This is a genomic window from Angustibacter luteus (assembly GCF_039541115.1).
Lineage (GTDB): Bacteria > Actinomycetota > Actinomycetes > Actinomycetales > Angustibacteraceae > Angustibacter > Angustibacter luteus.
In genome coordinates, this window is sequence record NZ_BAABFP010000005.1 from 456,062 (window position 1) to 512,044 (window position 55,983).

At 72.3% G+C, this 55,983-nt stretch carries 57 protein-coding genes and 1 riboswitch (2 of these 58 only partly in view); of the genes, 32 read left to right on the forward strand and 25 right to left on the reverse strand.

What is annotated here, in order from left to right; genetic code table 11:
* The 9 genes from ABEB17_RS11285 to gcvP all read left to right on the forward strand — a co-directional run.
* Window positions 1-188, forward strand: partial view of a DUF881 domain-containing protein gene (locus ABEB17_RS11285; protein WP_345716793.1) — the end only. The gene continues 796 nt to the left of window position 1, outside the view; only the last 188 of its 984 coding nucleotides appear in the window; its start codon lies off the left edge, out of view; it ends in the stop codon at window positions 186-188.
* Complete coding sequence (locus tag ABEB17_RS11290) at window positions 185-517, forward strand: small basic family protein (protein ID WP_345716794.1); 333 nt, start codon at window positions 185-187, stop codon at window positions 515-517. Before ABEB17_RS11285 ends, ABEB17_RS11290 begins: the two co-directional genes overlap by 4 nt.
* Window positions 514-1,290 (forward strand): DUF881 domain-containing protein, encoded by a 777-nt coding sequence (locus ABEB17_RS11295; protein WP_345716795.1) that lies wholly within the window; start codon window positions 514-516, stop codon window positions 1,288-1,290. Before ABEB17_RS11290 ends, ABEB17_RS11295 begins: the two co-directional genes overlap by 4 nt.
* A gap of 45 nt (window positions 1,291-1,335) precedes the next feature.
* Window positions 1,336-1,725: a glycine cleavage system protein GcvH gene (gene gcvH, locus ABEB17_RS11300; RefSeq protein WP_345716796.1), complete on the forward strand. Its 390-nt coding sequence runs from the start codon at window positions 1,336-1,338 to the stop codon at window positions 1,723-1,725.
* 149 nt (window positions 1,726-1,874) lie between these two features.
* Entirely contained in the window at window positions 1,875-2,384 is a 510-nt protein-coding gene (locus ABEB17_RS11305) for an FHA domain-containing protein (RefSeq protein ID WP_378226943.1), read from the forward strand.
* A 29-nt stretch (window positions 2,385-2,413) separates the two neighbouring features.
* Complete coding sequence (ftsR, locus tag ABEB17_RS11310; RefSeq protein ID WP_345716797.1) at window positions 2,414-3,124, forward strand: transcriptional regulator FtsR; 711 nt, start codon at window positions 2,414-2,416, stop codon at window positions 3,122-3,124.
* A 45-nt stretch (window positions 3,125-3,169) separates the two neighbouring features.
* Entirely contained in the window at window positions 3,170-3,673 is a 504-nt protein-coding gene (locus ABEB17_RS11315) for a bifunctional nuclease family protein (RefSeq protein WP_345716798.1), read from the forward strand.
* Window positions 3,674-3,880: 207 nt separating this feature from the next.
* Window positions 3,881-4,468 carry a MerR family transcriptional regulator gene (locus ABEB17_RS11320; protein WP_345716799.1) on the forward strand — a complete coding sequence of 196 codons (588 nt, stop codon included), beginning with the start codon at window positions 3,881-3,883 and terminating at the stop codon, window positions 4,466-4,468.
* 35 nt (window positions 4,469-4,503) lie between these two features.
* Window positions 4,504-4,600: riboswitch (glycine riboswitch) on the forward strand.
* 88 nt (window positions 4,601-4,688) lie between these two features.
* Window positions 4,689-7,574, forward strand: coding sequence for an aminomethyl-transferring glycine dehydrogenase (gene gcvP / locus ABEB17_RS11325; RefSeq protein WP_345716800.1), 2,886 nt, complete (start codon window positions 4,689-4,691; stop codon window positions 7,572-7,574).
* A gap of 103 nt (window positions 7,575-7,677) precedes the next feature.
* On the opposite strand, the gene ABEB17_RS11330 is transcribed toward gcvP, so the two are convergent.
* The 3 genes from ABEB17_RS11330 to ABEB17_RS11340 form a co-directional block, all read right to left on the reverse strand.
* Window positions 7,678-8,379: a snapalysin family zinc-dependent metalloprotease gene (locus ABEB17_RS11330; RefSeq protein WP_345716801.1), complete on the reverse strand. Its 702-nt coding sequence runs from the start codon at window positions 8,377-8,379 to the stop codon at window positions 7,678-7,680.
* 220 nt (window positions 8,380-8,599) lie between these two features.
* A complete protein-coding gene (locus ABEB17_RS11335; protein ID WP_345716802.1) occupies window positions 8,600-9,322 on the reverse strand; it encodes a snapalysin family zinc-dependent metalloprotease in 723 nt (240 codons plus the stop codon).
* Between the two features lie 114 nt (window positions 9,323-9,436).
* Entirely contained in the window at window positions 9,437-10,009 is a 573-nt protein-coding gene (locus ABEB17_RS11340) for a mycothiol transferase (protein WP_345716803.1), read from the reverse strand.
* Window positions 10,010-10,125: 116 nt separating this feature from the next.
* Between ABEB17_RS11340 and ABEB17_RS11345 the strand changes: the two genes are divergently transcribed.
* A complete protein-coding gene (locus ABEB17_RS11345) occupies window positions 10,126-10,911 on the forward strand; it encodes a GNAT family N-acetyltransferase (RefSeq protein WP_345717334.1) in 786 nt (261 codons plus the stop codon).
* A 23-nt stretch (window positions 10,912-10,934) separates the two neighbouring features.
* Here the strand turns inward: ABEB17_RS11345 and ABEB17_RS11350 are convergent, their stop codons facing one another.
* The gene (locus ABEB17_RS11350) at window positions 10,935-13,940 is read right to left on the reverse strand and encodes an AAA family ATPase (RefSeq protein ID WP_345716804.1); all 3,006 of its coding nucleotides are present in this window, start codon (window positions 13,938-13,940) and stop codon (window positions 10,935-10,937) included.
* Window positions 13,937-15,115 carry an exonuclease SbcCD subunit D gene (locus ABEB17_RS11355; protein ID WP_345716805.1) on the reverse strand — a complete coding sequence of 393 codons (1,179 nt, stop codon included), beginning with the start codon at window positions 15,113-15,115 and terminating at the stop codon, window positions 13,937-13,939. The genes ABEB17_RS11350 and ABEB17_RS11355 overlap by 4 nt, the downstream gene beginning before the upstream one ends.
* Before the next feature lie 106 nt (window positions 15,116-15,221).
* On the opposite strand from ABEB17_RS11355, the gene ABEB17_RS11360 reads away from it, so the two are divergent.
* From ABEB17_RS11360 to ABEB17_RS11370, 3 genes are all read left to right on the forward strand, one after another.
* Window positions 15,222-16,712 carry a glutamate-cysteine ligase family protein gene (locus ABEB17_RS11360; RefSeq protein WP_345716806.1) on the forward strand — a complete coding sequence of 497 codons (1,491 nt, stop codon included), beginning with the start codon at window positions 15,222-15,224 and terminating at the stop codon, window positions 16,710-16,712.
* Window positions 16,713-16,786: 74 nt separating this feature from the next.
* Window positions 16,787-17,353: a hypothetical protein gene (locus ABEB17_RS11365; RefSeq protein WP_345716807.1), complete on the forward strand. Its 567-nt coding sequence runs from the start codon at window positions 16,787-16,789 to the stop codon at window positions 17,351-17,353.
* On the forward strand, window positions 17,350-18,018 hold the full coding sequence (locus tag ABEB17_RS11370; protein WP_345716808.1) for an RES family NAD+ phosphorylase: 669 nt from the start codon (window positions 17,350-17,352) through the stop codon (window positions 18,016-18,018). The genes ABEB17_RS11365 and ABEB17_RS11370 overlap by 4 nt, the downstream gene beginning before the upstream one ends.
* A gap of 8 nt (window positions 18,019-18,026) precedes the next feature.
* Here ABEB17_RS11370 and ABEB17_RS11375 read toward each other — a convergent pair whose 3' ends face one another.
* Together ABEB17_RS11375 and ABEB17_RS11380 are read right to left on the reverse strand one after the other, a co-directional pair.
* On the reverse strand, window positions 18,027-19,133 hold the full coding sequence (locus ABEB17_RS11375; RefSeq protein ID WP_345716809.1) for a hypothetical protein: 1,107 nt from the start codon (window positions 19,131-19,133) through the stop codon (window positions 18,027-18,029).
* Complete coding sequence (locus tag ABEB17_RS11380; protein WP_345716810.1) at window positions 19,130-19,819, reverse strand: histidine phosphatase family protein; 690 nt, start codon at window positions 19,817-19,819, stop codon at window positions 19,130-19,132. The genes ABEB17_RS11375 and ABEB17_RS11380 overlap by 4 nt, the downstream gene beginning before the upstream one ends.
* Before the next feature lie 62 nt (window positions 19,820-19,881).
* On the opposite strand from ABEB17_RS11380, the gene ABEB17_RS11385 reads away from it, so the two are divergent.
* Together ABEB17_RS11385 and ABEB17_RS11390 are read left to right on the forward strand one after the other, a co-directional pair.
* The gene (locus ABEB17_RS11385; protein WP_345716811.1) at window positions 19,882-20,892 is read left to right on the forward strand and encodes an SMP-30/gluconolactonase/LRE family protein; all 1,011 of its coding nucleotides are present in this window, start codon (window positions 19,882-19,884) and stop codon (window positions 20,890-20,892) included.
* Window positions 20,892-21,512, forward strand: a complete 621-nt coding sequence (locus ABEB17_RS11390) for a GNAT family N-acetyltransferase (protein ID WP_345716812.1) — start codon at window positions 20,892-20,894, stop codon at window positions 21,510-21,512. The genes ABEB17_RS11385 and ABEB17_RS11390 overlap by 1 nt, the downstream gene beginning before the upstream one ends.
* Here the strand turns inward: ABEB17_RS11390 and ABEB17_RS11395 are convergent.
* Window positions 21,472-22,146: a DNA alkylation repair protein gene (locus ABEB17_RS11395; RefSeq protein ID WP_345716813.1), complete on the reverse strand. Its 675-nt coding sequence runs from the start codon at window positions 22,144-22,146 to the stop codon at window positions 21,472-21,474. The two genes, ABEB17_RS11390 and ABEB17_RS11395, sit on opposite strands and share 41 nt — an antisense overlap.
* 64 nt (window positions 22,147-22,210) lie before the next feature.
* On the opposite strand from ABEB17_RS11395, the gene ABEB17_RS11400 reads away from it, so the two are divergent.
* The 5 genes from ABEB17_RS11400 to ABEB17_RS11420 all read left to right on the forward strand — a co-directional run bounded on the left by ABEB17_RS11400 (window position 22,211) and on the right by ABEB17_RS11420 (window position 26,237).
* Complete coding sequence (locus tag ABEB17_RS11400) at window positions 22,211-24,388, forward strand: MMPL family transporter (RefSeq protein ID WP_345716814.1); 2,178 nt, start codon at window positions 22,211-22,213, stop codon at window positions 24,386-24,388.
* Between the two features lie 15 nt (window positions 24,389-24,403).
* A complete protein-coding gene (locus tag ABEB17_RS11405) occupies window positions 24,404-24,883 on the forward strand; it encodes a hypothetical protein (RefSeq protein WP_345716815.1) in 480 nt (159 codons plus the stop codon).
* 83 nt (window positions 24,884-24,966) lie between these two features.
* Window positions 24,967-25,434, forward strand: coding sequence for an SRPBCC family protein (locus ABEB17_RS11410; protein WP_345716816.1), 468 nt, complete (start codon window positions 24,967-24,969; stop codon window positions 25,432-25,434).
* Window positions 25,431-25,778 carry an ArsR/SmtB family transcription factor gene (locus ABEB17_RS11415; protein ID WP_345716817.1) on the forward strand — a complete coding sequence of 116 codons (348 nt, stop codon included), beginning with the start codon at window positions 25,431-25,433 and terminating at the stop codon, window positions 25,776-25,778. The genes ABEB17_RS11410 and ABEB17_RS11415 overlap by 4 nt, the downstream gene beginning before the upstream one ends.
* 15 nt (window positions 25,779-25,793) lie before the next feature.
* Window positions 25,794-26,237, forward strand: coding sequence for an SRPBCC family protein (locus ABEB17_RS11420; RefSeq protein ID WP_345716818.1), 444 nt, complete (start codon window positions 25,794-25,796; stop codon window positions 26,235-26,237).
* 183 nt (window positions 26,238-26,420) lie between these two features.
* Here the strand turns inward: ABEB17_RS11420 and ABEB17_RS11425 are convergent, their stop codons facing one another.
* From ABEB17_RS11425 to ABEB17_RS11435, 3 genes are read right to left on the reverse strand one after another with little or no spacing between them, the layout of a single operon-like run.
* Entirely contained in the window at window positions 26,421-28,781 is a 2,361-nt protein-coding gene (locus ABEB17_RS11425) for an ATP-binding cassette domain-containing protein (protein WP_345716819.1), read from the reverse strand.
* 56 nt (window positions 28,782-28,837) lie between these two features.
* Entirely contained in the window at window positions 28,838-29,248 is a 411-nt protein-coding gene (locus ABEB17_RS11430) for a VOC family protein (RefSeq protein ID WP_345716820.1), read from the reverse strand.
* 5 nt (window positions 29,249-29,253) lie between these two features.
* The gene (locus tag ABEB17_RS11435) at window positions 29,254-29,703 is read right to left on the reverse strand and encodes a helix-turn-helix transcriptional regulator (RefSeq protein WP_345716821.1); all 450 of its coding nucleotides are present in this window, start codon (window positions 29,701-29,703) and stop codon (window positions 29,254-29,256) included.
* A gap of 63 nt (window positions 29,704-29,766) precedes the next feature.
* Between ABEB17_RS11435 and ABEB17_RS11440 the strand changes: the two genes are divergently transcribed.
* From ABEB17_RS11440 to ABEB17_RS11455, 4 genes are all read left to right on the forward strand, one after another.
* Window positions 29,767-30,486: an alpha/beta fold hydrolase gene (locus ABEB17_RS11440; RefSeq protein ID WP_345716822.1), complete on the forward strand. Its 720-nt coding sequence runs from the start codon at window positions 29,767-29,769 to the stop codon at window positions 30,484-30,486.
* Window positions 30,487-30,491: 5 nt separating this feature from the next.
* Window positions 30,492-31,526: a PHP domain-containing protein gene (locus ABEB17_RS11445; RefSeq protein WP_345716823.1), complete on the forward strand. Its 1,035-nt coding sequence runs from the start codon at window positions 30,492-30,494 to the stop codon at window positions 31,524-31,526.
* Window positions 31,516-32,004, forward strand: coding sequence for a GNAT family N-acetyltransferase (locus ABEB17_RS11450; protein WP_345716824.1), 489 nt, complete (start codon window positions 31,516-31,518; stop codon window positions 32,002-32,004). Before ABEB17_RS11445 ends, ABEB17_RS11450 begins: the two co-directional genes overlap by 11 nt.
* A gap of 97 nt (window positions 32,005-32,101) precedes the next feature.
* Entirely contained in the window at window positions 32,102-33,085 is a 984-nt protein-coding gene (locus ABEB17_RS11455; RefSeq protein ID WP_345716825.1) for a pirin family protein, read from the forward strand.
* A gap of 3 nt (window positions 33,086-33,088) precedes the next feature.
* On the opposite strand, the gene crcB is transcribed toward ABEB17_RS11455, so the two are convergent.
* The 3 genes from crcB to ABEB17_RS11470 are packed head-to-tail and all read right to left on the reverse strand — an operon-like array spanning window position 33,089 to window position 34,781.
* Window positions 33,089-33,463 carry a fluoride efflux transporter CrcB gene (gene crcB, locus ABEB17_RS11460; protein ID WP_345716826.1) on the reverse strand — a complete coding sequence of 125 codons (375 nt, stop codon included), beginning with the start codon at window positions 33,461-33,463 and terminating at the stop codon, window positions 33,089-33,091.
* On the reverse strand, window positions 33,460-33,972 hold the full coding sequence (locus ABEB17_RS11465; RefSeq protein WP_345716827.1) for a fluoride efflux transporter FluC: 513 nt from the start codon (window positions 33,970-33,972) through the stop codon (window positions 33,460-33,462). Before ABEB17_RS11465 ends, crcB begins: the two co-directional genes overlap by 4 nt.
* Window positions 33,972-34,781, reverse strand: coding sequence for a class I SAM-dependent methyltransferase (locus tag ABEB17_RS11470; RefSeq protein ID WP_345716828.1), 810 nt, complete (start codon window positions 34,779-34,781; stop codon window positions 33,972-33,974). The genes ABEB17_RS11465 and ABEB17_RS11470 overlap by 1 nt, the downstream gene beginning before the upstream one ends.
* Window positions 34,782-34,947: 166 nt before the next feature.
* Between ABEB17_RS11470 and ABEB17_RS11475 the strand changes: the two genes are divergently transcribed.
* The 4 genes from ABEB17_RS11475 to ABEB17_RS11490 all read left to right on the forward strand — a co-directional run bounded on the left by ABEB17_RS11475 (window position 34,948) and on the right by ABEB17_RS11490 (window position 39,091).
* Window positions 34,948-36,360, forward strand: a complete 1,413-nt coding sequence (locus ABEB17_RS11475; RefSeq protein ID WP_345716829.1) for a D-alanyl-D-alanine carboxypeptidase family protein — start codon at window positions 34,948-34,950, stop codon at window positions 36,358-36,360.
* 86 nt (window positions 36,361-36,446) lie between these two features.
* Window positions 36,447-37,187 (forward strand): glycerophosphodiester phosphodiesterase family protein, encoded by a 741-nt coding sequence (locus ABEB17_RS11480; RefSeq protein ID WP_345717335.1) that lies wholly within the window; start codon window positions 36,447-36,449, stop codon window positions 37,185-37,187.
* Between the two features lie 7 nt (window positions 37,188-37,194).
* Window positions 37,195-38,586 carry an MFS transporter gene (locus ABEB17_RS11485; protein WP_345716830.1) on the forward strand — a complete coding sequence of 464 codons (1,392 nt, stop codon included), beginning with the start codon at window positions 37,195-37,197 and terminating at the stop codon, window positions 38,584-38,586.
* A 145-nt stretch (window positions 38,587-38,731) separates the two neighbouring features.
* Window positions 38,732-39,091, forward strand: coding sequence for an RNA polymerase-binding protein RbpA (locus ABEB17_RS11490; RefSeq protein WP_345716831.1), 360 nt, complete (start codon window positions 38,732-38,734; stop codon window positions 39,089-39,091).
* An 89-nt stretch (window positions 39,092-39,180) separates the two neighbouring features.
* On the opposite strand, the gene ABEB17_RS11495 is transcribed toward ABEB17_RS11490, so the two are convergent.
* From ABEB17_RS11495 to kamD, 6 genes are all read right to left on the reverse strand, one after another.
* A complete protein-coding gene (locus ABEB17_RS11495) occupies window positions 39,181-39,765 on the reverse strand; it encodes an FxsA family protein (protein ID WP_345716832.1) in 585 nt (194 codons plus the stop codon).
* Window positions 39,762-40,532, reverse strand: coding sequence for a polyprenol monophosphomannose synthase (locus tag ABEB17_RS11500; protein WP_345716833.1), 771 nt, complete (start codon window positions 40,530-40,532; stop codon window positions 39,762-39,764). Before ABEB17_RS11500 ends, ABEB17_RS11495 begins: the two co-directional genes overlap by 4 nt.
* Window positions 40,529-42,175 (reverse strand): apolipoprotein N-acyltransferase, encoded by a 1,647-nt coding sequence (gene lnt, locus ABEB17_RS11505; protein ID WP_345716834.1) that lies wholly within the window; start codon window positions 42,173-42,175, stop codon window positions 40,529-40,531. The genes ABEB17_RS11500 and lnt overlap by 4 nt, the downstream gene beginning before the upstream one ends.
* Window positions 42,176-42,643: 468 nt before the next feature.
* Window positions 42,644-43,057 carry a 3-aminobutyryl-CoA ammonia lyase gene (gene kal, locus ABEB17_RS11510; protein ID WP_345716835.1) on the reverse strand — a complete coding sequence of 138 codons (414 nt, stop codon included), beginning with the start codon at window positions 43,055-43,057 and terminating at the stop codon, window positions 42,644-42,646.
* Window positions 43,054-43,821: a lysine 5,6-aminomutase subunit beta gene (kamE, locus tag ABEB17_RS11515; protein WP_345716836.1), complete on the reverse strand. Its 768-nt coding sequence runs from the start codon at window positions 43,819-43,821 to the stop codon at window positions 43,054-43,056. The genes kal and kamE overlap by 4 nt, the downstream gene beginning before the upstream one ends.
* The gene (kamD, locus tag ABEB17_RS11520; RefSeq protein ID WP_345716837.1) at window positions 43,818-45,395 is read right to left on the reverse strand and encodes a lysine 5,6-aminomutase subunit alpha; all 1,578 of its coding nucleotides are present in this window, start codon (window positions 45,393-45,395) and stop codon (window positions 43,818-43,820) included. The genes kamE and kamD overlap by 4 nt, the downstream gene beginning before the upstream one ends.
* Window positions 45,396-45,521: 126 nt before the next feature.
* Here kamD and ABEB17_RS11525 point away from each other — a divergent pair, with 126 nt between their 5' ends.
* The gene (locus tag ABEB17_RS11525; RefSeq protein WP_345716838.1) at window positions 45,522-45,944 is read left to right on the forward strand and encodes a hypothetical protein; all 423 of its coding nucleotides are present in this window, start codon (window positions 45,522-45,524) and stop codon (window positions 45,942-45,944) included.
* 18 nt (window positions 45,945-45,962) lie between these two features.
* Here the strand turns inward: ABEB17_RS11525 and ABEB17_RS11530 are convergent, their stop codons facing one another.
* Window positions 45,963-47,603, reverse strand: a complete 1,641-nt coding sequence (locus ABEB17_RS11530) for an amidohydrolase (RefSeq protein WP_345716839.1) — start codon at window positions 47,601-47,603, stop codon at window positions 45,963-45,965.
* A 17-nt stretch (window positions 47,604-47,620) separates the two neighbouring features.
* Window positions 47,621-48,712, reverse strand: a complete 1,092-nt coding sequence (gene kdd, locus ABEB17_RS11535; RefSeq protein ID WP_345716840.1) for an L-erythro-3,5-diaminohexanoate dehydrogenase — start codon at window positions 48,710-48,712, stop codon at window positions 47,621-47,623.
* Window positions 48,713-48,800: 88 nt separating this feature from the next.
* On the opposite strand from kdd, the gene ABEB17_RS11540 reads away from it, so the two are divergent.
* Window positions 48,801-50,285 carry a KamA family radical SAM protein gene (locus ABEB17_RS11540; RefSeq protein ID WP_345716841.1) on the forward strand — a complete coding sequence of 495 codons (1,485 nt, stop codon included), beginning with the start codon at window positions 48,801-48,803 and terminating at the stop codon, window positions 50,283-50,285.
* Between the two features lie 98 nt (window positions 50,286-50,383).
* On the opposite strand, the gene ABEB17_RS11545 is transcribed toward ABEB17_RS11540, so the two are convergent.
* Window positions 50,384-50,824 (reverse strand): Lrp/AsnC family transcriptional regulator, encoded by a 441-nt coding sequence (locus ABEB17_RS11545; protein ID WP_345716842.1) that lies wholly within the window; start codon window positions 50,822-50,824, stop codon window positions 50,384-50,386.
* Between the two features lie 30 nt (window positions 50,825-50,854).
* Window positions 50,855-52,009, reverse strand: coding sequence for an acyl-CoA dehydrogenase family protein (locus ABEB17_RS11550; RefSeq protein WP_345716843.1), 1,155 nt, complete (start codon window positions 52,007-52,009; stop codon window positions 50,855-50,857).
* Window positions 52,010-52,124: 115 nt separating this feature from the next.
* Here ABEB17_RS11550 and ABEB17_RS11555 point away from each other — a divergent pair, with 115 nt between their 5' ends.
* On the forward strand, window positions 52,125-53,072 hold the full coding sequence (locus ABEB17_RS11555; RefSeq protein ID WP_345716844.1) for a 5'-3' exonuclease: 948 nt from the start codon (window positions 52,125-52,127) through the stop codon (window positions 53,070-53,072).
* Entirely contained in the window at window positions 53,069-53,746 is a 678-nt protein-coding gene (locus ABEB17_RS11560; protein WP_345716845.1) for a class I SAM-dependent methyltransferase, read from the forward strand. The genes ABEB17_RS11555 and ABEB17_RS11560 overlap by 4 nt, the downstream gene beginning before the upstream one ends.
* Here the strand turns inward: ABEB17_RS11560 and ABEB17_RS11565 are convergent.
* A protein-coding gene (locus ABEB17_RS11565) for a DEAD/DEAH box helicase (RefSeq protein WP_345716846.1) crosses the window boundary here: on the reverse strand, window positions 53,743-55,983 show its 3' portion. It continues 510 nt past the right edge of the window; the window shows 2,241 of its 2,751 coding nt (coding positions 511-2,751); its start codon lies beyond the right edge, outside the window; the stop codon is at window positions 53,743-53,745. The two genes, ABEB17_RS11560 and ABEB17_RS11565, sit on opposite strands and share 4 nt — an antisense overlap.

Below are 55,983 nucleotides of genomic sequence, written 5' to 3' on the forward strand. Positions count from 1 at the left end.
TCGGGGTACGGGCGGCCATCACCAGCCAGTCGAACCTGGTTCTGCCCGCCAGCGCCGGCCTGGACACCCGGCGCGCCAAGGCACTGGACGCGGCCAGGTCCAAGGGCGCGAGCTCCAGCTCGCCGAGGAGCACGACGTCCGACCAGAGCCGCTCGTCCGCACCCGACCGAACGCAGGAGACCCCGTGATCCCCGCCCTCGGACTCGTCGTCGGCATCGTCCTCGGCATCCTGCTGCAGCCGACCGTCCCGGTCTGGATGCAGCCCTACCTGCCGCTGGCGGTCGTCGCGGCGCTCGACGCCGTGTTCGGCGGCCTGCGCGCACTCCTGGACGGGATCTTCGACGACAAGGTCTTCGTGGTCTCGTTCCTGTCGAACGTGTTCGTGGCGGCGTTCATCGTCTACCTGGGCGACCAGCTGGGCGTCGGGTCGCAGCTGTCCACCGGCGTGGTCGTCGTCCTCGGGATCCGGATCTTCTCCAACGTCGCCGCGATCCGGCGGCACCTGTTCCGCGCATGACCGACGAGCCGACGTCCGAGCCGACGTCCGAGCCGACGTCCGAGCCGACCAGCCGCTGGGTCCGGCTGGCCCGGGCCCTGCACCCGCGCACCACGCGTGCTCAGGTCCTGGCCGCCGTGCTGGTGGCCTCGCTCGGGTTCGCCCTGGTGGCCCAGATCAGCCAGCGTGACGACCAGCGGCTGACCGGGCTCCGGCAGAGCGAGCTCGTGCAGATCCTCGACAACATCGGGGACCGGCGAGACCGGCTGGCGGACGAGCAGTCCGACCTCGAGGCCGAGCAGCGTCAGCTCTCGTCGGGTGCCAGCGGAGCCCAGGCCGCGATCGAGGCGGCCCGCGAGCGGCTGGACACCCTGGGCATCCTCGCCGGCACCGTGGGAGCCGAGGGCACCGGAGTCGAGGTGTTCATCAGCGACCCCAAGGGCTCCGTGCGTGCGGCCCAGGTGCTCGACCTGGTCGAGGAGCTGCGCGACGCCGGCGCGGAGGCCATCCAGATCGGGGACACGCGCGTCGTGGCGTCCACGGCGTTCACCGACGTGCCCGGTGGCATCGCTGTCGCCGGCGTCCGGCAGAGCCCGCCGTACACCGTGCTGGCGATCGGCGACAGCCAGACCATGTCGACCGCGCTGGAGATCCCGGGCGGGGTCATCGCTAGCCTTCCCGAGGACGCTCGCGGGACGGTCGCCGAGAAGGAGGACGTCCGCGTCACGGCGTTGCTGGCCGTTCCGACGCGCCGATACGCTCAGCCCGCGGACCCGGCCACCCCCAGCAAGTGATCCGGCCCGACCACCCGACCACCGCCCGGCAGAACGCGAGGAACCATGAGCGGCAACGACTTCCCGGATGACCTGCGCTACACCCCCGAGCACGAGTGGGTGCGCACGTCCGAGGACGGCACCATCCGGGTGGGGATCACCTCCTTCGCCCAGGAGGCCCTGGGTGACGTCGTGTTCGTGACGCTGCCCGAGATCGGCGCTGCGGTTGCTGCGGGCGAGGCGTGCGGTGAGGTCGAGTCCACGAAGAGCGTCAGTGACATCTACCCGCCGGTGGCCGGCACGGTGACCGCCCGCAACGAGGCCCTTGACGCGACCCCCGAGCTGGTGAACTCCGACCCGTACGGCGAGGGCTGGATGCTCGAGCTCGAGGTCGCCGACGCGGGCGCTCTCGACGGCCTGCTGGACGCCGAGGCCTACCGCGCCCAGCTCGGCTAGCCACCGGCCGGCTGTCGTTTCAGCCGCACGGGTGGAACTGGGCAGCCTGACCCTGCGGTGGAGGGTTGGACTGTGGCAGGCTGGACCCTTGTCGGCTCCCGTCGCCTGCGACGTCGGGGGCCCCGTCGTTCACCTGAGGGAGACCTGTCATGACTGACGACCAGGACCGGCCGGACCAGGACCAGCCGGGCCAGGACGAGCCCCGCCAGGACGACGCCACGGCCGTCCCCGGGCGGGAGGACCCGTCAGCCACGACCATGCACCTGTCCGCCATCGGCAGCACCGAGGTGGGCGAGCCGGCCGACAGCTCCGACGGTCCCGCGGCGATCGACCCGGGTATCGTCGCGGCGCTGCGCGGAGGTACCGCGCTGCTGCGGGTTGACCGCGGCCCGAACGCGGGCTCCCGCTTCCTGCTCGACGGCGACTCGACGACGGTCGGGCGGCACCCGTCCAGTGACATCTTCCTGGACGACGTCACCGTCTCGCGCCGACACGCGGAGTTCGTCCGTGAGGGCACCGTGTTCTCGGTCCGGGACGTCGGCAGCCTGAACGGCACCTACGTCAACGGCCAGCGGATCGACTCGTCCCCGCTGGCCACCGGTGACGAGGTCCAGGTCGGCAAGTTCCGGCTGGTCGTGATGCTGGGTGAAGCAGGGTGAGCCCTGCGGTCAACCGCCGCGAATCGGCCATGAGCATCGGCGAGGTCATCGCCCTGCTCAGTCCGGACTTCCCTGACGTCAGCATCTCCAAGATCCGGCTGTGGGAGAGCGAGGGGCTCGTCGAGCCTGCCCGCACGCCGTCCGGCTACCGCAAGTTCAGCCACCAGGACGTCGAGCGGCTGCGGTACGCCATGACGTTGCAGCGCGACCGGTTCTGGCCGCTGCGCAAGATCCGGGACCATCTCGACGCGGTGTCCCGCGGAGCGGAAGAGCTCGTCAACGGTGCGAGTGGCCCGCGGATGGCCCCGCCGGCCGCCGGCGAGCGCGCCGCCGACACCGATGGAGCGCAGGCGCTGCGCGGCAACGGCCCCGTCCGGCTCTCCGCCGCCGAGCTGTGCACGCGGGCGCGGATCGACCCCGAGGAGCTGGACGCGCTGGTCGGCTTCGGGCTGCTGCAGCCCAGCGGATCGGGCTGGTACGACGCCAACGCGCTGGCCATCGCCAGCGCCGCCGCCGAGCTGTCCGGCTTCGGGATCCAGGCCCGCCACCTGCGCGCCTTCCGCACGGCAGCGGACCGCGAGGTCGGTCTGGTCGAGCAGGTGGTCAGCCCCCTGCGCGGCGGTCACGGCGCGAACTCCCGGGCGCGCGCGGACGACACGGCCCAGGAGATCACCGCGGTGGCCCTGCGCCTGCACGCGGCCCTGGTGCGGGCCGGGCTGGTCCGCGCCGGACTCGGCTGACACGGCGTCCACGCCCGTGGTTCACCCGCGGGGTACGGTGAGCGGGTGCGAGAGCTCGAGGTCGTCGGAGTCCGGGTCGAACTGCCCAACAACCAACCGATCGTCCTGCTGCGGGAGAGCGGCGGTGACCTCTACCTGCCCATCTGGATCGGCGCCGCGGAGGCCACCGCGATCGCCTACGCCCAGCAGGGCGTCGTCCCGCCGCGGCCGCTGACCCACGACCTGTTCAAGGACGTGCTGGAGGCGCTGGGGCACCAGCTCGAGGAGGTTCGCATCGTCGCGGTGCGGGACGGGGTCTTCTACGCCTCCCTGGTGTTCGACGGGGGAGTGGAGGTCAGCTCCCGCTCGTCGGACGCCATCGCGCTGGCCCTGCGCACCGGCACCCGCATCGTCGGCGCCGACGAGGTGCTGGACGACGAGGGCGTGCCGGTTCCGGACGAGCAGGAGGACGAGGTCGAGAAGTTCCGGGAGTTCCTGGACCAGATCTCGGCGGACGACTTCGAGGCCCCGGGCGGGCCGGCCGAGGCGAGCGGCCCCGACCAGCCCTGACGTGACCTGAGGGCAACCCTCGACTAGAGGGTGAGACTTGCGGCGACACGCCGGTGAGCGTGAACCTGCCCCTGTCGTTGACGTCGAGCAGTGGGCGACCTACCGTCAGAGGTCGAACGCCCTGTCTGTAGTTCCATGGTTGTGGTCCCGTCGAGGATCCGGCGCCGGAGCGACTTCCCCCGCAGGGCGCCGATCGAGGAGGTTCGCGTGAACGGCACTGGCGACGCCACGGACAAGCCGGCTCGCCGGGTGCCCGAGCAGGCGCAGGGTCTGCTGTTCACGGACGACCTGCCGGTGCTGCCGGTCGACGCGGGCTACCGCGGGCCCACGGCGTGCGGCGCGGCCGGGATCACGTACCGCCAGCTGGACTACTGGGCCCGCACCGGGCTCGTCGAGCCTTCCGTCCGGGGGGCTAGCGGGTCGGGCAGCCAGCGGCTGTACAGCTTCCGCGACATCCTCGTGCTGAAGATCGTCAAGCGACTGCTCGACACCGGCGTCTCGCTGCAGCAGATCCGTATCGCGGTCGAGCACCTGCGCGAGCGCGGTGTCGACGACCTGGCGCAGATCACGCTGATGAGCGACGGCGCGAGCGTCTACGAGTGCACGTCCGCCGACGAGGTCATCGACCTGGTGCAGGGCGGGCAGGGAGTGTTCGGCATCGCGGTGGGCCGGGTCTGGCGCGAGGTCGAGGGCGAGCTGGCCCAGCTGCCGAGCGAGCGGCCCGACGACACCACGCCTGTGGTGGAGCACCCGGGCGACGAGCTCTCGGCACGCCGCAAGCACCGCGCTGGCTGAGCCGGCTCGGAACTCGTATATCCTGACGGGGCTTTCGACCCTGCGTGGGAGAGTCCCCGGTGCACGCAGCCGGGGCGCCGAAGGGGCAATTCTCCCCGGAACCTCTCAGGCGACCAGGACCACGCGGACGAGGCAGCTCTGAAGCGCTCACGCGTGACAGAGGGGGAGGTCCCCGCGTCATCCCCGGTGTCCCGCGCCGGCCCACGTCAGGAGCCTCCACATGGCCGACCAGCCCGTGTCCGCAGCCCCGTTCGTCGACCGTCACGTCGGCCCCTCGTCCCAGGACGAGCGGACGATGCTGGACGCCCTCGGGATCGCCGACGAGCAGGCCCTGCTCGAGCGAGCCGTTCCGGCCTCGATCCGGCTGCACGAGGCGCTGGGCCTGGACGCCGGGCGCAGCGAGCCCGAGGTGACCGCGGAGCTGCGGGCCCTGGCCGGCCGCAACCGGGTGCTGGCCTCGATGATCGGACAGGGCTACTACGGCACCCACGTGCCCGCCGTGGTGAAGCGCAACGTCCTCGAGAACCCCGCCTGGTACACCGCGTACACGCCCTACCAGCCGGAGATCTCCCAGGGTCGGCTCGAGGCCCTGCTGAACTTCCAGACCGCCGTCTGCGACCTGACCGGCCTGGCCACGGCCAACTCCTCGCTGCTCGACGAGGCGACCGCGGCCGCGGAGGCAATGACCCTCATGCGGCGCTCGACCAAGGTCGCCGGCAGCGCCGTCCTCGTGGTCGACCAGGACGTCTTCACCCAGACGCTGGCCGTCGTCGAGACCCGCGCCGAGCCGCTGGACATCGAGGTCGTGCGGGCCGACCTGTCCGGTGCCCCCGACCCGGCGGCCGAGCTGGCCCGCGTCCTGGGGGAGCGCGCCGTGTTCGGCGTGCTGGTCCAGTACCCGGCGGCCAGCGGGCGCCTGGTGGACCTGTCGGCGCTGTCCCAGGTGGTGCACGAGCGTGGCGCGCTGCTCACCGTGGTGGCAGACCTGCTCGCCCTGACGCTCGTGCGTGCCCCCGGTGAGCTCGGCGCCGACATCGCGGTCGGGACGAGCCAGCGGTTCGGCGTTCCGATGGGCTTCGGGGGACCGCACGCCGGGTACATGTCCGTGCGCAAGGGACTCGAGCGCGGCCTGCCCGGCCGCCTGGTCGGCGTCTCGGTGGACGCCGACGGCGACCCGGCCTACCGCCTGGCCCTGCAGACCCGCGAGCAGCACATCCGGCGCGAGAAGGCGACCAGCAACATCTGCACGGCGCAGGTCCTGCTCGCCGTGATGGCGTCGATGTACGCGGTCTACCACGGCCCGGACGGGCTCGCGGCGATCGCTCGTGGGGTGCACCGTCGCGCGGCGTCGCTGGCCGACGCGCTGCGCGCGCTGGAGGGCGTGGACGTCGTGCACGACGCCTTCTTCGACACGGTGCTCGCCCGCGTCCCGGGCCGGGCCGCGCAGGTCGTGGCGGCAGCGGCCGCCGACGGCGTGAACCTGTGGCGGGTGGACGACGACCTGGTCAGCGCCAGCTGCGACGAGACCACCACGGACGCCCAGCTCGGCGTCGTGGTGGCGGCCTTCGGTGGCTCCTCGGCACCGCTGCCCGTCGCGGCGCAGGACGCGTTGCCCGCAGCCCTGGTGCGCGACACCGAGTTCCTGACCCACCCGGTGTTCCACAGCCACCGCAGCGAGACCGCGATGCTGCGGTACCTGCGTCGCCTCGCCGATCTGGACTACGCACTCGACCGCGGCATGATCCCGCTGGGCTCGTGCACGATGAAGCTCAACGCCACGACCGAGATGGAGCCGATCACCTGGCCGGAGTTCGCGGACCTGCACCCGTTCGCGCCCGCCGACCAGGTCGCCGGCAGCGTCGCCCTGGTCCACCAGCTGGAGCAGTGGCTGGTCGAGGTCACCGGGTACGACGCCGTCTCGCTGCAGCCGAACGCGGGCTCGCAGGGCGAGCTGGCGGGCCTGCTCGCCATCCGCGCGTACCACCGCGCGCAGGGCCACGGTGAGCGCAAGGTGGTGCTGATCCCCGCGAGCGCGCACGGCACCAACGCCGCCAGCGCCGTCATGGCCGGCTTGAAGGTCGTGGTGGTCAAGACGGCCGAGCAGGGCGACATCGACATGGCCGACCTGCGCGCGCAGGTCGAGGCGCACCAGGACGACCTCGCCGCGATCATGGTCACCTACCCCTCCACCCACGGCGTGTTCGAGGACACCATCACCGAGCTGTGCGCCCTCGTGCACGACGCCGGTGGCCAGGTCTACGTCGACGGCGCGAACCTCAACGCGCTGGTCGGGCTCGCCAAGCCAGGCCGGTTCGGCGCGGACGTGTCCCACCTGAACCTGCACAAGACGTTCTGCATCCCGCACGGCGGTGGCGGCCCCGGAGTCGGCCCCGTCGCCGTCCGTGCGCACCTGGCGCCGCACCTGCCCAACCACCCCCTGGTCCCGGACGCCGGACCGGCCACCGGCATCGGGCCGGTGTCCGCCGCGCCGTACGGATCAGCGGCGATCCTGCCCATCTCCTGGGCCTACATCCGGCTGATGGGTGGTGAGGGTCTCGCCCGCGCCACGCGAGTGGCCGTGCTGTCCGCCAACTACGTCGCCTCCCGACTCCAGGAGCACTACCCGGTGCTCTACAGCGGGCACGGAGGGTTGGTCGCGCACGAGTGCATCCTCGACCTGCGCGAGATCACCCGCTCGACCGGCGTGAGCGTGGACGACGTCGCCAAGCGGCTCATCGACTACGGCTTCCACGCCCCCACCATGTCGTTCCCGGTGGCGGGCACCCTGATGGTCGAGCCCACGGAGAGCGAGGACCTCGCTGAGCTCGACCGCTTCTGCGATGCGATGACCGCCATCCGGCTCGAGATCTCGCAGGTCGCCGACGGCGTCTGGCCGACCGACGACAACCCCCTGCGCGGCGCCCCTCACACCGCCATCTCCATCGCCGGCAAGTGGGACCACGCCTACACCCGCGAGGAGGCGACCTACCCCGAGGGCGTCGATCCCCGGGCGAAGTACTGGCCGCCGGTCCGTCGCATCGACGGCGCCTACGGCGACCGCAACCTCGTCTGCAGCTGCCCCCCGCCCGAGGCCTTCGCCGACTAGCAGCCAGCGGAGCGAACGGGCCGGAACCCCGAAGGCGCGCGTCAGAGCGAGCTTGCGAGCAGCGCGCCGCAGGGGTCCCGACCCGTTCGCGGGACTCGGCCGACTACTTGACCGAGCCGAATGCCGCCTTGCCGAACGCGGCGCTGAAACCGTTGGCCCACAAGGCGTCGACCTGCGACGACTCGGTGCCGTTCGGGTACGGGTTGGTGCACGACGGGCCGGGGCCGCCGCCGGACATCAGCTCGCTGCACGGGCCGCTGTAGTGGTCCGGCAGACCCAGGTCGTGCCCGGTCTCGTGTGCGACGATGCGCAGCGGGTCGTACTGGGTCGCCTGGTCGTAGTCGATCAGGATGTACCCGTTCCCGTGGCCGTCGCCGCTGTAGTAGGACCCGGAGGGGTCGCTGCCCTCGTAGTACGTGAGGTTCGCGGGCGAGCCTGGCTGCAGTCGCACGTTGCTGACGCTGGAGTTCCAGATCGAGGCCGCCTGGGAGATCTCTGAGGCGAAGGACGGCGCCTGCGACGCGTCGTAGGTGACGATCGTCGTCGCCAACGCGTTCGTGCCCTTGCCCTGCTGCTGCTTCAACGCCGCGTCGAGCTGCTTGCGCAGCTGCGCGTTCAGGGCGTCGTCGCGACTGCCGGGCGTGTAGCCCTGGGTGGTCGCCGACGAGTTCGTCGATCCCGCGGGCTGCGCTGGTGAGGCGGCGGAGCTCCCGGCTGATGGCGTGGTGGCCACGAGCGCGGAGGCCGCGGCAACGCCGACGGCAGCAGTGAGGATCCGTGCCCGAGCCGTGGTGCGGATGGTCATACATGTCCCTCCGACAGGCTTGGGACGGGCTTTCCGTCCCCCTCCTTCCTATCGGACAAATCGGGCGTTAACCCCAAAAGCCGGTCAAGGATTGTTCAAGTCTGTCGGGGTTCGGTGGTGCGGGACCCCTGCGGCGCGCTGCTCGCAAGCTCGCTTTGACGCGCTCCTTCGGGGTCCCGCACCACGGCTTCATGCTGTCCCGCCCGCCCGGGGCTGGGGGTCAGCGGGCTCCGGCGTGGGTCGGCGTGGCCGGGGCGAAGGCGGCCGAGGCGTCGTAGGCCGCGATGCCGTAGCGCCAGATCGTGTTCACCCGGGAGCGCTCGGTCGCGTTCGGGTAGGCGTTGGTGCACGACGGGCCGGGGCCGCCGCCGGACATCAGCTCGCTGCAAGGGCCGCTGTAGTGGTCCGGGAGGCCGAGGGCGTGCCCGGTCTCGTGGGCGATGATGCGCAGCGGGCTGTACTGCTGGGCCTGCCGGTAGTCGATCAACATGTAGCCACTGCCGTGCCCGTTCCCGCTGTAGTACGAGCCGCGCGAGTCGTTGCCCTCGTAGTACCGCAGGCTGGCCGAGCTCCTCGCGACCAGACGCACGTTGGTCACGCTGGAGTTCCAGATCGAGGCGGCCTGGTTGATCGTGGACCGGAAGGACGGTGCTTGCGAGGCGTCGTAGTAGACCGTCGTGACGGCGAGCGAGGTTGCGGAACCCTTCGACTGCCGCTTCAGGGCCGCGCTGAGCTGGGCCGTGAGTTTGGCGTTCTGGGCGTCGTCACGGCTGCCCGGCGTGTAGCCCTGGGTTGAACCGGACCCAGCAGAACCGGATCCCGCGGTGCTGGGTGCCGCTGCGGTGCTTCCGGTCGCGGGCGTCGTGGCGATGAGCGCCGCAGCCGCGGCAAAGGCGGCCCCAGCGGTCAGGAACCGCTTTCGGGCCTGGGGACGTACAGACATGGCTGATCCTCCGGATGGTGAGCCTGGGCGGGGTTTCCGTCCGGCTCCTTCCTACCGAAGGAAAGGGACAAAGAGGTCTAATCAGGCGTCAAGGATCAGTCAAGGTCCACCGGCTCACGGCACCGGGAAGTGCGGGGGAGCGCCTTCTCCGGTCGTACCGTCCACGTCCTCGCGCAGCAGGTCGGCGTGCCCCGTGTGGCGGGCATACTCCTCGATCATGTCGGCGAGCAGCCGGCGCAGGCTCATCCCGTCGGGGGTCGTCTGCTCGAGCCCACCTCGGGCGAGCGCCTCCGAGAGCGCCTCCCGGGAGCGGTGCACGGTGTCGACCCACAGCGCACGCAGGTCATCCGGAGCGTCGTCGGCCGCCGAGGTCCACGCCCAGTCCTCCCAGTCCCCGTCGAGGTCCAGCTGGTCGAAGGGCGCCATGGACGGGCGACCGGCGAGCCGGTTCTGGAAGTAGAGCTCCTCGACCCAGGCCAGGTGCTTCAGCAGGCCCCCCAACGTCACTGATGACGCACCGAGCCGCCGACCCATCCCCTCGGCGTCCACGTCGGCACACTTCCACGCGAACGTGATCCGGTCGCGTTCCAGGGTGATCAGCGCCGTAGCAAGCTCGTCGCCGCGCAGGAAGGACTCGACGTCCCACTCGGGTGGCCGACCGGGCGTGAAGCCGAAGGTGCTCGTCATACGGGCACCTTAAGGAAGCTTCCGGACGATCGGCGTCCGCAACCGCCCAGCCGTCGACCGCAATGGCCGATAAGCAGTTGCCGCGACGGTGCCAACCCTGGACCGTGACGGGCGTGATGAGTCGAACCGACCTGCTGGCCGCCTACGACGCGCAGCTGCGCACCGATGCCGAGACCCCGAGTGCGACGTCCGTGGTTCGGCTCGGTCCGCTGCGGCTCGTGACCTTCGCTGGCGGACGTGGATTCATCACGTACCGGGACCTGGAGGGGCAGGACGCCGACGGGATCCGGCGGCTCGTCGCCGACGCCCTGGCGCACTACGAGGGGGAGCCCGACATCCGCCGCGTGGAGTGGAAGACCCGAGGCCACGACCACGCGCCCGGGCTGCACGAAGCGTTGCTGGACCACGGTTTCGTCCCGGACGAGCCCGAGTCCATCATGCTGGGCGAGGCACGTCTGCTTGCCGTCGACGTGACGCCTCCCGAGGGGGTGACGCTTCGCCAGGTGAGCGAGGAGGGCGACGTCCGCGCGATGAGTGCGATGGCCGACGAGGTCTTCGGCGACCCGGTCTCGGACGACATGGCGGACGCGTTGCTGCGGCGCCTGTCGATGCGGGACGGCATGGAGCTGTGGGTGGCCGAGAGCCAGGGGCAGATCGTCAGCGCCGGCCGGCTGGAGCCCGTCGCCGGCAGCGACTTCGCCGGGATCTGGGGTGGGGCCACGCGCCCGCAGTGGCGTGGTCGAGGGATCTACCGGGCCTTGACCGCGGCACGGGCCAGGTCCGCGCTAGCCCTGGGCAAGACGCTGATCAACAGCGACTCGACGGACTACTCGCGGCCCATCCTCGAGCGCTCCGGCCTGGTGAAGGTGTCGACCACCACGCCCTACGAGTGGCAGCGCTGAGCAGGTGCTCGGGACGGGGCAGGTCAGCTGGCGGCGGACGACCGCTGCACGATCGACGACCCGGTCCGCGACCGTCGCACCTCGAGCTGGGAGGGGATGCGCGAGCGGAGCTCGCGCACGTGGCTGACCAGCCCCACCGTGCGGCCACCGTCCCGCAGTCCGTCCAGGACGCCCATCACGTCCTCCAACGCGTCCTCGTCCAGCGTGCCGAAGCCCTCGTCCACGAAGAGCGTCTCGATCGTGGTGCCCCCGGCCTCGGCCTGGACGACGTCCGCGAGGCCGAGTGCCAGCGCGAGCGACGCCAGGAAGGTCTCGCCACCGGACAGGGTGCTGGTGTCCCGTGCCACGCCAGTCCAGGAGTCGAGGACCTGCAGTCCCAGCCCGCTGCGCGCGCCGGACTTCGCCAGCTCGTCCGTGTGCACCAGCGTGAACCGGCCGTCGGACATGGCGCTGAGCCGTTCGGTTGCCGCCGCCGCGACCTCCTCCAGCCGCGCCGCGAGCACGAACGCCGTCAGCCGCATGCGCAGCACGTTGCCACCGCCCGTGCCGTCCAGGCACCGGGACAGCTCGGCCACGTGGGCGGCCCGGGCGCGGACGTCGTGGTGCACGCCGTCGTGGGCCAGCAGCTGGGCGGACAGCCGGCTCAACGACTGTGCGGCCTGGGCACCGACCGCCTGCCGATCGGCGACCGTCCTCAATCTCCCGGAGAGTTCTGTGAGCTCCGCCCGCAGCTGGGCCGGGTCGACCGGAGCCCCGTCGTCCCCTGCCGTGAGATCCGGGTCGGCGAGCCGCGCCCGCAGCTCGGCCAGAGTGAGCTCGTACCGCTCGACGCCATCCCGGCACGCCTCGAGCTCGGCCGGCTCCAGGAGGCCGTCCCGGACGGCCGGCACGGTGCTGAAGCCCAGGTCGGCGAGCGCGGCCTCGAAGGCGTTGAGCAGGTCATCGCGATGACGGCGGGTAGCGGTGGCCTCGCGGTCCGCGGCCTCCCAGGTGGTGAGCACGCCGATCTCTGCCTGCAGCCGGGCCTGCCGCGAGGGCACATCCACGTCATCGCCGATCAGGGCGGCCAAGGCGGTCTGCCGTTCGGCCACCAGCGGCTCGAGCTCGCCGAGTCGACTCGCTGCCGACGCCGACGCCTGGCGGGCGGCCTCGAGTCGCGGCGCCGCGTCGGCGCGGGACTGGGCGGCGGCGGCCAGCGACAGCTCGGCGATCCGGACCACCTCGGCCGCGGCCTCGGCGCGGGCGAGCTCGTCGACCCGGCGCTGCATGTCGGCGGTCGCGGTCGCGACGTCGCTCGTCCCACTGACCGCGCGGAGCTCGGCGCAACGAGCGACCACGCCCGTCCGCCGGGCCGCGAGCTGCTGCGACGCCGTCGCGGCGCGCTCGTGGGCCAGCTGGGCCACCCGCTCGTCGTCGGCGTCCACCTGGCTCGCCGTGCTGCTGGCCGGCGCAGGGTGCTCGGTGCCCCCGCAGACCAGGCACGGCTCGCCCGGACGCAACCCGAGCGCGAGCTCGGCTGACATACCGGCGATCCGGCGTTCTCGAACGTCCAGCCAATGCCTGCGCGCGACCAGCTCGGCGTCCTGCCCGGCGCGGCAGTCGTCGTCGACCAGCGCGAGTTCAGCCGCGGCTTGGACCAGGTCCCGTGCGGCGTCCAGGACGGCGCGCGCCTGCGTCACGGCCCGCGCGGCCGCCAGGCTGGTGCCGGCACGTTCCCGGTGCGCCGTCAGCTGGGCCTCGGCGTCCTGGTGCAGCTGCTCGGCAGCCGCCAGGTCGTGGGTTGCCTGCGCGATCGCCGGGTCTGCGTCGTCACGTTCCCGGCGACAGGCGGCGAGCCGCGCCCGCGACGCGTCGAGCTGGGACTGCAGGGCGAGGGCGGATCCCAGGCGGGCCAAGGCGTCGGTGCGGTCGGCGAGCTCCGCGCGGACCGTGTCGGCGGTCACCGCTGCAGCCGGGAGGCCCAGCAGTGACTGGGTGCTCGCCCGCGCCTGCTCGAGCCTCAGGTCGGCGGCGCGGCTGCGCTCGCCCGCCGCGTCCCACTGCTGCAGGGGAATCCGCAGCTGGGCCGCTCGTCGTCCGGCGTCCAGGCGGGCCACGTCCGCCTGGTGAGCCGCGTCGCCGTCCTGCAGGCGGGCGAGCTCGGACTCGAGGGTCGTCCGGCGATGCCGGCGTCGCGCCTGGTCGGTCGCCGAGGCCAGCTGGGTGGCCGCCAGGTCGTGCGCGACCTGGGTCCGGTCGAGCTCCTCCCGGGCCGCCTGCAGCGCCACGGTCGCCGCCCGGGCGAGGGCCTCGACCTGCCCGGCGCCCGGGGGCTCGGCCAGCGTCAGCTCGTCCGGGGACGGCAGGCTGGTCCCGGCGACGCTCGACGCCACCTCGTGTGCGCGCGCGACGAGCCGGTCCCGCTCGCCGTCCGCCACCTCGACCAGCCGGGACAGCCGCACCCGCTCCTCGCGCAGCCAGGTCTCGGCGGCGGCATAGCGGTCGATGTCGAACAGTCGCCCCAGCACCTCGGCGCGCTGCTCGGCGCCCGAGCGCAGGAAGGCCGCGAACTCGCCCTGGGGCAGCATCACCACCTTCGTGAACTGGTCCATCCCCATGCCCAGCAGGTCCTTCAGCAGCAGCCCGGCCTCGTCGCTGCGCCGGCCGACCAGGACCTGCCACTCGCCGTGGACCAGCTCGCGGACGTCGGTCGAGGCCGGTGCCCGCGTCGTCCCGGCGCCGCGCTTCTTCGGCCGGTGCCACTCCGGCGAGCGGGTGATCTCCAGTCGGCGGCCCGCGAGCGTCACCTCCAACGTGACCCGTGGAGCGCTGCCCTCGGCGGCGTGGTCGCTGCGCAGCCGGGGGCGTCCGCTGGCCCGAGCCCCCGGGACCTGGCCGTACAGTGCGAAGCAGACGGCGTCCAGCACGCTCGACTTACCGGCGCCGGTCGGCCCGTGCAGCAGGAAGAGCCCGGCGAGGTCGTCGAAGTCGACCTCCTCCGTCCCGGCGAAGGGACCGAACGCCTCCACCCGCAGCCGGTGCAGCCTCATGCCGCGCCGGTCCGTCGGCCCTCGAGGTCCGCCTCGTCCTGGGCCCGGCGACCACCCTCGAGGGCGTCCGCGAGCAGGGCGCGATCGCCGTCCGCGACCGCGTCACCGCCTCGGGCGTGCTCCACGAAGCCGCAGCACACCTCGATCGGGGAGCGCCCGCGCAGGCGCTGCGCATAGGTCAACGACTCTGGTCGCTCGCCTCTGGGCTCGAACGCGACCACCAGGGTGTGCGGGAACCGGGTGCGCAACCGCTCCATGGCGGCCCTCGGCCGGACCGGGTCGGTCAGGCTCACGTGGCACCACGAGCGTTCCGCGCCGCCGAGGCGCGGGTCGTTCAGGAGCTCGTCCAGCTCGCCGCTCAGGACGGCGAGCGGGCGAGGGACCGGGGCCGGCACCGACTCGACCGAGCAGCGGCCGTGCTCGCCCACGTCCACCAGCCAGGAGCGCTTGTGGTGACCGGCCTCGCCGAACGAGTACGCCAGCGGCGAGCCGCTGTACCGGATCGTGTCGCTGATCCGCTGCGGACCGTGCAGGTGACCGAGGGCCACGTAGTCGACGCCGGCGAACACCGCTGCCGGCACCGACGACACGCCACCGACGCTGATGTCACGCTCGGACTCGCTGATCTCGCCCCCGACCACGAAGGCGTGCGCGGCCAGCACCGACCGCGTGCCGGGGGCACGCTCGCCGAGATCGTCGCGCACCCGCTCCGCCGCTGCTGCGAGCACGCCCTGGTGCGTGCGCGCGGACCCGAGGCGGTCGGCCACCAGGGCCGGCTCGAGGTAGGGGACTCCGTAGATCGCGACCTCACCGTGGTCGTCGGCGACCAGGACCGGGCGGGCGAGGTCCTCGACCCTCGTCCGCAGGTGGACACCACCGCGCTCGAGGACCCGGCCGCCGAAGCCCAGCCGGTCGGCCGAGTCGTGGTTCCCGCTGGTCAGCACGAGCTGCGCGCCGGCGTCCACGATGCGCTCGACCGCGTCGTTCAGCAGCCGGACCGTGTCGACCGAGGGCAGCGCCCTGTCGTACACGTCGCCGGCGACGACCACGACGTCGACGCGCTGCGAGCGCACGACCTCGACCAGGTGGTCGAGGAAGACCGCCTGGTGCTCGAGCATCCCGACGCGATGGAAGCTGCGTCCCAGGTGCCAGTCGGAGGTGTGGAGCATGCGCACACTCGGACCTTAGGTCGGGGCTACGACAGTTCGTCGTAGGCGCGACGGGAGGGGGGAGACCGGGCGATCTCTGGCCGGAAGAGCGCGATCATGGTTGGGTGCCCACATGGGTGACGAGGTGGCGGGCGTCGGGTATACCCGCGAGCAGCGCCAGCGCTACCGCGAGAAGGTGCGTCAGTGCCTCGACGTGTTCGAGCGCATGCTGTCCGACAGCAGCTTCGAGTTCGACCGACCACTGACCGGCCTCGAGATCGAGCTGAACCTGGTCGACGCCGAGTTCTCGCCGGCGATGGCGAACGCCGCGGTGCTCGAGTCGATCGCGAACCCGGACTACCAGACCGAGCTGGGCCAGTTCAACATCGAGCTCAACGTCAGCCCCCGCCCGCTGCCGGGTGACTCCGCCCTGGAGCTGGAGGAGGCCCTGCGGCTCAGCCTGAACCACGCCGAGGAGCGGGCGAACGCCGCCGGCGCGCACATCGTGATGATCGGCATCCTGCCGACCTTGATGCCGGAGCACTTCCACACCGAGTGGATGAGCACGAACACCCGCTACGCGGCACTGAACGAGTCCGTCTTCGCGGCGCGCGGCGAGGACCTGCTGATCGACATCGCCTCGCCCACCGAGCCCGACCGCGTCTCCGCGTACGCGGACACGATCGCCCCGGAGTCGGCCTGCACGTCCGTGCAGCTGCACCTGCAGGTCAGTCCACAGGACTTCGCCGCGAACTGGAACGCCGCCCAGACGCTCCTGGGGCCACAGGTCGCGATCGGGGCCAACTCGCCGTACCTGTTCGGCAAGCACCTGTGGGCCGAGACCCGGACGGAGCTCTTCCTGCAGGCGACCGACACGCGCTCGATCGAGCTGAAGAACCAGGGGGTGCGCCCGCGGGTCTTCTTCGGCGAACGCTGGATCACCTCGATCTTCGACCTGTTCGAGGAGAACGTGCGCTACTTCCCGGCGCTGCTGCCCGAGGTCAGCGACGAGGACCCGGTGGCGGTGCTGGACCGCGGCGAGGCGCCACGCCTGCAGGAGCTGCGCCTGCACAACGGCACCGTCTACCGCTGGAACCGGCCGATCTACGACATCGTCGACGGACGTCCGCACCTGCGGGTCGAGAACCGCGTCCTGCCGGCCGGTCCCACCGTGGTGGACGTGCTGGCCAACTCGGCCTTCTACTACGGCGCGATGCGGGTGCTGTCCGAGCAGGACCGTCCGGTCTGGACCAAGCTCAGCTTCGCGACCGCCGAGGCAAACTTCACCGAGTGCGCGCGCCGCGGGATGGATGCCACGGTGTACTGGCCGGGCTTCGGGGAGATGCCGGCCGAGGAGCTCGTGCTACGCCACCTGCTGCCGCTCGCGCACGAGGGGCTGGAGCTGTGGGGGGTGTCGCAGCAGGTCCGGGACCGCTACCTGGGGGTCATCGAGGCTCGCTGCAAGAGTGGGCGCAACGGCGCCGAGTGGCAGGTCGCCACGGTGAGCGCCTTCGAGGGCCGTGGGCTGAACCGGCTCGAGGCCATCCGCGAGATGCTCAAGGTGTACACCGAGGGTATGCACAGCAACGCCCCCGTGCACACCTGGGAAGTGCCGGGGGAGTAGGGGTTCGGCCGCCGTCGACTACCTAGGCCCTTGACGCCCTTGACGGTGCCGCCTGGTTGCGGGACAGTGGTGGGGTGACGAGAGCCCCGCAGACCACCCATCGGACCGCGCAGGCCTACCGGCGTGCCGTCCTCGCGGCGGTCGATGCGGCCGTGAGCGAGAGACTGCGCGAGGTCGAGGTCCGCGGTGGCAGCCCGGACGACCTGGGCGAGCCGGCCGAGCTGGCCGAGCGGATGGCGGCGACCTTGCCGAGCGCCGCACACCCACTGGACGTCGAGCTCGGCCCGTTCTACGACACCACGGGTTTGTGCGCCTGGTGGGCGGTCAGCCGCCAGGCCCTGTCCGACCGGGTTCGCCGCGGCACCCTGCTCGCCTGTCGCACGGCCGACGGCCACCTGGTGTACCCGTCGTTCCAGTTCGCCAAGGACGGCACCGTGCGGGCCGGCATCGTTGATGCCGTCTCGGTGTTCTCCCGGCACGGCGTCGACGGCTGGACGGCCGCGGTCTGGTTCACCACGCCGTCGCCCGCCTTCGACGGCGAGAGCGCGGTGGACCACCTGGTCGTGCACCGTTCGTCGGCCGCCGCGGTCGCCCGCGTCGTGGGTCAGGCCCAGGCGGACGTCGCCACGTGGGCGGCGTGACTCCCGGTCGTGAGCAGCCGGGTCGCGAGGAGCCTGCCCAGCAGGGGCCACCCGGGCACCTGACGGCGTTCCCGGCGCACCGGCTCAGCCCGACGTCGCCGCTCTACCGCGCCCACCAGCGCGACCGAGGTCCCTGGTGGTTCGCCAGCGGGGGCGGCCGGTTCGATCTCGTCGAGCCGCGGGGCACCTGCTACCTGGCGACCACGGCGTCCGCGGCGCTGCGGGAACGGCTCGGGCCGGTGCTCGCCCGACGTGCGACGGTTCCGGCGTCCACGTTGGACGGGGTGGTCGTCTCGACGCTGCGGCCAGGCGCCGCGTCGTCGTCCGAGCTGCTTCGGCTGGCGAACCTGCGGTCCTCGCGCGCCGCGGAGTTCGGCGTGACCCGCGAGCTCGAGTCGATGACCCCCTACGACGTCCCCCGTCGATGGGCGAGCGCCTTCGACGCCGCGGGCTGGGGCGGCATCCGGTACGGGCCGCGGTTCAGCCCCGGCGGGGCCAGCGCCATCGCCCTGTTCGGGCCGGCCGGGGAGGACGCGAACCGTCCGGTCGATCCTGAGCCGGTGGCCGCCGACGGCCTCACCCGCGCGCCGGCCACGGTGTCGCTGCCGCAGCGGGCCGAGCTGACCGTGATCGCGCCGCCGCGTCGGGGCGGCCGCACCCGCTAGTGCTGCGGTCAGTCGCTCTCGATGAGCCGGCGGGCGACCTCGCCGTAGTCCTCGCCGTCCGCGATCTCGACGAGCTGCACGGGCTTCAGCCCGGAGCCGCTGATCGCCGCGACCAGCTCCTCGTGCTCACTGCGGGTGCTCGCGCCGTGCAGGATCACGGGGTGGCCGGTGGCGGCGTAGCCCTGGACGACGGACAGCGCGATCCGCTGGCGCAGGGCCGGGTCCGGCCGGCCGGCCGTGCCCCGGACCGCCCGGTCGAACAGGTCGGTCCGAACGACGGCCGCCCGGGTCAGCCGGGACGCCAGGCGCTGGGCGACGAGCCCGGTGCCGTTTCCGTGCAGGACGAGGATGCCCGGCCACGGGACGGCGGGCAGGTCGCCGGGCTGCTCCGGCTGCGGCTCCGACTCCGCCTCGTTGACCTCGTCGGACAGCTCGGCCTGGTCGGAGGACTCGGGTTCCTCCGCGCGCTCGGCCTCGTCTGACGTGGCGAGCTCGTCAGCGGGCTCGCCCTCGTCAGGGACCCGCGCCTGCGGCTCGTCGTCGAGCTCCTCCAGGGCCTCGTGGGCGAGCGCGGCGAGCTGGTCCAGTCCGGACAGCTCCTCGGGCTCGACCTCCTCGGGTGCTGCCGTGGCGGCCTGCGGGTCCTCGGTCGTGCCCGCCGCGGACTCGGGGGCGTCCGCTCCCGGGACCGCGGGGGCGGGGACGATCTGCCGCATGGGCGCCACCACGGCACGGGACTGCTCACGCAGCTCGCCGTCGCGTCCGGTCCACCACCACGAGAAGACGAGCTTCTGCTCCTGCGGCGTGATCACGAGGCCGACTCGCTGGGGGCCGACGCTGCCGAACACGCCGGCGTCGCCCTCGCGGAAGAGCATCACGTCGTCGCCGCCGTTGGAGGTGGCCGCCAGGGTCACCACCTCGCCGGTGCGGGCGAGCCGCGCCGACTCCGCGTGTTGCAGTCCGCCGCCCGGCGACCACGCTTCGTAGTCGAAGGTCAGCGACGCATCCGACTGCGCGATGAGCGCGACGCGCGCGACGAAGCGGCTGCCACCGGGGCCTTGGCCCTCACCCCAGTAGACGCCGGGGGCGGCGCTGAGGTGGTCGAGGACAGTCACAGGTCATCTCCACGGCGGTCGGGCGTGGTCGGGGTGGGGTCCACCATAGGTGCTCCGACCCTTGCCGCAGAATCCACCCCGCCGCCACTAGCCAGGTCGGGTGAACGCAGGTTCCAGGAGTGGATCGCCGGAACCTCGTGCAGGGTTCCCAGGATGGCGACGCCCGCCGGATCGAGCTCGAGGTGGGCGCCGAGGGCGGGCTCTGCGCCCAGCCAGGACGCGGCCAGCACCCGCAGTACGTGCCCGTGCGCGACCAGGACGACGTCACTGTCGGTGATCATGGGCCGGATCCGGTCCAGCACACGGTGGGTGCGGGTGGCCACCTCGGCCAGGGTCTCGCCGGGCGTGTCGCCCGGCACGACGCCGTCGGCGAAGACGTGCCAGGGCTGACCGGTGCGCTCCCGGATCTGGTCCGTGGTCAGGCCCTCGTAGCCGCCGTAGTCCCACTCCACGAGGTCGTCGTCCAGGTGGACGTCGGTGAAGCCCGCCAGCTCCGCGGTGCGCCGCGCCCGCTGCAGCGGGCTGCTGAGGACGGGGACGTCGCCCAGGGACCCGGCCCAGTCCCGCAGGTGGCGCGCCTGGTCCTCGCCGGCCGCGGTCAACCGGACGTCGGTTCGTCCGGTGTGCCTGCCGGCAGCCGCCCACTCCGTCTGCCCGTGCCGGACGAGTACCAGGTGGCCTGCCATCCCCGGATTGTCGCGCACCGGAGCCGCCCGTGCGCAGGGTGGTCTGTGGCAGGCTGCGGGCCGTGACCAGCACCTCCCCGCGACCGTCCCTGCGGCCCGTGCGGTGGACTCCGCCCAGCTGGCCGGAGCGGGCCCGGTCGCGGACGAGCTCGCCGCCGCTGGCCGGGGTTCGCGTCCTGCCGCTCCCCGGCTCCGGACCTGAGGACGTGCTCTGCACACCGGACGGCTCCGTGCTGACCGGGCTGGTCGACGGCCGGATCCTGCAGGTGAGCCCGGCCGGTGCGCTGGTCGAGGTCGCCCGCACGGGTGGGCGTCCGCTCGGACTCGAGTGGCTCCCGGACGGTCGGGTGCTGGTCTGCGACGCGGTGCGCGGCCTGCTGGCGCTGGAGCCGTCGTCCGGTCGGCTCGAGGTGCTCGCGGACGGCGTGGACGGGGAGCGCTTCGCCTTCTGCAACAACGCCGCGGTCGCCACCGACGGCACGATCTACTTCACCGACTCCTCGCGCCGCTTCGGGGTGGGCACCTGGCGTGGCGCCGTCCTCGAGCACGCCGGTGACGGGCGGCTGCTGCGACGGACGCCGGACGGCGCGGTCGACGTCGTCCGCGACGGCCTCGAGTTCGCCAACGGCGTCGCGCTGTCGGCGGACGAGTCCTGGGTCGCGGTCGCCCAGACCGGCGGGTACACCCTGGAGCGGGTCGACGTCCGTGGCGACCGACAGGGCGAGCAGGAGCGCTTGGTCGACCTGCCGGGCTTCCCGGACAACATCGCCACCGGCAGCGACGGCCTCATCTGGGTGGCGATGGCCTCCTCGCGAAACCGGTTGCTCGACCGGCTGCACCCGCGCCACCCTCGACTCCGGCACGCGGTGTGGGCCGTGCCGCAGCGACTTCAGCCGGGACCGGACCGGATGGCCTGGGTCATGGCCTTCGACCCGTCGGGGGCGCTGGTGCACGACCGGCAGGGTCGCGTCGACGGCTTCTTCATGACGACCGGTGTGCGAGAGCAGGACGGAGTGGTCTGGATGGGCAGCCTGGCGGCCAGCGCGCTGGCCTGGTTCGAGCTGGGGGAGTGATGACGGGGGAGCGGCAGCCGGCTCGGCTGCGCGAGCACTTCCCGGTCACGACACCGCGCCTGCGCCTGCGGTTGTTCGAGGAGCGCGACCTGGACCCGCTCCTCGAGATGCAGTCCGATCCGGACCTGGTGCGCTACGTGCCGTTCGGGGTGCGCTCGCGCGCGGAGGTGCGCGAGGCGCTCGACCAGCGGCTGGCCTCGCCGCCGATGGACGGCGACGACCAGGTGATGCGGCTCGTCGCCGAACGGCTGGACGACGGCGAGTTCGTGGGCGAGCTCACGCTCTTCCTGCGCAGCGTCGCCGACCGGCAGGGCGAGCTCGGCTTCATGATGCGGCGCAGCCAGCAGCGGCAGGGCTTCGGCTCCGAAGCCGCCCGGGCGGTGCTCGGGCTGGGCTTCGACTGGCTGGGCCTGCACCGGATGATCGGCCAGTGCGACCCGGCCAACGACGCGTCGTCCGCCCTCATGCGCGGCCTCGGTATGCGGCAGGAGGCGCACCTGCGCGAGTTCGAGATCTTCAAGGGGGAGTGGGGCGACCTGCTGGTGTTCGCGATGCTCGAGGACGAGTGGCGGGCCGCTGTCACAGGTGCTTCAGGGCCTCCCGCCGCGACAGCGGACTGAGCTGCTCGTCCCGTTCGACCACGAACCGGCGCACCCAGTCGGGGTCCGTGCGGGCGTACTGCCGCAGCGCCCAGCCGATCGCCTTGCGGATGAAGAACTCGCGGTCGTCGAGGTTCGCGTCGATGGCCACGGTGAGCAGTGCCAGGTCCGTCGACCCCTTGCGCCCCAGCTGGCAGATGATGCTGGCGCGCCGCAGCCACCGGTCGTCGTCCGTCGTCCACGACACGACCAGAGGGCGGACGACGTCGGGGTGGGCGGCCAGGGTCGCGCCCACCCGCTGGGACACCTCGTCGACGTGGTCCCACCACGCGCCGGTGGTGATCATCTCCGTGTGCAGGGGGAGCAGTTCCAGCTGCCCCACCGCCGGTCCCAGGCCGGTCAGCGCGGTCGCGGCGTAGCGCTCCTCGCGGTAGTCCGCCTCCCGCCACAAGGTGCTTGCTGCCGCCTGGATCTCTTGCAGCACAGGCGGTGCCGCCCGGGTCGTCTCGCGAACCACGCCACGCAGCACGGGCATCCGGACACCGAGGTAGGGCATCTCCGACTTCATGTACCGCTGCATCCCGGCGGCGCGCTCCGGTTCGGCGACCGCGCGCAGCCGACGTCGGATCTGGTCCACCAGCTGCTTCGAGCCCACGGCTCCAGCCTGGCACGGTGGGTCGAGATCCGGTGGCGTGGCCACTTTGGGTAGCGTTTGCGGCATGTTTGCAGCCCTGGGTCGCCTGGTCTCTCGTCGTCCGTGGTTCGTGGTGCTGGCTTGGGTGATCGCGGCCGTCGCGATCATCGCCACCGCGCCGAAGCTCTCGTCGACCACCGACGAGTCGGAGTTCCTGCCGAGCCACTACGAGTCGATCCAGGCCATCAACCTGCAGGCCAAGGCCTTCCCCAGCCAGAACCAGACCGGCGCGATCCTCGTGTTCGACCGCAAGGACGGCCAGCCGCTCACGGACGCCGACTCCGCCACGGTCGCGGACGTCAGCAAGCAGCTCGACGCCAAGCTGGACCCGCCGTTCGAGGGCGTCGTCGTGCAGCCGCCCTCACAGAACAAGGAGGTCCAGCTCGCCGTCGTCGGGCTCGAGAAGGGGGCGAACGGCTACGACCAGCAGGCGATGGACGCCGTGAAGTCGCTGCGCTCGGACCTCAAGGAGCTCACCGCGGACACGGACCTGCGGGCCGGCGTGACCGGGCCGGCGGCGCAGAGCCTGGACTCCCAGGAGGCCTCCAGCAATGCGGAGGCGATCGTGGGCATCGCCACGATCCTGCTGATCCTGATCCTGCTGCTGATCATCTTCCGCAGCCCGATCATCGCGCTCATGCCGATCATCGTGATCGGCATCGTGTCGCAGGTCGCCACGGGGTTGATCGCGTTCGCCAACAACGCGTTCGACCTGAAGGCGGACTCGTCGATCCAGGTCATCCTCATCGTGGTCCTCTACGGCATCGGCACCGACTACATCCTGTTCTTCCTGTTCCGGTACCGGGAACGGCTCCGCGAGGGGGAGGAGAGCAAGAGCGCCGTGGCGCACGCGGTGGAGCGAGCCGGCGAGGCGATCGCCTCGGCCGGTGGCGCCGTCATCGTCGCGTTCATGGCGCTGGTGCTGTCGTCCCTGAGCATCTTCCGATCGATCGGCCCGGCGCTGGCGATCGCCGTCGCGGTGGCCGTGCTAGCGTCGCTCACGCTCGTCCCGGCGCTGGTGTCGCTGATGGGCACCAAGGTGTTCTGGCCGTCCAAGGCCTGGCAGAAACCGCCGAAGTCGGCCCGCTTCGGCGCGATCGGCCGGTCGCTGGGGGCGCACCCGGCGCGCTACGCGATCCTGTCCGGCGGTCTGCTGGCGGCGCTGGCCGCGTTCGCGCTGGGCTTCTCGCCGACCTTCGACCTGTCCGACACCGGTGTGCCGAAGACCGCCGAGTCGTCGGTGGCGACCCAGACCCTGCAGAAGGGCCTGCCGTCGGGTGCCACGGACCCGACGGTCGTCATGCTGCGCTCGACCGACGGTTCGCAGCTGACCCCCGACGAGCTGAGCGCCTTCTCGGCGGACCTGTCCGGGGCGGAGGGGGTCGCCTCAGTCGGTCCTGTCCCGTCGGCCCAGACCGGAACGCTGTCGCCGGACGGGACGACGGCGATGTTCACCGCTGTGCTCGACCACGACCCGTCGTCCGACGAGGCGCTGGCCGACCTGCGCGGACCCATCCGGACCACCGCCCACCAGGCTGCACCGGACGGCACGCAGGCGCTGGTCGGCGGGACGACGTCCGTGTACGTGGACCTGAAGGCCGCGATGAACCGGGACTACTCGATCGTCTTCCCGGTCGCGGCTCTCGTGATCATGCTGATCCTGGCACTGCTGCTGCGCAGCCTGGTCGCGCCGGTGTACCTGATGCTCTCGGTCGGTCTCGGCTTCGGGGCCACGCTGGGAGCGGCGGTGATCGTGTTCCAGCACCTCGGCGGACGCACGGGCCTGATCTTCCTGCTGCCCATCTACATCTACCTGTTCGTCGTCGCCCTGGGCACCGACTACAACATCCTGATGATCGCCCGGCTTCGCGAGGAGGCCCGGGCAGGCCGCGACCCGAGGGCGGCCGCGGCGGCAGCCGTCCAGTACGCGGGGCCGACCGTGGCCGCCGCCGGGCTGATCCTGGGCGGCACGTTCGCCTCGCTGATGCTGGGCGGCAACGCGCTGCTGACGTCCATGGGCTTCGCGATCTCCTTCGGCATCCTCGTGTCGGCGTTCGTCATGGCCATGTTCTTCACGCCGTCCCTGACCGCCCTCATCGGGCACGCCGCCTGGTGGCCCGGCCACGGCGACGAGACGGCGGCGCAGCACGACGCCCGCGTCGCGGGGGACCAGCAGGCCCTCTCCGGCGCCGAGCAGAGCTGATCGGGGACCGGCACCGTGGAGGCGTTCGTCGCGTGGTGCGGGTTCTTCGGCGCCTGGTTGCTGGTGGCCGGCCCGATCTACCAGGCGGCCCTAGAGCTCCAGGAGCAGGACCTCGAACGGGACCGGATCCACGACGTCAGCCAGGCCGTGCCCAAGCCGCCGCAGGTGTCGGTCTGGTGGTGGCTGGTGCCACCGGTCCGGTACGTGCTGCACCACAAGCAGGAAGAGCGCTACCGGCAGGCGGTACTGCGGGCGCTGAGCGCAGAGGACCGCGAGGCGTTCGTGCAGTTCGTGAACAAGGCCACGGGCTGGTTCCTGGTCGCCGGCGGCGCGTCGCTGCTGGCGCTGAAGGAGACGTGGGAGCTGCGCGAGCACTACGAGTGGCCGGTCGCCGCCTTCTGGGTGCTCGCCGCGGTCATGGCGGTGCTGGCCGCCAGCTACACGGTCGGGCGGATCCAGCGCACCGAGCGGATGCTGGCTCGCTCCACGGGCTGATCCCTTTCTGCAACTGATGGTTGCGCGTCCGTCGAGGATCGGCTAACGTCACCTGCAACCAAACGTTGCAGAAGGTGGCGAGCATGGAACACGGAACGATCGAGCGAGAGATCCACATCGACGCCTCACCGGAGGTCGTCTTCGACGTGGTGAGCAGCCCAGAGCACCTGCGCGAGTGGTGGCCGGACGAGGCGGAGTACCCGGCGGTGCCCGGGGGAGCAGGGCGCATCGGCTTCGGGGACTTCTCGCAGGGCGAGGGCACCTGGGTGCAGTTCGTCGTCGTCGACGCCGAGCCGCCCCGGCTGTTCTCGTTCCGGTGGACCCATGACGAGGGGGAGTCGGCCACGCCGAGCAACTCGCTCCTCGTCGTCTTCACGCTCGAGCCCGTCGCCGGCGGCGGGACGCTGCTGCGGATGACCGAGAGCGGCTTCCGTCAGCGGGGCTGGGACGAGGCGAAGGTCATCGCCCAGCACGCCGACCACGTCAGCGGCTGGGACCACTTCCTGTCCCGCCTGCCGGCGTACGCCGCACAGGTCGGCGCGCGCACGTGAGCGTGCTCGTCGACGACGACCTCTGGTCCGCGGTGGGGGACCCGACGCGTCGCCGGATGCTCGACCAGCTGCTGAGCGACGGCAGCGGGACGGCGACCAGCCTGAGCGAGCACCTGCCGGTGACCCGTCAGGCGGTGTCCAAGCACCTCGTCGTCCTGGACCGGGTCGGCCTGGTGCACGCCACCACCGCCGGTCGCGAGCGGCAGTACCGCGTCGACCCGGCGCAGCTGGCCCGGGCCGTCGCGCAGCTCGCCGACGTCGGGGCCACCTGGGACACCCGCCTGCAGCGCATCAAGCGGATCGCGGAGACGATCCAGCGCGGCAACACCGAGACCGACAAGTAGAGAAGGGAGACGGCTATGGCAGACATCCTGCACCGCATCGGCGTCGAGCAGTCCTCGCCGAAGGAGGTGTACGACGCGCTCACCACCCTGGAGGGACTGTCCGGTTGGTGGACGGAGAAGACGACGGGAGAGACCGCCGTCGGCGGCGTGATCGAGTTCCGGTTCACCCCGGGCGACATCTCCATGAAGGTCGTGGACCTCGACCCCGGCCGGCTCGTCCGGTGGGAGGTCGTAGACGGGGCGCCGGAGTGGATCGGCACCACGGTCGAGTTCGACCTGCGCCAGGAGGGCGACTACACGATCGTGATGTTCAAGCACGAGGGCTGGCGCGAGCCGGTCGAGTTCATGCACCACTGCAGCACCAAGTGGGCCACGTACCTGATGAGCCTCAAGCAGCTGGTCGAGAGCGGGGACGGTGCTCCGGATCCGCGCGACCAGTGGATCAGCGACTGGCACTGAGCGGGGAGGGCTGGTCGGTGCTCACCTTCGCCGGAATGACATAATGTTCATTATCGGCGTTACGCCAGGCGCACCACGGCTCACTTCCGGCCCCGTTCCCGATCGTGGCAACCTCGCACCGTCCGTGATGCGAGGTTGCCACGATCTGCTGCGTGCGGTGCGTGCGGTGCGTGCGGTGCCGGATCAGCGGGCGACGTACGCGGCAAGGTGCTCGCCGGTGAGGGTGGAACGCGCGGCGACGAGGTCGGCGGGCGTGCCCTCGAAGACGATGCGGCCACCGTCGTGGCCGGCGCCGGGCCCGAGGTCGATGATCCAGTCGGCGTGCGCCATGACGGCCTGGTGGTGCTCGATCACGATCACCGACTTGCCGGAGTCGACGATTCGGTCGAGCAGGCCGAGCAGGTTCTCGACGTCGGCCAGGTGCAGACCGGTGGTCGGTTCGTCCAGGACGTAGACCCCGCCCTTCTCGCCCAGGTGGGTGGCCAGCTTGATCCGCTGCCGCTCACCGCCGGACAACGTGGTGAGCGGCTGGCCGAGGCTGAGGTAGCCCAGCCCGACGTCGGCGAGCCGTTCGAGGATCCGGTGTGCGGCCGGGATCTTGGCCTCGCCGTCGGAGAAGAACGCCTCAGCCTCGTCCACTGGCATCGCCAGGACCTCGGCGATGTTCATGCCGCCCAGGGTGTACTCGAGCACCGCCGCTTGGAACCGCTTGCCCTCGCACTCCTCGCACGGCGACTCGACGGTGGCCATGACACCCAGCTCGGTGTAGATGACGCCCGCCCCGTTGCACGTCGGGCAGGCGCCCTCCGAGTTGGAGCTGAACAGCGCCGGCTTCACGCCGTTGGCCTTGGCGAACGCCTTGCGGATCGGCTCCAGCAGCCCGGTGTACGTCGCAGGGTTGCTGCGCCGCGACCCGCGGATCGCGCCCTGGTCGATCACCACCACCCCTTCGCGGTCGGCGATCGAGCCGTGGACCAGCGAGCTCTTCCCGGACCCGGCGACACCGGTGACCACGCAGAGCACTCCGAGCGGGAGGTCGACGTCCACGTCCTGGAGGTTGTGGGTGGACGCGCCCCGTACCGCCATCGCCTCGGACGACGAGCGCACCGACTCCTTCAGGGTCGCCCGGTCGTCGAGGTGGCGACCGGTGACGGTGTCACTACCCCGCAGCCCGTCCACAGTGCCCTCGAAGCAGACGGTGCCGCCGTTGATCCCGGCTCCGGGGCCGAGGTCGACGACATGGTCGGCGATCGAGATCGTCTCGGGTTTGTGCTCCACCACGAGGACCGTGTTGCCCTTGTCCCGCAGCTGGAGCAGCAGCTGGTTCATCCGCTCGATGTCGTGCGGGTGCAGACCGATGGTCGGCTCGTCGAAGACGTATGTGACGTCCGTGAGCGCTGATCCGAGGTGGCGGATCATCTTGGTGCGCTGGGCCTCTCCCCCGGACAACGTGCCGGCCGGCCGGTCGAGCGACAGGTAGCCCAGGCCGATCTCCGTGAACGAGTCAAGCAGGTGCTGCAGGCCCGCTAGCAGCGGGGCTACGGACGCGATGTCCAGGCCTGCCACCCAACCCGCCAGGTCGCTGATCTGCAGGGCGCACAGGTCGGCGATGTTCTTGCCCTCGACCTTCGACGACAGTGCCTCCTGGGTCAGGCGGGTGCCGTCGCACTCCGGGCACGTCTGGAAGGTGATGGCCCGCTCGACGAAGGCGCGGACGTGCGGCTGCATGGCGTCGAGGTCCTTGGAGAGCATCGACTTCTGGATCTTGGGGATCACCCCTTCGTAGGTCAGGTTCACCCCTTCGACCTTGATCCTCGTGGGCTCGCCGTACAGGAGCTTGTCGAGCTCGCGCTTGGTGAACGACGCGATCGGCTTGTCCATCGGCAGCCCGGCGCCGCTGAAGATGCGCCCGTACCAGCCGTCCATGCTGTAGCCCGGTACGGTGAGCGCCCCGTCGGCGAGGGACTTGCTGTCGTCGTACAGCGCCGTGAGGTCGAAGTCGCTCACCGAGCCGTGCCCTTCGCAGCGCGGGCACATGCCACCGAGGTAGACGGCCTCGCGCACCGTCTTCCGCTCGACGCGGCCACCCTTGTCCGTGCTCATCATCCCGCTCGCCTTGCGCGTGGGGACGTTGAACGAGAACGCCGTCGGCGGGCCGACGTGCGGCTCGCCCACCCGGCTGAACAGGATGCGCAGCATCGCGTTCGCGTCGGTGGCGGTGCCGACGGTGGAACGCGGGTTGGCGCCCATCCGCTCCTGGTCGACGATGATCGCCGTGGTCAGGCCGTCCATGACGTCGACCTCGGGCCGGGCCAGCGTCGGCATGAAGCCCTGCACGAACGCGCTGTAGGTCTCGTTGATCATGCGCTGCGACTCCGCGGCGATGGTGCTGAACACCAGGGAGCTCTTGCCCGACCCCGAGACGCCGGTGAACGCGGTCAGCCGTCGCTTCGGGAGCTCGACGCTGACGTCCTTGAGGTTGTTCACCCGCGCGCCCTGCACCCGGATCAGGTCGTGGCTGTCGGCACTGTGGGCCTTGCTCATGTCTGCTCCATCGTGTCGATGTCCGGCTGCTCAGCGCAGACAGCCTGCCACGAAGATCAGGGCAGTTCCTGGATGCGCACCAGGTTGCCTGCGGGGTCCCGCACGGCGCAGTCGCGGACGCCGTAGGGCTGCTCGGTCGGCTCCTGGACGATGTCGGCGTCACTCGCCTGCAGCCGCTCAAAGGCACCGTCGAGGTCCCTGGTGGCCAGCAGGAGCGAGGCGTAGGTGCCCTTGGCCATCATCTCGACGATCGTCTGGCGCTCGTCGTCGGTGATGCCGGGGTCCACGGCCGGCGGGTGCAGCACGATCGACGTGCCGGGCTGGTCGGGCGGCCCGACCGTCAACCAGCGCATCGTGCCGCTGCCGACGTCGCCCCGGACCTCGAAGCCGAGGGTGTCGCGGAAGAAGGCCAACGAGGCCTCCGGGTCGTCGTGCGGCAGGAAGCTCGCGTGAATGGTGATGTCCATGGTCGTCAGGCTAGATGCGGTGCGGCGACCGGCGCTTCTCGATTCCTGACCGGTCTCGTCACCTGCTTCACCACGCAGTGCGGCATCCCGGCGGTGGCGTTGCCCACCTCGCGCCGGTAGGTGCTGGGCGGCATGCCGACGAGCTCGGTGAAGCGGGTGCTGAAGGTGCCCAGGGACGAGCAGCCGACGGCGAAGCACACCTCCGTCACGCTCAGGTCGCCGCGCCGCAGCAGGGCCATCGCCCGCTCGATGCGTCGCGTCATGAGGTAGGAGTACGGCGACTCCCCGTACGCCAGGCGGAACTGGCGGCTGAGGTGACCGGCGGACATGTTGACCCCGCGGGCCAGCGCCTCGACGTCCAGCGGCTGGGTGTACTCGCGGTCCATCCGGTCGCGGACCCGGCGCAGCAGCGCGAGGTCGCGCAGGCGCTGGGCGGCGACGGGGCTGATGCTCACCGGCAAAGCGTGCCACGACTGCTCGCCTCGCGACTGTCGGTGGCTGTCCCTAGGTTGGCGGCCATGAACTCGACCCCCATCATCCTGGTTCCTGGTTACTGGCTCGGCGCGTGGGCGTGGGACGAGGTGGTCGCCGCGTTGAGCGCGGACGGTCACGCCGTCACCGCGCTGACGCTGCCCGGGCTCGAGTCGCCGGACGCGGACCGGTCGTCCGTGACGCTGGCCGACCACGTGGACGCGATCTGCGCGGCGGTGTCCGACGCCGGCCGGCCGGTCGTCCTCGCCGTGCACAGTGGTGCCGGCACCCCCGGTTACGCCGTCACCGATCGGATCCCCGAGCAGATCGCGGCGATGGTGTACGTCGACACCGGCCCGGGGGTGGCCGAGCCCGATCCCGAGGCCGCGCAGCACGATCTCCCCATGCCGGCGCCGGCCGAGCTGGCCGAGAACGAGAACCTGGACGGGCTGTCCGCGGAGCAGCTCGCGACCTTCCAGGAACGGTCGGTGCCCGAGCCCGGCGGGGTGGTGCACGGGGCGTTCGAGCTGACGAACGACGCGCGCCTCGACGTGCCGAGCACCCTGGTCTGCACCGGGTTCAGCTCCCAGGAGTACAAGGAGGCGGCGGAGGCCGGCTACGCGTTCCTGGCCGGGCTCAAGGACCTGCGGAAGGTCACCTACATGGACCTGCCGACGAGCCACTGGCCGATGTGGTCGAAGCCGGCCGAGCTCGCCGCCATCATCGGGGAGGTTGCCCGGGGCGCCGCTGCGGGTACGCAAGACTGAGCCCCGTGGATCCACTGGGAGCTCTGCGCGAGATCGCGTTCCGCCTCGAGCGGGCGCTGGAGTCGACGTACCGCGTGCAGGCGTTCCGCACCGCGGCCGCCGTCGTAGCCCGGACGGAGCCGGCCGAGCTCGCCGAACGTCACCGGCAGAAGACGCTGACCGAGCTGAGCGGGATCGGCGACCGGACGGCGACGGTGATCGGCCAGGCGCTGGACGGTCGCACGCCCGCGTACCTGGAGGACCTGCGCGGCAAGGCCAGCCCGCTGCCGGAGCTGGACGACGACGGCGCGCAGCTGCTCGCCCGCCTGCGCGGTGACCTGCACAGCCACTCGGACTGGAGCGACGGTGGTAGCCCGATCGACGAGATGGCCCGGACGGCGGCCGAGATGGGCCACGAGTACCTGGCCCTGACGGACCACTCCCCCCGCCTGACCGTGGCCAACGGGTTGTCCCCCAGCCGGCTGCGCAGGCAGTTCGAGGTGGTCGACGAGGTGGGCGCCCAGCTCGCGCCGTTCCGGCTGCTCAAGGGCATCGAGGTCGACATCCTGGACTCCGGCGCGCTCGACCAGGAGCCTGAGCTGCTGGAGGCGCTGGACGTCGTGGTGGCCTCCGTGCACTCCAAGCTCCGGATGGAGAGCGCAGCGATGACGCGACGGATGGTGGCGGCGATCGCGAACCCGCACACGGACGTGCTTGGCCACTGCACGGGCCGGTACGTCACCAAGAACACCCGCACGGGCAAGCCACGACCGCCGTCCGACTTCGACGCGGAGATCGTGTTCGCCGCGTGCCAGCAGTTCGACGTCGCGGTCGAGATCAACTCCCGACCCGAGCGCCTGGACCCGCCCCGCGAGCTGCTGCGGCTGGCGGTCGAGGCCGGCTGCCTGTTCAGCATCGACACGGACGCGCACGCGCCGGGTCAGCTGGACTGGCGGGCCTACGGCGTGGAACGCGCCGTCGCGTGCGGCGTCCCGGCGGACCGGATCGTGACGACCTGGCCGCTCGACCGGCTGCTGGAGTGGACTCGTCGTGCCCGCTGACCCGGCTGCGCAGGCGGCCGGGCTCCTGTTCCGGGCCGCGACGGCGGACGACGTCGCCGACGTGGTGGCTCTCATCTACGACGACGAGATCGCGGCCTCCCGGGAGGCTGCACCCGGTGCTGGCCTCGAGGAGTCCTACCGGACCGCCTTCGCGCTGATCGAGGCGAACCCTGACGACCTGCTCGTGGTCGGCGTGCTGGACGGCCGGGTCGTGGCGTGCGCGCAGGTCACCCTGCTGCACCACCTGTCCCGGCGGGGTGGCACCCGTGCCCAGGTCGAGTCCGTCCGGGTGGCCACGCACCTGCGCGGCCGCGGTGCCGGCGGTCAGCTCATGGGATGGATCGAGACGTACGCTCGAGAGCACGGCGCCGCCCTGATCCAGCTCACCACGGACAAGCGTCGCTCCGCCGCCCGGCACTTCTACGAGGGGCTCGGGTACACCGCGTCGCACGAGGGCATGAAGCGGGCGCTGACCTGACCCGCTCCCCCGGGACGACGTCCCGGGAATTCCGGGGTGGCGATGCAGGTTGTGGCATGCGATAGTTGAAGACGCAACTAACTAGCAGGAGGCCACCGTGCCCGCCGTCACCGTCCCCGACATCACCGTCCTGTCCCGCATCGACGCGGTCGACCCGCAGACCAGCACGGAGCGTCCGGTCAAGAGCCTGACCAGCGCACCGAGCGGGTTCGAGGGTGAAGGCTTCCCGGTGCGGCGCGCCTTCGCGGGCGTCGACCTCACCGAGCTCGACCCGTTCATCCACATGGACCAGATGGGCGAGGTCGAGTACGCCCCGGGTGAGCCGAAGGGCACGGCCTGGCACCCGCACCGAGGCTTCGAGACCGTCACGTACATCATGGACGGCACGTTCGACCACCAGGACTCGCACGGGGGCGGGGGGCGGATCACCAACGGCGACACCCAGTGGATGACCGCGGGCAGCGGACTTCTCCACATCGAGGCGCCGCCGGAGGAGCTCGTCGTCAGCGGCGGTCTGTTCCACGGGATCCAGCTGTGGGTGAACCTGCCGCGTGCCGACAAGTGGGCGGACCCGCGCTACCAGGACCTGCGCGGCGGCGACGTCGGCCTGCTGACGACGCCGGACAGCGGGGCCCTGATCCGAGTCATCGCCGGTGACGTGGCGGGTCACCGTGGGCCGGGCAGCACGCACACGCCCATCGCACTGGTGCATGCCACCGTGTCCCCCGGTGCTCGGCTCTCCTTGCCGTGGCGACGGGACTTCAACGCCCTGGTCTACGTCCTGGCCGGCCAGGGCACGGTCGGCAGCGACCGGCGACCGATCCGCAAGGGCCAGCTTGTCGTCCTTGGCGCCGGCGACCACCTGCAGGTGGATGCCGCGACCAGCCAGCCCCTGGCCGAGCCGAACCTGGACGTCCTCGTCCTCGGCGGGCAGCCGATCCGCGAGCCGCTGGCCTGGGCGGGCCCGTTCGTGATGAACACGCGCGACGAGGTCATCCAGGCGTTCGAGGACTTCCAGGCGGGCAAGCTCGGCACGATCCCATCGGTCCACGGTGCGCCCACCACGTTGACCGAGGCCTGACCGTCAGGACCACAGGGCGGTGGCCGCCGCGAACCCGACCGCGACGGCCGCCAGCCCGGTGGCCAGGCTGGCGCCGACGTTCGCCGCGGCCCGCCACCACTCGCCGTCCTCCGCCAGCCGCCACGTCTCGAAGCTGAACGTCGAGAACGTGGTCAGCCCACCGCACAGGCCTGTTCCCAGCAGTGGCAGCAACCAGTCCGGCGCGTCGGTACCGCGGGCGGCGCCGGCCACCGTGCCGAGCACCAGGCACCCCACCACGTTCACGACGTAGGTGCCCCACGGGAACGGGCCGCGCCGGCGCGCCGTCACCACCTGGTCGATGACGTAGCGGGCGACCGCCCCGGCCGCTCCCCCGGCAGCGACCAGCACGAGGGTCACGACTCCTGCCCGGCCGAGAGGTCCGGACGTCGGCGGTGCACCCCAGCGGCCACCGACCGGCCGATCCACACGCCGGCCCCCACCGCGGCCAACCCCAGGACCACCGAGCCGAGCAGGTAGCCGAGGGCGAGAGTGCCGTCGCCGTCCGCGAACAGGTCGCGGCTCTCCAGGGCGTACGTCGAGAAGGTCGTGTAGCCGCCGAGGACGCCGATCCCGAGGAACGGTCGCGCGTACCGGTGGGGCCGCCAGACGTCGAACACCAGAACCATGAGCAGGCCGATCAGCGCCGCCCCGCTCACGTTCTCCAGCAGCGTGCCCCAGGGGACCTCGCCGGGCCGGGTCGGGAACGCTTGCGACAGCGACCACCGCGCAACACTGCCCAACGCACCACCGACGGCGATCGCCGCCAGGACGTCCCAGTGCCGCGGGTGCAGCACGTGCCGGGCCGCCGCCTGGGCGGAGTCCGGGTCGACCGGCAGCGGCGGGGGGACCCACGGTTGGCCGCCCATCAGGCACTCCCGGCCCGTCGGCGGGCCACCAGCATCCACATCGCTGCGATGTCGCGGTACGGGTCGCGGTCGGCGACGGCGAGCTCGAGCCGCTCGAGGTCCGCCGCGAAGTCGGGGTCGTGCTTGCGCTCGTCGTCGGTGACCAGGTGGTTGACGCACAGGACGCCGTAGCGCTGGACGACGTCAGCGCCGGCGCGCTCCAGTGCGGCCGCCGCCTCCTGCCAGGTGATCCGCCGCACCGCGTGGTCGAACGTCACGGTGTGCACGGTCGGGGCGCCCAGCATCGCCAACGCCGCGGCCGGGTCGAGGTCGCGGACCGCGGCGCGCAGGACGTGCATCACGGGGTTGGTGGCGATCACGCTGACCAGACCGCCGGGGCGCGCCGCGCCCACCGCAGCAGCGAGCACGTCGGCCAGATCCGGGCAGTACTGGATCACGTTGTGCAGCAGGACGACGTCGTTGCCCTCGGGCAGCAGCCGGCGGTCCCCGACACCCGCCATCACAGCCGCGACCGCAACCCCCCGCTCCCGGGCACGCCGCTCGGCGAGGTCGAGCATCGCGCGCGAGGAGTCCGCGACGGTGACGTCGTGTCCGGCCACGGCGAGCGGCACGGAGTCGGCGCCATCACCCCCGCCGAGGTCGAGGACCCGCTGAGCGCTCTCTGCCGGGCCGAGGTGCCGGTCGAGGAGGTCGCCGACGAGCCGGTACCTCAGCCGACCCCAGGGACTGTCCTGCCAGGCCGTCCACGCGTCCATGTGGGTGTCGAAGACCTCCGGCGTGGCGGGCGAGGGACCGGGCGATGCACTCACAAGACCGCTCCTCTGCGAGGCTCAGCAACCCCAGGCGTCCCACGGGTTACGGCCGGACGGCGAACTGGCAACCAATCTCAGCAGACACCTCGCCGCACCCCTCCCCCGGGGTTACTGTCGAGAGGCGGGTTGGGGCGTCCGTCCCCGACCCCGGGAGCAGTGTGTCGTGACTCGGCTGGTGCAGGGCCAACGCGGGATGCGGGCGGCAGTCGCCGTCCCGGTGACCGCTGTGCTGGCCGCCCTCGCCCTCGGGCTCGTCGGTGCCGGTCCCGCCAGCGCCGACCCGACGACCCCGACCAGCACCCCCACCGGCACTGCCACGCCCACCCCCACGTCGACCGTCCCCTCGACCGCCTCGCCGACCGCACCGTCGTCGACCAGCTCGTCCACGCAGCCGGCGACGCCCAAGCCCACAGGGCCGTCGGCGACGGGGACGCCGGCCGCGACCGCGACGACACCGCCGGCCCCCAAGCACGACGACGAGGGGCCGCTCACGGCCGAGCAGGTCCGCGCCCAGCTGGCCCAGGCCGCCGCGCTGGCCGCGCAGCGCCGGGCGACCGACGCAGGGATGCAGGCCGCGCTGGAGCAGCTGCAGGCCGTCGGCCAGCGCATCTCCACCGCGCTCGACACCCTCGGGCAGGCCAAGATCGCCGAGCAGGAGGCGCAGCGCGTCCAGACGATGAACGACCAGCTGCTGACCCGGGCCAAGGGTGAGATGACCATCCAGCAGGACGCGCTCGGTCGCTGGGCACGCGACACCTACGCCACCGGTGGACCGATGGGCGCCTACGAGTCCTGGCTGCTCGCGTTGGAGTCCGGCTCGACAGCGGACGTGGCGCACAACCTCTCCGTCCTGGAGCAGATCGGCATCGCCGGCAGCCAGGCGCTGACCCGGCTGCAGTCCGCGGTCGACGTCCAGGCCGAGGCCGCTCGCCAGTCGGCGCTCGCGGCCGCGCAGGCGCAGGCGGCACGGGCGCGGGCCGCGGGCGCGGTGCAGACCCTGAAGTCCCTGCAGGACCAGGCCCGGCTGGCCACCGCGCAGCTCCAGGTCCAGCAGGCCAAGCTGCTGGGAGCCGGGTCGCTGGACGCCAAGCAGCAGGCCAACCTGAAGGCCGCCGAGGCGGTCGTGAAGGCGCTGGGCGGTCGACCCGTCGCCGGCCAGTGCGCGGGCCTGCCCACCGGCCGCTACCCCAACGGGACCATCCCGGCCGCCGCGCTCTGCCCGGTATGGGGCGCGCCCGGCAAGCTGCTGCGGTCCGACGCGGCCGCGGCGATGGGCAGGCTGTCTCGGGCCTACGCCGCCGAGTTCGGCCGTCCGCTGTGCATCACCGACTCCTATCGCACGCTGGCCGAGCAGGTGCAGGTCTTCGCGACCAAGCCCGCGCTGGCCGCCAAGCCCGGGACCAGCAACCACGGCTGGGGCACCGCGACGGATCTCTGTGGCGGCGTGGAGTCCTTCGGCACCGAACAGCACGCGTGGATGCTCGCGCACGCCCCGCTGTACGGCTGGTTCCACCCGAGCTGGGCGGGCCCGGCCGGGTCGCGTCCCGAGCCCTGGCACTGGGAGTTCGCCGGTTGACCGGCCGCGAGAGCGTCACCTCCCAGTAGCGTGACCGGGTGCCGGTCGCCGTCCACCCCTACCTCGACGTCGAGGGTCCGATCGCCATGGCCCACCGGGGCTTCTCCCTGGACGGCCTGGAGAACACGATGCCAGCCTTCGCTGCGGCGGTCGGGCTCGGGATGACCCACGTCGAGACCGACGTGCACGCGACCCGTGACGGCGTGGTCGTGGCGTTCCACGACGCGGTCCTGGACCGGGTCAGCGACGGGCACGGGGCGATCGCCGACCTGACCTGGGCCGACCTGCAGACCGTCCGGGTCGGTGGCTCGCAGGTCGTCCCGCGCCTCGCGGACCTGCTCGACACCTGGCCCGACCTGCGGGTCAACATCGACGTGAAGGCCTGGCCGGCGGTGCAGCCGCTCGCCGCGGTCGTGGATGGCGCGACCGCCCGGCACCGGGTCTGCGTCACCTCGTTCGACGACCGGCGCAGCGCCGCCGTCCGGGCCCTGCTCGGGCCTGAGGTGGCCACCTCGCCGGGTAGGCGCGGGGTGGTGCGCTGGCGGTTCGCGTCCTGGCTCCCGGGCCCGCTCGGCGTCCGGCTGGCCCGCCCGCGCGGCGCGGGCGTCGTCGCCTACCAGGTCCCGGCGTCCGCCGGTCCGCTGCCGGTCGTCACGACCCGGACCCTGGACGTCGCCCACCGGCTGGGCCTGCAGGTGCACGTGTGGACGGTGAACGAGGCCCACGAGATGCACCGGTTGCTCGACCTCGGCGTCGACGGCCTGATCACGGACCGATCGGACACGTTGCGCGATGTGCTGCGCGATCGCGGGGCCGCACGGGCATGATCTCCCCGTGACGCACTCCGACGTGGGCCAGACCGGACCGGACGCTGTCGACCCTCGGCAGGCCACCAAGGAACAACGCGCCTGGTACTTCTACGACTGGGCGAACTCCGCGTACGTGACCACCACGGCCACGGTGCTGTTCGCGCCGTACCTGACCGTCGTGGCGAAGGAGGCCGGCTGCCCCGGCCAGGACTCCGACCTCTCGTGCTCGACGAACCTGCACGTGCTCGGCATCCCGATCAGCCCCGGCTCGCTCGCCTTCTACGCGGTGACCTTCGCGACGATCCTGTCCGCCTTCGTGCTGCCCGTCGTCGGCGCGCTGGCCGACCGCTCGGCGCACCAGCGCCGGATCCTGGGCGGCTTCGCGTGGGTGGGGGCGGTCGCGGCCTCCGCGATGTGGTTCGTGCAGGGAGACAACTGGCAGCTCGGGGTGCTCCTGCTGCTGATCGCGAACCTGTGCCTGGGCGGCTCACTCGTGGTCTACGACGCGATCCTGTGCCAGATCGCCGGTCCGGACGACCGGGACCGGGTGTCCAGCCGGGGTTGGGCCCTCGGTTACCTCGGCGGCTTCATCCTGCTGGCCATCAACCTCGCGCTGGTCACCGCGCACGACTCGCTGGGGCTGACCAAGGGCGAGGCGGTCCGTTGGAGCCTGCTCACCGCCGGCATCTGGTGGGGTGCCTTCACCCTCATCCCCTACTTCGGCCTGCGGGACCGCGCACCCCTGAACGTGGCTCCCGTCGAGGGCTCGCTCGTGCGCGAGGCGTTCGGTCAGCTGGGCAACACCCTGCGCCACCTGCGGGGCTTCCCGCACACCTTGAAGTTCCTGCTCGCCTACCTGTTCTTCAACGACGGCATCCAGACCGTCATCGGGGTGTCCAGCGTCTACGGCGCCGAGCAGCTGGGGTTCAGCACGAACCAGCTCATCGAGACGATCCTGCTGGTCCAGCTCGTCGCCTTCGGCGGGGCGCTGCTGTTCGGCCGCGCGGCCCGACGCTTCGGGGCCCGGGACGTCGTCCTGTCCAGCCTGGTGCTGTGGGCGGGCGTGGTGGCCATCGGCTTCTTCCTGCCGCGCGGCCAGTTCGGCCTCTGGCTCGGCCTGGCCGTGCTGATCGGCGTGGTGCTCGGCGGCAGCCAGGCACTGTCCCGGTCGATGTACAGCCAGCTGGTCCCGCGGGGGCGCGAGGCGGAGTACTTCAGCCTCTACCAGGCCTGCGAACGAGGGACGAGCTGGTTCGGCACCCTGCTGTTCGGCATCGTGCACCAGCTGACCGACTCCTACCGGCCGGCGATCCTCGCGCTCATCGTGTTCTTCGTGCTCGGCGGCCTGATCCTGCGCACGGTCGACGTCCGGCAGGGCATCCGGGACGCCGGCAACGTCGAGCCGGCCATCGTCTGAACGCTGAGCAATGCGCTGACCTGCGGGTTCGGCGAACGTGACAGCCTTCACGTCATCTCCACACGCCAACCGGAACACCGGCGGAGGGGTGAGGCGTTCTTCCAGGTGACGGGACCACACCGACCCGTCCGAGGAGGGCACAGACATGGCAGACAAGAGCCTGCGCGGCACCCGCCTGGGGGCGCAGAGCATGGAGAGCGACGAAGGCGTGGAGCCGGCGGCGCGGATCATCTCCGAGTACCACTGCCCCAAGGGGCACGTGGTTCGTATCCCCTTCTCCGTCGAGGCCGACATCCCGGCTCTGTGGGAGTGCCGCTGCGGCAGCGAGGCGCTGCTGGTGGACTCCGAGCGCCCGGAGCCCAAGGCGAGCAAGCCGGCCCGCACGCACTGGGACATGCTGCTCGAGCGCCGGTCCATCGCGGACCTCGAGGTGCTCCTGGACGAGCGACTCGCCTTGCTGCGCGCCGCCAAGCGAGCCGCACCGAGCCACCGGCGCAGCGCCTGAGCGGACTCTCGAGCCCGCCCGCTAGCCGGTGCGGTCTCGGCCGGATCCCCCCTCCTGCCGAGGCCTGACGAGCCGGCCGCACCAACCCCCTAGCTGGTGCGGCCGGCTTCGTCGTCCCCGGAGCCCAGCTCGGGCCCGGGCTCGTCGGACACGATCTGGCCTTCGACCACCTCACCCCGGACGACGTCACGGCCCTGTCCGTAGCCCGGGCCGTAGCCCGTACCGGCACCCGGTCCGTAGGTCTGGAACCGGACGGGGATGCGGGTCAGCACGCCACGGCCGAGCAGCAGCGTGAACACCCCGCGCACGACCGGACGGGTGACAGGTACCACGAACAGGAGGCCGACCAGTCCGGTGAGGAATCCCGGCACCACCATGAGCAGACCACCCACCAACGCGAAGGCGCTCTCGCCCACCTCGCCGGACGGCACCCGGCCGGACGACGCCGCGGTGGACAGCGCCTTGAAGGCCCGGGTGCCCTCGCGTCGGACGACGACGGCGCCCACCACCGAGACGGCGACGAGGGCCACGAACGTCCAGGGGTAGCCGATCGCCCGGCCCAGCAGGATGAACAGCACGATCTCGATCAGCAGCAGGAGCAGCAGCGCGGCCCGTACCGGGTGGCGGCCCCCGCGGGACGCCCCCGACGGCTGGGTCGGCTGGGGAGCGCTCACACCGCGGCCCGGTCCCGGCGCAACGCGTGGCCCACCTGCTGGGACCGGTAGGCCAGCCCCCACGCCGTGACCCGGACCAGCGACTCGCGCACGATCGCACCGCTCATCTTGCTCTCGCCGCGCTCGCGCTCGACGAAGGTGATGGGCACCTCGACCACCCGCAGCCCGCGCTGCACCGCGCGCCAGGCCAGGTCGATCTGGAAGCAGTAGCCCTGGGACGCGACGTCGTCCAGGCCGAGCGCGGTCAGCGTGCTGGTCCGGAAGGCCCGGTACCCGCCGGTCACGTCCCGGATCGGGACGCCGAGCGCCAGGCGGGCGTAGGTCGTGCCGGCCCGCGAGATGAGCTTGCGGTGCAGCGGCCAGTTCTCCACCCGTCCGCCGGGCACCCAGCGCGAGCCGAGCACCAGGTCGGCGTCCTCGAGTGCCGTCAGCAGGTGCGGCAGCTGCTCGGGCTGGTGCGAACCGTCGGCGTCCATCTCGACCAGGACGTCGAAGCCGCGGTCCATCCCCCAGGCGAAGCCGGCCAGGTAGGCGCGTCCCAGGCCCTGCTTGCCCTCGCGGTGCAGCACGTGGACGTGGTCGTCGGCGGCCGCCAACCGGTCCACGATCGCCCCCGTCCCGTCGGGTGAGTTGTCGTCGGCCACCAGGACGTGCGCGTCCGGGACCGCGGCGCGCACCCGCGCGACGATCGGCTCGACGTTCTCCCGCTCCTGGTAGGTGGGAATGACCACCAGGACTCGGAAGGATCCCGAGGGGGACTCGCTCACCCTGCCTCCGCGCGCTCGATCGGTGCCTCGTCCTGGACGGGGTTGTCCGTGGGATCGCCGGGCGCCGAGCCTAGCCGCCAGCGACGAGGCCCGGGACGCGAGCCCAGGAACAACGCGGCGCACCCCAGCATCCCGATGAGGGCCAGGCCGAGCTCGGCCCACCCGCCGAGCCGGTCCGCCGGCGTCCGCGCGGTCCGCAGCGGCAGGGTGGCCTCCAGCACGGCCGGGGTGAACAGGCCGGCCCGGGCCACGACCCGTCCGTCCGGGGTGATGAGGGCGCTCTCCCCCACCGTCGACACGTGGGCGACGGAGCGGCCGTGCTCGATGGCCCGCAGCCGGGACATCGCGAGCTGCTGGACCGCCTCGTCCGTGTAGCCGAAGGTCGCGTTGTTGGTCTGCACGACGAGCAGGTCCGCGCCCCCACGGACGGTGTCGCGCACGAGGTCGTCGTAGGCCACCTCGAAGCAGATCGCGATGCCGGCCCGGGTCGGCCCGAGGTCCAGCACCCCCGGTACGTGGCCGGCGACGAAGTCCTCGCGGACGAGATCCACCTTCGCGCTGAACGTGCGGAAGAAGGAGCGGTACGGGATGTACTCGCCGAACGGCACCGGGTGCCGCTTCGCGTACAGCTGGGTGGGCCCGACGCCGGGCTCCCAGACGATCGAGGCGTTCGTCAGGAAGCCGACCGGTCGCTGCAGCACGGCCCCGACCAGCGTGGGCACCCCGATGGCGTCCACCGCGTCGTCGATGACCTGGCGGGCATCGGCCTGCTGGTACGGGTCGAGGTCGGAGGCGTTCTCGGGCCAGATGACGACGTCCGGCCGCGGCGACGTCCCCGCGGCGACCCGGCGGGCCAGCTCGGTGGTCACCCGGGCGTGGTTGTCCAGGACGGCCCGTCGCTCGGCGTTGAAGTCCAGGCCGGCCTCGGGCACGTCGCCCTGGATCCCGGCCACCCGCGTCGGGGTGCCACCCGTGGCGAGTGGGACGAGCAGTCCGGATGCGGCCACGAGCACCGCGAGCCCGCCCGCCGCTACCGCCACGGTCGCTACGGTGGCGGGCCGGCTGAAGTCGCTGCGGCGCAGCACGACCAGGACGGCGGTGCCCAGTGCGGCACCGCTCCAGGCGACCGCGAAGGTCACCAGCGGCGCCCCGCCGAGGAACGCCAACCGGACGAAGGGCGAGTCGGCCTGCGAGAACGCGAGCCGACCCCAGGGGAAGCCGCCGAACGGGGTCCGGTCGCGCAGTGCCTCCTGCGCCGTCCAGAGCCCGGCGAGCACCGCGGTGCTGGCGAGCGTCCGGCGCCGCCCCCACTCGGGGCGGGCGACCGCCCAGGCCGCCGGAGCGGAGAGCAGCGCCAGGTAGGCCGCCTGCAGCACGCTGAGCGCCAGCCAGGGCATGGCGCCCACGTAGACGCCGCTCCAGTGCAGCAGCGGGACGAAGAAGCTGAGGCCGTAGAGCAACCCCAGGGCCGCGGCGACGAGCGGCCGGCGACCGGCGATGGCCAGGACCCACGCGGCGACGCCGACGACGGCGAGCGGCCACCAACCCGGGTCCGGGAACGCGAGGCGGGTCAGGTACCCGCCGGCGATCGCCAGCAGGACCGCCACGACGAGCGGCACGGGCGCTCGACGTCCGGGATTCACCGCACCACGGTAACCCGCCCACCACCCGGACATGGGTCGGGCCCGCCGCGCCGTTGGTGCCACCGTCTCCACGCTGGGTGCGAGGTCGATCGGTGTTGTCTACTGAGCGCTGCGGGCCCGTCCGCGTCCACCCCGGTACGAGGAGGGTGAGCTTTCGAGTGCCTGGCTGACCGAGTGGGGCGAGCCCCGCTCGTGGCCTCGGGTGGTGTGCCCCCTCCTGACGACTGAACTTCGTCGCCGGTTCCTGCAAGGAGTTCTTGTCGCCGAGTGTGCTGCGATCGCCGCGATGGACGACCTGCACGAAGGTACTCAGCACGGGCCCGGTGTCAACTGGCCCGTGACCTGCACGGACTCAGGATCCTTGCAGGTCAACCGCTTTCGCTCGTCATCCGGCGTTCACCTGGATTCTTTCGGCGACTCGGCGTGTCCCGCGCGACACGCCGAGGGTCCGTCGTCAGCCCTCCGTCGTCAGCCCTCGGTCGGTGCCGGGACGACGACGGTGCCGGTCGCGGTCGTCGCGACGATCGGCGGGTCCAGCACCTCGGCGGCGGACTCCGCCAGGTCGGCTCGTCCGCGGCACACCACCCGCACCTCGAACGCCAGCTCGCGGCTGCGCCGCCCGACCCGTACGACGCGTGCGTCGATCTCCAGGACGTCGCCGGCCCGGACCGGCGCGTGGAACTGGACGTCCGAGTAGGAGGCGAAGAGGCCCTCGTCGCCGTCGGTGCGGATGCACACCTCGGTGGCCACGTCACCGAACGCGGCGAGCGAGTACGCCCCGTCCACCAGGTTGCCGGCGTAGTGCGCGTGCGAGTACGGCACGTACCGCCGGTGGGTGACCACCAGACCCGTGTGGTCGCGCTGGTCGGTGCGCTCGCTCATGCGGACTTCCTCTCGCGGGGCGGGATCAGGGCGTGCACGAGGTAGGAGGCCACCTCGCCGGGCGTCGTGCCCTTGCCGAAGACCCGGTCCACCCCGAGCCGATCGGTGGCGTGCTCGTCGAAGCGCGGGCCGCCGACCACCAGCAGGGGTCGCTTGCCGGCCGGGTAGGCCTCGCGGAAGGCCGCTGACATCTCCGTGGTGTTGTGCAGGTGGGCGTCGCGCTGGGTGACGACCTGGGAGACCAGGACGGCGTCGGCCTTCTCGGCCCTCGCTCGCTCGACGAGGTCCGGTACGAGCACCTGGGCGCCGAGGTTGACCACGGTGATCTCCCGGTAGTACTCCAGGCCCTTCTCCCCCGCGAACCCCTTGATGTTGAGGATGGCGTCGATCCCGACCGTGTGCGCATCGGTGCCGATGCACGCGCCGACCACCACGAGCCGGCGACGCAGCCGTGACTTGATCGCCCCGTTGACCTCCTTGGCCGACAGCAGCGGGTACTCGCGCTCGAGGACCCGCACGGCCGACACGTCGACCAGGTGGTTCACCGCGCCGTACACGACGAAGAAGGTGAAGTCCGGGCCCATCGCCTTGGCGTGCACCAGCAGCGCCGGGTCCATGCCCATCTTGGCGGCCAGCTGCAGGGCGGCGCCCTCAGCGCGCTTGTCGTGCGGCAGCGGCAGGGTGAACGACATCTGCACCATGCCGTCGCCCGTGGTGTCGCCGTAGGGGCGCACGATCTTCGGTGCGGTGCCGGGCGCGCTCATCGGGTGGCCCCTTCCTCGAGCAGGTCGATCGCCGGGTTGAGGTAGCCCGGCGCCCGCTTGGCCACGCCCTCCAGGCCCTTGCCGGCGTCCGCCGGGCGCTTCATCAGCCCGAAGGTCCCGTCGGCGATGGCCTCGAGCATCGTGTCGTCCACGATGCGGTCCAGCAGCTCGACCGCCTCCGAGAGCACCTGCCGGGCCCGGGTCTGGATGAACCCGTCGCGCGGCGGGTGGAAGTCCTCGGTGAGGCCGCCGGCGGCCTCCATCACGTACCGCACGTTCTGCAGCGCCAGGTCGCGGTCGGACAGGAACGGCGTGACGACGGCCTCGGTCATCATCCCGACGAGCAGGATGCCCTGGCCGGTCATCGCGCCGACCAGGTTGAAGAAGCCGTCGAGCAGGTAGCCGCGGAACACGTCGCCGGTCATGTGCTTGGTCGGCGGCATCCACTTCAGCGGCGCCTGCGGGAAGAGCGTGCGAGCCAGCAGGGCGTGCGCGAGCTCCAGCCGGAACGACTCCGGCACCTCGGGGTTGATCTCGAACGCGTGCCCGAGGCCGAGCTGCCAGTCCTGCAGGCCGGCCTCCTTGGCGAAGAACTCGTTCATCAGCTGGCTCACGGTGACCGTGTGCGCAGCCTCGACCGCGTCCGCCGTGGTCAGGTAGTTGTCCTCGCCCGTGTTGATGATGATCCCGGCGCGGGCATGCACCTGCCGGCTGAACCGCTGGTCCACGAACGTGCGGATCGGGTTGATGTCGCGGAAGAGGATCCCGTACATGGAGTCGTTGAGCATCATGTCCAGCCGCTCGAGACCGGCCAGGGTGGCGATCTCGGGCATGCACAGGCCGCTGGCGTAGTTCGTCAGCCGCACGTACCGTCCGAGCTCCTTGCCGACGTCGTCCAGCGCCGCCCGCATCAGGCGGAAGTTCTCCTGCGTCGCGTAGGTACCGGCGTAGCCCTCGCGGGTGGCGCCCTCGGGGACGTAGTCGAGCAGGCTCTGACCGGTCGACCGGATCACGGCGATGACGTCGGCGCCCTCGCGGGCCGCCGCCTGGGCCTGCGGGATGTCCTCGTAGATGTCCCCCGTGGCCACGATCAGGTAGATCCAGGGACGGCGGGGAGCGTCGCCCAGGCGGCTGATCAGCCGGTCGCGCTCGACCCGTCGCCTGTCGATCGTCCGGACGCCGGACCCGGCGGCCTTGCGGGCCGCGGTGCCGGCGCGCTGGGCGTCGCGGCCCTCGGGCAGCCGGAAGCTCACGGCGCCGCTGCTCGCCTTCTGCGCGAGCGTCAGCAGGTCTGGTGCGTCACCGCGCAGCAGGGCGTCCCACACCGGCAGTGCCACCCCGTGCTCGATCCCGACGTCGGCGCGGACGGCGTCGACCAGGTGGTTCACCCAAGGGACCCGCTCGGCATCGGCACCGGACAGGCCGGACATGCGCAGCAGCGCACGCTCGACCGAGACGGTGGTGTGGGTGCGGGCCAGCTTGACCACGGGGGCGCCGGCCTTCTTGGCTAGCCGGCGAGCGGTTCGGACGACCTGGGGGTCGAGTTCGAGGACCGGGTTCTGACGTGAAGACACTCCGTGAGATTAGCAGTCTGCACGATGATTCTTCGGTGACAGAGCACGATCACCGCAAGAACGGCCGAACGCCAGGCCTGTGGACAACGTCAACGCCCGTTCGGGGATTCTCGCCAGAATTGGGGCATGACACCGATCTCGCCCCTTGACCTCGCCGTCCAGTCCGACGCCGACCTGCTCGAGCACTGGCAGTGCCTGATGGGTCCCGACGGCTTCGGCCGGCGCAGCCTCTGGCTGGGCTTCTTCGACGCTGACGGGATACCGGCGCCCACGCTGGTGCCGATCGACGACATCCCCGACCAGCCGGAGCCGGCCCTGGGCGCCAGCCTGGACCACATCGTCGCCGAGCTGCGCGCGACGACCGACATCGACTCGGTGGCCGTGCTCCTGACCCGGCCGGGTGATGCCGTCATGACCTCCGGGGACCGGGCCTGGGGCCGATTCCTTCGTGACGACACCGACCTGACCCGGCGCTGGCCCGCGCACCTGGCCACCACGGGCATCGTCCGGGTGTTCGCGCCGGACGACCTGCTGGCCGACCGCCGCTGAGGCCGGCGGCGAGCAGGGTCAGACCTGGTGCACCGTGCGTCCGGCCACGACCGTCCGCAGGCACCGCGGCAGCTCGAGGCCGGGGGTGAGGTCCGGCAGACCCTGGGTGCCGGACCGGGGGTCGGTGCTCCAGGCCTGGATGCGGTCGTCCGGCGCCTGGACGACCAGGTCACCCGCGGTCCAGATCGCGTAGCTGGCCAGGGCGCCGGGCGACAGGACGCCACGGTCGTCCAGCCCGGCGGCCCGCCAGGCACCGCGGGTGTGCGCGAGGAAGGCGGCGCGCGCACTGATGCGGTGGTCCGGCTCCTGGTGGAACGCGCACGCGCGGACGGCCGCCCACGGGTCGAACGGGGTGACTGGTGAGTCGGAGCCGAGCGCGAGCGGCACGCCCGCCGCAGCGAGCGGGGCAAAGGGGTTCATCCGGCTGGCTCTCTCACGCCCCACGCGCTGGGCGTACATGCCGTCCGGGCCGCCCCACCAGGCATCGAAGACGGGCTGCACGCTCGCGTGCACACCGAGTGCCGACAGGGCGGCGATCGCGCCGCTGTCCGGCATCTCGATGTGCTCGAGACGGTGCCGAGCTCGGCGCAGGGCGGGGCCGCCGACGACCTGCTCCGCGGCCTGCAGGCCGCGCACGACGACATCGACAGCGGCGTCACCGATCACGTGGAAGCCGGCCTGCAGCCCCGCCTGGGTGCACGCGACGACGTGGTCGCGGACCTGCTCGACGTCGAGGTAGCCGTTGCCGCGGTGGCCGGGCTGGTCGCGGTAGTCCTCGCGCAGGCTCGCCGTGCGGGAACCGACCGAGCCGTCGGCGCACAGGTCGCCGGCCAGCCCGCGCAGCACGCCGGCCGGCAGGTCGAGCGCGGACGCGACGTCCCGCGCCTCGTCGGCCGTGGCGACCAGGTGGCCGCGGTAGGCCAGGACGTGCGGCAGGTCCTCGGCCGCGCTCAGCGCGACCACCCCGCGCAGGTCGTCCTCGGTCCCGATGTGCGGTGCGGACATCTCGTGCAGCGAACCGATGCCGACGGCGGCCGCCGCCTGCAGTGCCGTGCGCTGCAGGTCCTCCCGCTGGCCCGGTGAGATGGCGGCGCGCGTCGCGTCCCGGGCGGCGTGGTGGGCCTCGCGCTCGACCCGGCCGTCGTCGTCCCAGCCGTCGAGCCCGCGCAGCCCGGCCTGGGCGGCGAGGTTGCTGGAGACCACCGCAGAGTGCACGTCCACCCGGGCGAGGTAGACGGCCCCGCCGTAGGAGGCCCGGTCGAGCTCGGCCCGGGTCGGGGCGCGGCCCTCCGGCCAGTCCCCTTCGTCCCAGCCCGTGCCGAGGATCGGTCGGCCGCCACCTCGTCGGGCGGCGTCCTCGACCCGGCGCAGGACGTCGGCCAGCGACGTGGCGTCGTGCAGGTCGAGCCCGGTCAGCGCGAGTCCGGTCTCGGTGACGTGCGCGTGCCCGTCCACGAACGCCGGGGTGACGAGTGCGCCGTCGAGCTCCACCACCTCGTCGGCGGACGTGGCGTGCCCGGCCGCCGCGTCGTCCGACCCCACCCAGGCGATGGTGTCGCCCACGACGAGCATCGCCGTCGCGAAGGGGTCGGCTGGGGTGTAGACGTCGCCGCCGCGGTACAGGACGGCTCGGGGCTTGCTCTCCGGCTGGTCGCTCACCAGGCCAGTCTGTCGGGTCAGTGCTGCCGCTCGGCGGCGAGGCGTCCCTCGAAGAGGTCGCGGACCGCCGGGTCGCGCCGGATCAGGTCCAGCGCGTACGCGGCGTGGCCCGGCACGTAGCCGTTGCCCACCAGCATCGTGACGTCGGCGGCCAGCCCCTCGGCGCCGAGCGCCGCCGCGCTGAACGACGTGGCCATCGAGAAGAAGATGACCGTGCCGCCCTCGGCGGTGGCCAGGACGGCGCCGTGCTCGCACCCCGGCACGTCCACGCAGACGACGGTGACGTCGGCGGCGCGGCCCAGGGCCTGCTCGACAGCGCTGCTCAGCGCCACCGGGTCGCGGGCGTCGGCGAGCGCGACGTGGTCCGCGAGCCCGCTGGCGGTGAGGGTCTGGCGCTCCCGCTCGACGGGGACGACACCGACGGTGGCGGCGGCGCCGGAATCGCGCGCCGCCGACAAGGACAGCGAGCCGGACTTGCCGGCGCCCCCGATCACGGCCACGGTCGGCGCGCTCCCCCGCTCGACGTACTGCCCGACGACCCGGGCGACCAGTGCGGGTGCGCCGCAGACGTCCATCACCATCAGGGCCAGCCCGGGGTCGAGGTCGGCCGGCAGGGTGGCGGCGATCGAGCGGCCGAACAGGATGGCGTGGCCGGCCGCGGGTACCTGCTCGCTGAGCCCGTCCCAGCCGGCCAGGGCGTCGTCGATCTGCAGCGGGGTGAGCGAGAGCGAGACGAGGGTGGCCACCTGGTCCCCGGCGACGAGGCCGAGCGGGCTGTCCGGGCCGACCTCGTCCACGGTGCCGATGAGCATGCCGCCGGACCCGGTGACCGGGTTCTGCATCTTGCCGCGCTCGGCGACGATGTCCAGCACGGCCGCCCGGACGGCCGCGCCGTCCACGGTGCCGTCCTCGCGGGTGTGCGTGCCGGCCAGCTGGCGGTAGGACGCGGCGTCCAGGTTCAGCGTGTCCAGGCTGATCCGCACCTCGTCCGGCCAGAGCTGGCGCCGGGCGTCGAGGCGGCGGGCGCCCTGCGGGAGCACGCCAGCCGGCTCCAGCACGCGGTGCAGGCCGACGGGCGACGACGGGGTGGTGGGCGCGGACTCGGTCACGCTCTGTTCTCCTCTGCAGTGCCGTGTGGCGCAAGAAGTTGCGGCGATGTGTTCGATTCTCAGGATATCTTCCCGTACTCTGCCAGGTGTGAGCCAGAAGATCGAGCAGCCCTACGCCTACCGCCGCCGCGAGCTCGTGGAGCCCGACTGGGCCCGCCTGCCGGGTTGGCGCGACGTCACCGCCGAGCAGTGGGCCAGCGCCCAGTGGCAGCGCGCGAACTGCGTCAAGAACGTCAAGCAGCTGCGCGCCCTGATGGGTGACCTGCTCGACGAGCGGTTCTACGCCGACCTGGAGCGGGACCAGGCCGAGCGGGCCACGATGTCGATGCTGGTCCCGCCGCAGATGATGAACACGATGGTGCCGGCCACCGGGGTGTTCGACGACGGCGTGATGCCCGCAGCCGGCGAGGCGTTCACCGAGGCGTTCTACGCCGACCCGGTGCGCCGGTACATGCTGCCGGTGTTCAGCGACCGCCGGACGGACTGGCCCTCGCACCCGTTCGCCACCCGCGACTCGCTGCACGAGCACGACATGTGGGTGGCCGAGGGGCTGACCCACCGCTACCCCACCAAGGTGCTCGCCGAGCTGCTGCCCACCTGCCCGCAGTACTGCGGGCACTGCACCCGGATGGACCTGGTCGGCAACTCCACGCCGGTCGTGCCCAAGCTGAAGTTCGACCTGAAGCCGGTCGACCGCTACGACGCGATGATCGACTACCTGCGCCGCACGCCGTCCGTGCGCGACGTCGTGGTCAGCGGCGGCGACGTCGCCAACATGCCGTGGAAGAACCTCGAGGCCTACCTCAACCGGCTGCTCGAGATCGACAACATCCGCGACATCCGGCTGGCCACCAAGGCGCTGATGGGCCTGCCGCAGCACTGGCTGGCCGACGACGTCGTCGAGGGAGTGGGCCGGGTCGCGGCCACCGCGCGCGAGCGCGGCGTCAGCCTGGCGATCCACACCCACGTCAACAACGCGCAGTCCGTCACCCCGGCGGTGGCTGCGGCGTCCCGGGCCATGCTGGACGCCGGTGTGCGCGACGTCCGCAACCAGGGCGTGCTGATGCGCGGCGTGAACGACACGACGTCCCAGCTGCTCGACCTGTGCTTCGCCCTGCAGGACGAGGCCAGCATCACGCCGTACTACTTCTACATGTGCGACATGATCCCGTTCAGCGAGCACTGGCGGATGTCGCTGGGCGAGGCCCAGCACCTGCAGCACTCGCTGATGGGCTACCTGCCCGGGTTCGCGACGCCGCGCATCGTCTGCGACGTGCCGTTCGTCGGCAAGCGCTGGGTGCACCAGGTGCACACCTACGACACCGAGCGCGGCATCTCGTACTGGACGAAGAACTACCGGACGTCGATCGAGACCGAGGACGCCGAGGCGCTCAGCCGCGAGTACGTCTACTACGACCCGATCTACACGCTCCCCGAGGCCGGCCAGGCGTGGTGGCGGGAGCACGGGGACAGCGACTCCGCCCACGCGGACGCCGTCGCCGCCGCCGAGGCCAGCCGGGTCGCCGCCGCCGCGCAGCACGAAGAGGTCGCCAGCCACGCCATCCACGCCTGACGACCCGCTTCCGCCACTCAGCCCCGCTTTCCGCCACTCGGGCCGGTCTCCCGAGCAGGTAACCGGCTTGAGGGGCGGACGTGCGGGTGGGCGGGCGGTCAGACGGCCGGGGGCCGCGACTCGTACGGCGTGGACAGGACGACGGTCGTGCGCGTCCGCACGTTCGCGGCCGCCCGGATCCGGGCCAGCAGGTCCTCGAGGTCGCCGGGCGAACCCACCCGCACCTTGAGGATGTACGACTCCTCCCCCGCGACCGAGTGGCACGCCTCGATCTCGGTCATGCCAGCCAGCCGCTGCGGCGCGTCGTCCGGGGCGCCCGGGTCCAACGGCGTCACCGAGATGAAAGCGGTCAGCGGGAGGCCGATCGCGTCGGACGACACCTGGGCCGCGTACCCGGTGATCACGCCGCGCTGCTCGAGGCGCCGCACCCGTTGGTGCACCGCGGACGTCGACAAGCCCGTCGCCTTCGCCAGGTCGGTGTAGCTCATCCGTCCGTCGTGCGCGAGCAGCCGGACGATCTCCCGGTCGGTGTCCTCCACCCGCGGAGCCTATCGGTCGGTGCGGGCGGATCAGTGCTTGGCGAGGTGGCGACCGATGACCAGGCGCTGCACCTGGTTGGTGCCCTCCACGATCTGCAGGACCTTCGCCTCGCGGAACCACCGCTCCACCGGGAAGTCCCGGACGTACCCGGCGCCGCCGAGCACCTGGACGGCGTCCGTGGTCACCTTCATGCAGGTGTCGGTGGCGAACAGCTTGGCCATGGCGGCCTGCACGCTGAACGACTGCCCGGCGTCGCGTCGACGGGCCGCCGCCAGGTAGAGCTCGCGGGCCGCGGCCACCTGGGTGGCCATGTCCGCGAGCATGAACGACAGGCCCTGGAAGTCGATGATCCGCTGCCCGAACTGCTGGCGCTCCTTGGCGTACGCGACCGCGGACTCCAGTGCGGCCTGCGCGATGCCCACCGCGCAGGCGGCGATACCCAGCCGGCCGGAGTCCAGCGCGGACAGCGCGATCGTGAAGCCCTGCCCCTCCTCGCCGATGCGACGGCCGGAGTCCACGGTGGCGCCGTCCAGCAGGATCTGCGCCGTCTGCGAGGACCGGTAGCCCATCTTGCGCTCGGGCGGCGCGGCCGACAGCCCCGGGGTGTCGGCGTCCGCCAGCAGGCACGAGATGCCGTGCGGTCCGGTGTCGGCGGTGCGCACCATGAGGTTGTAGAAGTCGGCGACCCCGCCGTGGGTGATCCACGCCTTCGTCCCCGTCACGTCGTACGTCGCCCCGTCCGCCGACAGCACCGCGCGGGTCCGCAGGGCGGCCGCGTCCGACCCGGAGGTCGGCTCGCTCAGGCAGTACGCGCCGAGCTGCTCGCCGGACAGCATCCCCGGCAGCCACCGCTCACGCTGGGCGTCGGAACCGAACTGCGCCACCGGGTAGCACGACAGCGTGTGCACGCTGGCCCCCAGACCCACCGCACCCCAGGCGGCCGAGAGCTCCTCGAGGACCTGCAGGTAGACCGTGTACGGCTGGGCCCCCCCGCCGAACTCCTCCGGGTAGGGCAGCGACAGCAGGCCGGCGCGACCGATCTCGGTGAAGACCTCACGTGGGAACGTGCCCTTGTCCTCGTAGTCGTCCACCTGCGGCACCAACCGCTGACGAGCGATGTCGCGGACGAGCTCCAGCAGGTCGTGCGCCTCGTCGGTGGGCAGGTCACGCTCGACGGTGGTCACCAGGTGCTCCGGTTCGGCAGAGATAGTTGGACGTCCGAGTAATTCTAGCGCCTCGTGCCGAACCTCGACGGCGCTCCCGACCCGGCTGTCCCTGCCGGCTGCCATGCTGGCCCGCATGCCCGATCGCCTCATGCTGCTCGACTCCGCCTCCCTGTACTTCCGTGCGTTCTTCGGCGTACCCGACTCGGTGAAGGCACCGGACGGGACGCCGGTCAATGCGGTTCGCGGCTTCCTGGACTCGATCGCGATGCTGGTCAACGGCCAGCAGCCCACCCATCTCGTGGCCTGCTGGGACGACGACTGGCGGCCGCAGTTCCGGGTCGACGCCATCCCGTCGTACAAGGCGCACCGCGTCGCGGCGCCGCGGCCGAAGGGCACGCCCGACGTCGAGGAGACGCCCGACCTGCTCGAGGCCCAGGTGCCGATCATCGTCGACGTCCTGGCCGCGTTCGGCATCGCGCGCGTCGGTCACCCCGGCTTCGAGGCGGACGACGTGATCGGCACCCTCAGCGAACGCGGCGCCGCAGCGGGCCAGGCGGTGGACGTCGTCACCGGCGACCGCGACCTCTTCCAGCTCGTCGACGACGCCCGCCAGGTCCGCGTGCTCTACACGGCCAAGGGTGGCGTGCGGAACCTCGACGTCGTCGACGAGGCCCGGCTCTTCGAGAAGTACGGCATCCACGGCGGCCGCGCCTACGCCGGCATGGCCGCCCTGCGCGGGGACCCCAGCGACGGCCTGCCTGGCGTCCCGGGCATCGGCGAGAAGACGGCCGCGGCTCTGCTCGGGCGCGCGGGCGACTACGACGGACTCCTGCGGGCGCTCGCGGACGACGACCAGGACGTCCTCGGCAACAGCCGGACGAAGCTGCTGGCGGCCCGGGACTACCTCGACGTCGCCGCCCAGGTGGTGGACGTCGTCCGCGACATCCCCATCCCCGAGCTCGACGACACGCTCCCCCGGGAGCCGGCCGACCCCGCGGCCCTGCTCGACCTGGCCCACCGCTGGGGCCTGTCCAGCAGCGTCGAGCGGGTGCTGCACTCCCTCGGCTGGACCGGGGAGTGAGCGACGTGGCCCGCGACTGGGACCTGCGCGGCGACGAGCTCGCGACCGCCGCGATCGCCGCCGGCGAGCCCACGGCCTGGTTCGACCAGCTCTACGCCGAGGGCGAGCAGGGCGCGGTCTCCATGCCGTGGAATCGGGACGCGCCCTACCCGCTGCTGCGCGAGTGGGCCGACGCCGGCGAGCTCGTCGGGCAGGGCCGCACCGCCATCGTGGTGGGCTGCGGGCTCGGCGCGGACGCGGAGTACCTCGCGCGGCTCGGGTACGTCACCACGGCGTTCGACATCGCCCCCACTGCGGTACGCCTCGCGGCCGAGCGGAATCCCGGCAGCGCCGTGGACTACCGCGTCGCCGACCTGCTGGACCTGCCGCCGCAGTGGGACGGCGCGTTCGACCTCGTCGTCGAGATCTTCACGGTGCAGGCGTTGCCGGATCCGCCGCGGTCCGCGGCCATCCGGGCCATCAGCGCTCTGCTGGCGCCCGGCGGCACCCTGCTCGCCGTCGCCTTCCGACCTACCGAGGGGGCCGACCCGGCGGACGGCCCTCCGTTCTCGCTCACCCGGGACGTCATGGAGCAGTTCGCCGTGGACGACGTCCGCGTGCAGCGCGTCGAGGAGCTCGGCGACCGGTGGCGGATCGAGTACCGGCGCGCCGGGTCGGCTGGGTCAGGCAGCTAGCCCGGGATGGAGTGGGCGACCACGCCGCGCAGGACGCCGTCCACCGCCTGCCGGGCAGCCTTGCGCGTCCCGGGGTCGTCGCTGGCGCCGAGCAGCTGACCGAGCAGGTCGACGAGCTGCTTGCACCGCCGCACGAAGTCGCCCGCGGCCAGGTCACCGTCGCGCAGGACCGCATCGAGGCTTTGCCCCCGGGCCCACCGGAGCATCGCCGGCGCCAGACCCGGGTCGGGCTGGCGCATCGTGGACAGGCGGTGCTCGCGCTCGATCGCGTCCAGCCGCGTCCACTCCCGCCAGGTGGCGTCGAGCGCGTCGCCGACGGCACCCGGAGGCGGCTGGGGCAGGCGCGCGTCGTCGCGCCGGGCCTCGTACACCAGAGCCGACAGCACCGCGGCCAGACCCGGCCCGTCCAGTCCACGCCACGCACCACTACGCAGGCACTCCGCAACCAGCAGGTCGTGCTCGCTGTACAGCCGGCGCAGGCGCTCGCCGTCCGGCGTGACCTGCGCGTGCTCGTCCAGGTAGCCGAGCTCGGACAGCACGCCGCAGACCCGGTCGAACGTGCGCGCGACCGAGCTGGTCCGCCCGTCGATCCGCTTGAGCAGCCCGTCCGTCTCCTTGCGCAGCCGCGCCCACCGCTCGCCCCAGCGGGCGTGGTCCTCGCGCTCCGGGCACTGGTGGCAGGGGTGCGCGCGCATCGCTCGCCGCAGCTCGACCAGGCGCTCGTCCTCGCCGGGGGCACCGTCGGCCGCCCCGCGCTTGCGGCTGCGTGGTGGGTCGTGCGGGACGGCGGTGCGCAGGGTCGAGGCCAGGTCCCGCCGCGACTGCGGGCTGCGGGCGTTGAACCCCTTCGGCAGCCGCACCGACGTCACCTGCTCGACGGGTGCCGTGAGCTCGGCGAGCGTCAGCCGGCGCACCTGCCGGTCCTGCCCGAGCACGTAGGGCTTGGGACCGTCCAGGCCCGGCGAACGGTCCGGCTCGACCACCACGACGTAGCCGGCGCGACGCCCGCCGGGGACGCGCAGGACGTCCCCGGTGCGGACCGTCTCGAGGCTCTGCGCGGTCGCCGCACGCTGGCCGCTCTGCCGGGTCCGGGACAGCTCGGCCTCGCGGTCCTTGATCGCCCGCCGCAGACCGGCGTACTCGGCGAAGTCCCCGAGGTGGCAGGTCATCGACGCGGCGTAGCCGTCCAGCGCCTCCTCGTGGGTGCGCACCTGACGAGCCAGGCCGACCACCGCCCGGTCCGCCTGGAACTGCGCGAACGAGGTCTCCAGGACCTCGCGCGCCCGCTGCTGACCGACCTGCGCGACCAGGTTCACGGCCATGTTGTACGTCGGGCTGAAGCTGGACCGGAGCGGGTACGTGCGGGTCGAGGCCAGACCCGCGACCGAGCGAGGGTCGAGGTTCGGGTGCCACAGGACGACCGCGTGCCCCTCGACGTCGATGCCTCGCCGCCCCGCCCGTCCGGTCAGCTGGGTGAACTCCCCCGGCGTGATGTCGGCGTGCGTCTCACCGTTCCACTTGACCAGCTTCTCCAGCACGACGGTCCGCGCCGGCATGTTGATCCCCAGCGCCAGCGTCTCGGTGGCGAACACGCAGCGCACGAGCCCGGCCGCGAACAGCTGCTCCACGACCTCCTTGAACGAGGGCAGCAGGCCGGCGTGGTGGGCGGCGACGCCGCGGGTCAGCCCGTCCAGCCACGCCCAGTACCCCAGCACGTCGAGGTCGGCGGGCGGGATGTCCGCGGTGTGCTCCTCGGCGAAGTCCCGGATCCGGTCCGCCTCGTCGGGAGTGGTGAGCCGGATCCCCGCGTCCAGGCACTGCTTCACCGCCGCGTCGCACCCGGCGCGGCTGAAGATGAACGTGATGGCCGGCAGCAGCCCGGCCCGCTCGAGCTGGGTGACGACGTCCGAGCGGCGCGGCACCCCGTGCCGGCCGATGTGGTGCCGCGGCTGGTGCCGCTGGGCCGACTTGCCGCGGCCACCGCGCCCGGCGGGTGCGTTGCGCTCGTAGCGCTCCTCGTTGCGTGCCAGCTGCAGGAGGTCCGGGTTCACCCGGGTCGACTCCCCGCCGTCCACGAACAGGTCGTGCATGCGGTTGCCTACCAGCACGTGCTGGTACAGCGGGACCGGCCGGTGCTCCTCGACCACGACCTCGGTGTCGCCCCGCACGGTGTCCAGCCACGCGCCGAACTCCTCGGCGTTGCTGACCGTGGCTGACAGCGACACGAGTCGGACGTC

Bases quoted from the DNA above. Each gene is read 5' to 3' on its own strand.
- ABEB17_RS11295 (WP_345716795.1), top strand. From the start codon at position 514: ATGACCGACGAGCCGACGTCCGAGCCGACGTCCGAGCCGACGTCCGAG.
- gcvH (WP_345716796.1), top strand. From the start codon at position 1,336: ATGAGCGGCAACGACTTCCCGGATGACCTGCGCTACACCCCCGAGCAC.
- ABEB17_RS11305 (WP_378226943.1), top strand. From the start codon at position 1,875: ATGACTGACGACCAGGACCGGCCGGACCAGGACCAGCCGGGCCAGGAC.
- ftsR (WP_345716797.1), top strand. From the start codon at position 2,414: ATGAGCATCGGCGAGGTCATCGCCCTGCTCAGTCCGGACTTCCCTGAC.
- gcvP (WP_345716800.1), top strand. From the start codon at position 4,689: ATGGCCGACCAGCCCGTGTCCGCAGCCCCGTTCGTCGACCGTCACGTC.
- ABEB17_RS11330 (WP_345716801.1), bottom strand. From the start codon at position 8,379: ATGACCATCCGCACCACGGCTCGGGCACGGATCCTCACTGCTGCCGTC.
- ABEB17_RS11335 (WP_345716802.1), bottom strand. From the start codon at position 9,322: ATGTCTGTACGTCCCCAGGCCCGAAAGCGGTTCCTGACCGCTGGGGCC.
- ABEB17_RS11340 (WP_345716803.1), bottom strand. From the start codon at position 10,009: ATGACGAGCACCTTCGGCTTCACGCCCGGTCGGCCACCCGAGTGGGAC.
- ABEB17_RS11345 (WP_345717334.1), top strand. From the start codon at position 10,126: ATGAGTCGAACCGACCTGCTGGCCGCCTACGACGCGCAGCTGCGCACC.
- ABEB17_RS11350 (WP_345716804.1), bottom strand. From the start codon at position 13,940: ATGAGGCTGCACCGGCTGCGGGTGGAGGCGTTCGGTCCCTTCGCCGGG.
- ABEB17_RS11360 (WP_345716806.1), top strand. From the start codon at position 15,222: ATGGGTGACGAGGTGGCGGGCGTCGGGTATACCCGCGAGCAGCGCCAG.
- ABEB17_RS11380 (WP_345716810.1), bottom strand. From the start codon at position 19,819: ATGGCAGGCCACCTGGTACTCGTCCGGCACGGGCAGACGGAGTGGGCG.
- ABEB17_RS11390 (WP_345716812.1), top strand. From the start codon at position 20,892: ATGACGGGGGAGCGGCAGCCGGCTCGGCTGCGCGAGCACTTCCCGGTC.
- ABEB17_RS11400 (WP_345716814.1), top strand. From the start codon at position 22,211: ATGTTTGCAGCCCTGGGTCGCCTGGTCTCTCGTCGTCCGTGGTTCGTG.
- ABEB17_RS11410 (WP_345716816.1), top strand. From the start codon at position 24,967: ATGGAACACGGAACGATCGAGCGAGAGATCCACATCGACGCCTCACCG.
- ABEB17_RS11420 (WP_345716818.1), top strand. From the start codon at position 25,794: ATGGCAGACATCCTGCACCGCATCGGCGTCGAGCAGTCCTCGCCGAAG.
- ABEB17_RS11425 (WP_345716819.1), bottom strand. From the start codon at position 28,781: ATGAGCAAGGCCCACAGTGCCGACAGCCACGACCTGATCCGGGTGCAG.
- ABEB17_RS11430 (WP_345716820.1), bottom strand. From the start codon at position 29,248: ATGGACATCACCATTCACGCGAGCTTCCTGCCGCACGACGACCCGGAG.
- ABEB17_RS11440 (WP_345716822.1), top strand. From the start codon at position 29,767: ATGAACTCGACCCCCATCATCCTGGTTCCTGGTTACTGGCTCGGCGCG.
- ABEB17_RS11465 (WP_345716827.1), bottom strand. From the start codon at position 33,972: ATGGGCGGCCAACCGTGGGTCCCCCCGCCGCTGCCGGTCGACCCGGAC.
- ABEB17_RS11480 (WP_345717335.1), top strand. From the start codon at position 36,447: ATGGCCCACCGGGGCTTCTCCCTGGACGGCCTGGAGAACACGATGCCA.
- ABEB17_RS11490 (WP_345716831.1), top strand. From the start codon at position 38,732: ATGGCAGACAAGAGCCTGCGCGGCACCCGCCTGGGGGCGCAGAGCATG.
- kal (WP_345716835.1), bottom strand. From the start codon at position 43,057: ATGAGCGAGCGCACCGACCAGCGCGACCACACGGGTCTGGTGGTCACC.
- kamE (WP_345716836.1), bottom strand. From the start codon at position 43,821: ATGAGCGCGCCCGGCACCGCACCGAAGATCGTGCGCCCCTACGGCGAC.
- ABEB17_RS11525 (WP_345716838.1), top strand. From the start codon at position 45,522: ATGACACCGATCTCGCCCCTTGACCTCGCCGTCCAGTCCGACGCCGAC.
- ABEB17_RS11555 (WP_345716844.1), top strand. From the start codon at position 52,125: ATGCCCGATCGCCTCATGCTGCTCGACTCCGCCTCCCTGTACTTCCGT.